A 57,114-nucleotide genomic window follows, 5' to 3' on the forward strand; every position below is an offset into this window, starting at 1 on the left:
CACTGTTGACTGTGGTTCGCACCTTCAGTCTGGCACTCAAGATGCCGAGGTGAGGAGGAGTCCATCCCATTGCTTCTGGCCGATAACTGCCTGTCGCGACGGGCCGCAATCGACCCATTGCTGCCGGTGGCGATAGGCATCGGCCAGAAGCAGCCGGTGGACGGAGCGATAGCAAATGAGTAGCTATGCTTGGTCTACCGCCGGAACTGATTGAGCAGATTGTGCTTTCCGTCCATGGCGTATAAACCCCTTCAGCGGTCATCCGGCTGGGCCTGGCACGTCGGTCACTCGGACTATCCGATCATGATTGTTGGCATCTACGCCACACTTGGCGTGCTCTTGATCCTGGCCGCACGTGATCCATTAGCCAATCTGAGCCTGATCTGGTTCACCGTGTGGTCTAGCGCCGTACACGGAGGAATCATGGCCGTCCAGACGGTCACCCAGCCGGGGCAAATGGGGCACTTGGCAGGTGACGTGCCGGCGCTCTTCATCGTGACGGTTGCCTTGGCCATCTTGACACCCCGCTCGCAACTGTCCGCTCGGGCCCGGACACACAATGGGGCCTAAGAGCAGGTTTGACTGTCAGGATCGAGACGGATGCAGCCGTTGGATTATCTTTGCGAAGCATACGTGGGGATAGGGATTCCGACCCCCTTCTCGTATCCACGAGGAATGCTCCAAACCAGTAAAAGGACTGAAAGAGGGGACTAGGGCCCCCTCATTTTACTGCATTAATGCAACGCTTGAATCAGGGAGTTGAAGAAAACACCCTGCTCGCTATACAACACATCAGGTCCTTCAGCGTGCTCCCAAGTGGACCACTGGACCATAATCAAATTTTCCTTCTGATTGATTGCGATCACTTGGCCGAAAATGCCATAGGCCCAAAAGGATTCGTCTGAATTAAAGGTACTTGTAGGTGCATAGGAAGCCTCGTCACCGGGCGCAAAGCCCATATACCACCACTGATAACCATGCTGTCCCTTCGGAGCCCATGGCTTTACGGAACCGTCTGCTTTAGTCCAATCCGTAGAACGCTTTATCCAGTCGCCAGGCAGGACATGTTCGCCGTTGGAAAGTACGCCATTATTGGCCACCAACAGACCGAAGCGCCCCCAATCTCGCAATGTTGCGTTGAAGCCATAGCCACCCATATCAACTTTCCCAGGTTTGAGCGCGTACCAAACACCGTCTCGCTCCATTCCAGCTGGCTGCCACACTTTTTTCTCCAAGTATTTGGCGATGGTCATTCCGGTTGCACGTTCCAACACCAAACCTACCAGCCAAGCCCCACCAGTGTTGTAACTCCAGCGCTCTCCTGGTTTTACACCGGGATTTCGGGCGAGGCCGCTAACGAGCGAGAGGATGCAGCTGTAAGGATCGTTGGCAGTCTCGCATAAAATCATCTTGGATAAATCGGACTTTGGATCAGAAAGATCCTCACTCCATTGTATGCCGGAAGTATGTTGCATGAGTTGGTGCAGCGTTACTCCTTCCCATGCCGTACCTTCTAGCTCGGGAATATATTTCGTGATCAGCGTATCAACCGATTCGATGGCACGGTCTTTTATCGCCGCACCAATGAGTACAGATACAATGGATTTAGCAACTGATCTGGATGTCCAAAGTGTCGTCTCATTAACGCTGTCACCGTAATGCTCCAGGACAATTTTGCCGTTCTTTATTACCAGCAATCCCGCAACGTTTTGATTTTTCAGGTAGTCGCTAATGCCAAGTTTTTTGTTGTCCAGCTTATATTCAACATTTGAAACAGATTGACCAGCCGGCAGCTTCTGTATGTTATTTTCGGAGCTTAAAAAAACATCACCAGAAAAAAGGTGGTACATATTTTTAGAACCAACAACCTTTTCACTCTGACTCCAGGTAAACCTTCTTTGAGGGTCAGGAATAATTTTATCGACCGGTTCTGGGCAAGAATGCATCATATAACCATAGCACGCCACAAGAGGGCTGGCATAAGCTTCCTGCAAAAGTAAACTGCCGACAACCAAGCTGCAAATTTTTATTGATTTGATCACGTTGTTGGGTATTATTGTTTTCATGGCGAGCCTCAATGAACTATTAAGCGTATCCACTCATAGCCTCATCTGTTGGTTGTTGCGGGATTCCGCTTGATCAATATAGTCATCGGATCAAATAATCCAAGTTAAAATCATCAAAAACATGTGATTTTTAAATACCAATTTGAGGCAAAAAACCATCGTATATTCCGATTGGCTATTCCTGTAAATAATTTGAGACAACCAGGGGTGAGTATCAACCTTCCTTATTGTTAGCATTGCAGGAGGGGAATTATGTCCATTGAACGATCACGCTACTACGCATCATAAAAAGTCCTGGCTCTTCAATGTCAGGCCCAATGGCATCACGGCTACCGAGTGGTTGAGATCGTAGTTATTGACTGGTAATTAAATATTGAATCACCTCTGGCTTTATAGACACATCCGAATGACAGTTTTTGGCCGATTCTGTTGAAAAAGTCGGTTTGCGCAAAACTCTCGAATATTGATGGGTGAAAACACCTCTTTTGCACGCTGCTACGTGAAACCCGAGTCCTGAACCTTCTGCCCAAAACACAGATTTCAATCTCAGGCGCGTACTTTTCTGCAGTGGAAACCGAAGGCGACTTTTTCAACAGAATCGGCCGAATTGAGGCAGTCGCGACAGGCGAGAACTGACCCGCTACGGATAGTCCTCTCACTTTTCGAGACTCTCGGTACAACTGACAGCTGCCTGCCGCCCCCGCTCGAGGTCGACGCCAGCCAGGATCAGCAGGCCGACAACGAAATAGCTGCCGGTGATCAGCATCGCCAGGCGGTGATCGCCGCCGGATAGCCAACTTGTCAGGCCGTAAGTCATGGGGCCGAGGATTGCCGACAGTTTGACTGCCAGCCCCCAGAGGCCGAAGAACTCCGCCAGGCGCGTCGGCGGCGCCAGCAGACCGACTATCGCGCGGCCGGCCGATTGACTGGCGCCCATGCACAGACCGGCGAGGTTGGCCGCCAGCCAGAATAGCTCAGGGCCGCGTGCGACCCAGACCATGGCGACCATGCCGAGCCATCCCAACAGGGTCAGCGCCAGCGTGGCGCGATGGCCGAGGCGATCCTGCAACCAACCGAACAGCACGGCGCCGATGGAGGCCGTGATATTCACCACGAAGATCAGCAGCAGCGTGTCCTGGGTATTGAAGCCCATGACCTGATTGGCATAGATGGCCGCTAGGGCGATCACCGCCGAGATGCCGGCTTGGTAGCAGACGGTGCAGGCAAGGAAGCGCAGCAGGTCGCGATAGCGGTCGGCTTCGCGCAGCGTCTGCGCGAAGCGCGCCAACGCCGCTTGCGCGATAGGCGTGCCGCCGCGTCCTGGCTGCGGCTGGCTGCGTTCGCGCAGGAACAGGAAGGTCGGCACGCTGGCTACGGCGAACAAGGCCGCGGTGATCAGCATGCATACCGGCACGAACTGCGTCGCAGTCTGGCCCTGCGCCTGGGCCCAGATGACGAAGGCCAGGCAGGCGCCCAGGCTGAGCAGGCCGCCGATATAGCCGAACCCCCAGCCCCAACCGGACACCTTGCCCAAGGCATTTGCACGGGCGAGTTGGGGCAGGAAGGCGGCGATCAGGTTCTCGCCGCTGCCGAAGCAGAAGTTGGATAGCACGATGAAAAGGATCGCGATACCGAGCTCCCCCGGTCCGGCCAGCGCGAGTCCAGAGGTAAAGGCGACGCAACCGACCGTGCTGAACCACAGCAGGCGCTTCTTGCAGGCGAAGGCGTCGGCGTAGGCGCCGATCAGCGGCGCGGTCAGGATGATCAGGACATAGGAGAGGGCGGTGGCGCTGGTCCAAGCCAGCGTACCCCAGGTTTCACCCTTGGCGACCACCGCGACGAAGTAGGCATTGAACACGGCGGTGATCACCACCGTCGTGTAGCCGGAGTTGGCGAAATCGAACATCGCCCAAGCCCATATTTCTCGGCGGGTCACTCCGGGGGCAAGGCTGGCTGGCATGGCGATCTCTCTATGGGCGCTGCGTCCTTGAGAGCCTAGCCCTGGCTCAGCCATCCTGCGAGCGCTGCAATCGATGATGGCATTCCCAGTCGCCGCCATAGGCGCATAATGGTAATTGGCAAGGATCTACACACAGAGTGTCCTGTCATGAGGGGCCGCCGATGTCTCGTCCGCCTCCAGAAACCCGCGCCATTTCCCATTCAGATGGGGACGCGCAAAAGTTGCTCGAAATTGCCCGGCGCACCGTGGTCGAGTTGCGCCCGCAGGCGGCAGAAGGTTTGCAAGTCACCTTGCACAGCGTGCTGGACCGGGACCTGGGCGTAGACAGCCTGGCCCGGGTCGAGCTCTGGTCACGCATCGAGCACGAATTCGGTGTGCACTTACCGGAAACCCTGTTCGCCTCGGCGGACACCCTCGCTGATGTACTGCGCGTGCTACACAGCAGACAGGGTGCCGAGGCGGTACGCCCGTTGCCCTCCAGCGACTCCAGCGAGACCCCGACAGCAACGGGGCAGACGCCGGACGCCGCGCGGACCCTGATCGAGGTGCTGGAATGGCAGGTGCGCCATCAGCCGCAGTTTCCCCACGTGCGCTTTCTGGGTGAAAGTGACCAGCCGGAAGATATCAGCTATGGCGCCTTGCACCAAGGCGCCCTGGCCGTTGCCGCGGGGCTGCAACGCAGTGGCTTGCAGACCGGTCAGACCGTGGCCCTGATGTTGCCCACAGGGCGCGACTTTCTCCATGGCTTTTTCGGCATCCTGTTGGCCGGTGGTGTGCCGGTGCCCATCTACCCACCGCTGCGCCTGTCGCAGATAGAGGATCATCTGCGCCGCCAGGCCGGCATCCTGCGCAACGCCGAAGCCAAAGTGCTGATTACCGTGACGCAAGCGAAGCTGCTCGCCCGGCTGCTCCTGCCGCAAGTCCCGAGTCTGACGCGCATTGCCACCGTGGCCGAGCTCACAGGCGAGGGGGACGAGTGCGTCACACCGCCGCGGCAACCGGATGACATCGCCTTCCTGCAGTACACCTCGGGTAGCACTGGACAGCCCAAGGGAGTGATGGTCAGCCACGCCAATCTGCTGGCCAATCTACGCGCCATGGGTGGAGCTCTGAAAGTGGGGCCGCTGGACGTGTTCGTCAGCTGGCTGCCCATGTACCACGACATGGGCCTGATCGGTGCCTGGCTGGGCAGTCTGTATTACGGCTACAGCCTGGTGCTGATGTCGCCGCTGGCTTTCCTCGCGCGGCCGGCGCGTTGGCTATGGGCTATCGACCGTTTCCGCGGCACGTTGTCGGCGGCGCCCAACTTCGCCTACGAACTGTGCCTGGGCAAATTCGCTGACGGCGACCTTGAGGGTCTGGACCTGAGCAGTTGGCGCGTGGCCTTCAACGGTGCCGAGCCGGTCAGCCCGGATACCTTGCAACGCTTCACCGAACGTTTCGTTCGCTATGGCTTGGCGCCCACCGCGCTGGCGCCGGTCTATGGGTTGGCCGAGGCAACGTTGGGCGTGGCCTTTCCTCCCTTGAACCGAGGGCCGCTGATCGACCGGGTGCAGCGCGAGGCGTTCCAGGCCCGCGGCAATGCACTGCCCGCCGAAGCGGACGCCAACGCAACGCTGCGTTTCGTCTCCAGCGGCCGGCCGCTGCCGGGCCATCAGATTCGCATCGTCGATAGCAGTGGGGTCGAAGTCCCCGAGCGCAGCGAAGGTCACCTGCAATTCAGCGGGCCGTCCACCACCGGTGGCTACTACCGTAACCCCGAAGAGACCCGCCGGGTGCTGCGCGATGGCTGGTTCGACTCGCTCGACTTCGCCTACATGGCCGGCGGTGAGGTCTACCTGACCGGCCGCGCCAAGGACCTGATCATCCGTGCCGGGCGCAACATCTACCCCTATGATGTCGAAGCGGCGGTCGGCAATTTGCCCGGCCTGCGCAAAGGCTGCATTGCGGTGTTCGGCAGTCCTGATTCGGCCACCGGCACCGAGCGCCTGGTGGTGTTGGCGGAAAGTTACGAGAAGGAAGCTGCCGCGCGGCAACGCCTGCAGCAGGAGGTCAACCGCATCGTGGTCGACCTCACCGGTGTGCCGCCCGACGATATCGTTCTGGCGCCACCGCATAGCGTAATGAAGACCTCCAGCGGCAAGATTCGCCGCGCTGCCAGCCGCGAACTGTATGAGCGTGGCGAAGTGGGGCGGCCGCACCTCGCCGTGTGGCGCCAGCTGCTGCGCCTGGTGCTGCAGGCCGTACGCGGGCATTTCGGCCGCAGCTGGCGGACCTGCCGCGCCGCGCTTTATGCCGCTTACATCTGGCTGCTGTTCTGGCTGGTCACACCGCTGACCTGGCTGGGTGTCGCGATCCTGCCGCGCCAGAGTTGGTGCCGCAGCTTTACCCGCGCGGCCGCACGGCTGTTCCTGCGCTTGGCGGGTGTGCCGTTCAGCGTCACGGGGCTGGAGCTCCTGCCTGCGTCAGGGGTGAGCGTGCTGGCCGCAAACCATGCCAGCTACCTCGACGGCGTCATTCTCTGCGCGGCCCTGCCACCGCAGTTCAGCTTCGTTGCCAAGCGCGAACTGGCTGGCCAGTGGATCGCCGGCCTGTTCCTGCGCAAGCTCGGCGCCCGCTTCGTCGAACGCTTCGATCTGCAGCGCAGCGCCGCAGACACCGAGCCCCTGGCCGAGGCGCTACAGGCTGGCCAGCCGCTGGTGTTCTTCCCCGAGGGGACCTTTACCCGCGAGCCAGGCTTGCGCACTTTTCACATGGGCGCCTTCGTGCTCGCCGCGCGTGTTGGAGTGCCGCTGCTGCCGGTCGCAATCCGCGGCACGCGTAGGGTGCTGCGCGACGGTCAGTGGTTCCCGCGCCACGGTGCAATCCACGTCAACGTCTGCCCCCCGCTGTTGGCGCAGGGGCCGGGCTGGATGGAGGCAATCAAGCTGCGGGATGCAACGATAGCGGTGCTGCTGGAGCACCTGGATGAATCTGAACGAGCCCAGCGCGCAAGTTAGGCGACTGCTTCGCTGTCGTTGGCTTTCCAGAGCGGTTTATAAAGTGGGCACACGTTAAAAGCTAAACTGGATTCTTATCTTTTACTGAACAAGTCAGATATCGACATCCGCTTTGAGTGACCGCTTTTGGCTGTGGATTCAACCGGTCGAGCTTCTGCTGCGGGTCATGTGTACGAGGGCCGATCGGCCGTTTCCCAAAGAAGGTCGCTCCTCGATGGCATAAGGTACAAACCCAAGCTTGGGGTAGAGCAGCAGCCCTGCCGTGTTTTCGTTAAAACAGGAAATCTGCACCTCGTTGGCTCCGTAACGCTCGAATGCCAAGCCGGTCATCGTCTCTACGATAAACGTGGCTACTCCCTCGCCCCGAGCGCTCGGCGAGACGATGACATTGCCGATACAGCAAACGCCATTGCGTTCAGCTCGATAGAAATTGGCAAACCCAACGACAGTCCCGTTGATCTCCACGACGGTAGAGTCTAAGCGTTGGGAGATCGCGGTATTCAACTGCGTTTCCGTTAGCGGGAACTGCGCCTTCGGAAACATGAAAAACAACTCTTGAGCGTTCTGAGGAAAGCCGCAGATCATTTTTACGTCGCTAGCCTTCACTGGCCTGTGGTTCAGTTTCATTGCTCGTCTCTAAGCTCCATGAGTCAGTATTTTAGCGGCTAGCTCAGGGTGATGGAAAGCAATGGCTTAACTGCAAATGGCTGATGGCTGCCCCTTGTGAGAGGCAGCTTTTGGCCGATCACTGCCTGTCGCGGAAGTCTGCAATCGACCCAGGCTGTGTGAAAACGCGCTAAATACCTCGAAAACTGAGAGTCGCGAGGGTTGCCTATGGAATCACGCGGGCGGAAGCGTGAATTAGCTCAGTCAGTGACATAGAAGTGCGTAATGCCGTTTGGGCCGGGTCAGCGGCCAAAACGGCTACTAACTGGCGAGACAAACGGCTGGATTCACGCCGGCCTTCGGCTTTGCTCCCCGATGTCAGGGGTTTTGGTACGAAGGTGTTGATGCCAGCCTGCTCGCAAGCAAGGATCTCCAGACCCTTGTAATAACCTCGGTCGGCGACCACCGTCAGCGACTCAACGCCGATCTCTTCACGCGCCTGGTTCGCCATATTGCTGAGTTGCGTCCGGTCATTGCCAACGTTGGTCACTTCATGGGCAATGATCAGATGGTGCTTGTCGTCGACGGCTGTTTGTACGTTATAGCCAACCGTTCCGGTACCTCGGCCGCTCGTGGCCATTGAGCGTGCATCTGGATCGGTAAGAGAGATTTGCTGGTCTGGACTGTCGTGAAGCTGCGCCTCGATGTCCTTGAGCTTCTGCATCTGCTTCTTCAGCGTTTCTATCTTTTCTTTCAACCGCTCGGCCTTGGCCTCGGCTACTTCGGGTGTTGCCCGATCCGCCGAATCCATCGCCACCAGATAACGGTCAATGCTCTGTTCGATCTGCTGCATGCGTGCCTTCACTTTTCCCTGGGTGAAGTTACGGTCGCGGTTGTTGACGGCTTTGAACTTGCTGCCATCGATGGCGATGATCGATTGAGAGAAGAGATTGAGAGAAGAGATTGAGAGAAGAGATTGAGAGAAGAGATTGAGGTTGCGGCAAAGAACTACGAATTGCCGGCAGACGCTGCGAATGGCTTTGCCGTTGTCCTTGCGAAAGTCGGCAATGGTTTTGAAGTCCGGAGCCAAACGCCCCGTGAGCCACGTCGACCACGCGCACGGGATTTTCTTCGGTAACGTAATCGTCCAGGCACTCCGGCAGCAACGTGACTTGCGTCCGGGCCTCACCTTCAATGAATCGCTTCATGATCGTCCCCACCACGATCTAGACGATCAGAAGATTAGACAATTGCAGGCGTTTTCACACAGCCTGGACCCATTGCGGTCGTTCGCGAGCGTGGGCGCGGCCGACATCGGTTCTGGGTTGAGAGCAAATGCCCGCCAAGGCGCTGCGATGGCCTGTGGAAAAGTTGTCTGCCACCACCAGGTCGTAACCTGCACGCAGTAACTGTTTAACCATGTGCGAGCCGATATAGCCCGCGCCACCCACCACCAAAAATTTCATCCTGATCTCCGATTTGCTGGACACTATTGCTGTGCAAGCACAGATTTCAACGTCAGTTCGAACCCTGCAAGCCGTCGAACTTGATTGTATAGCGGCCATCAAGGTAGGTCGCGGGCAGCTTCTTCATTTGCCCCAGAATGCCGTGGGTGAACAGTGTCAAGCCTTACGGCGCCTGGATGGTTAGCGTGCCCTCGAGGGGCTCTGCAGGTTGGATTTTTCGCTACAAGCTTGCTGGCAATAGCCGAGACTCGCTACGTTTGGACGCCAAAGGAGAGAATATTTTTAACAAGATACAGCGAGCGCGACAGTTGGAGCTACCCTCTGAGGAGGCATATGGGTATCCTGCGAGAATAATTATCAAATGAAAAACTCCGCCAAAATTATCGATTGCTCATTTAAAATATTAAAAGCAGAATGGCCAAATTTAGTATTGTGGTCATATCTGCTATCACCGTTGATTGTTAGAACGCTAGCAAACTATCAACACTCTAAAATTGATTTATTGGTCTTTTACACCCTTAGCATGTCGGTGTTGTGGCTTCTGGCAATTAGATTTTTTTCATCCAATCAATTCAAAGTTCACATCATTCTGCTGCCATTTTATTTGGTGGCAGCCGTTGATCTCTTTCTGGTTTTAAATTTCAACTCGAAATTAACAGCGGCCTATATATTTATTGGCTTGACAAACTATAAGGAGGTCAACGAATTTTTACCGACCTATTGGCAGTCCATCAGTATCGTCTTGGTGATCTTCATATTTTGCTATGGGGCTGGATTAATAGGCCTGCATAAGCGCGAGTTATATAAAAACAAAGGTATTTTTGTTCTGGTTGTTAGCACCTTGGTAGTGGGGTATGGGGCTTATTTTTATAAAACCGTAAAACTTAATTCTCTCGGGAAATCTGCAGTCATGGATCTCCTTGCAAAAGATCAAAGCACGCCAGTAGGTTACTTATCGCAAGTTGCCCTTACTGCAGACTTGTATTTGGGGGCGGAGAAACTTATCAAGCGCCGTCGAGAATCTGATGTAAAAATAACCAGTATGTCGAATCAATCAAATATAGAAACCATTGTTTTTGTGATCGGTGAGTCATCACGGCCGCACAACTGGTCCCTCTACGGTTATAACAAGGAAACAACCCCGAATCTCGGTAAGCAGGCGGGGATTTTCAAGTTTAATAATATTTGCACGACAGCCCCATATACCGCGTTCGCGGTTCCTTCAATGCTGAGCCTTGAGCCTATATGGGATTGGGAATCCATTGTGTCAACAAAATCATTGGTGAGTATATATCGCGCAGCCGGGTACATGACCTATTGGTTGTCTGTACAGGAAGTTGATAGTTTTGGCGGAATAATTCCACAAATAGCTGCAGAGGCACAGTACCGTCAATATTTTGAGAGAAGCTATGATGGAGCATTAATTTCAGAATATGAAAAAATACTAAAAAAAAGCGATACAGAAAAGAAAGCCATATTTATTCATGTCAAGGGTAGTCATTTCGAGTATTCACGCCGATACCCAGAACACTTCGATAAATTCCAGCCGTCAACAAACAGCTTCAAAGACAAAATTACCGCGGAATATGATAATAGTATTTTATATACGGACTGGCTATTAAATACAATTATTGAGCGACTGAAATCAAGCAAAAAACCATCTGTCTTGTTTTATTCATCGGATCATGGTGAAAACATGATGGATGACAGTCGAGGGCTCTTGGGTCATGGAGTTGGCAATAAATATGACCTCCCGGTTTCGGCATTTATCTGGGCGTCCGATAATGTTTCAAGCCAGCAATCGTACAAGCTTTTAAAGCTGAGGGAAAGAGAAAGTCAGAAAATCAGCATATCATCCTTGCCACATACTCTTTTAAATATCACTGGGGTTTTCACGAGTAAGTATAAAAGTTCGGATGATTTATTAAGTGATGATTTTGTATCGTCGAAATGTCCACATCTGCTCGGCGCAGGCTATGTTCCATCGTTTGATTTTGACACCCATTAAATAGCCTCGCTGAATAACGCCGCAAGGCGTTGATCCATCAGGTTGACTTCCTGATTTCAGGTCTGGCGTGCAATTCCTCGGCAGTAAGGCTTCAAAGTCATCTCACGATACGTAAGCGTCCGGCCAAGACGCCCCCTCGAAATCACAATCAGTCGGGCCTTTCGAAACCCGTCTACCAACACAGCTGTCGCAGAGAAATTTCAAAAATTTTTGAACCGAGGTTAATCTTCTACCCCTTCGACTATGACGCAAGGACAGCTGATGGCCCTCACCAGTGAAATCTCTCCATACAACCCTCAGTGGCCGCTACTTTTTACCGCCGAAAACCGACGAATAGCGGAGGGCTTCGGTGCTGAGCTTATCGAAATTCATCATGTCGGTAGTACCGCTGTCCCTGGACTTGCGGCCAAGCCAGAAATCGACATTCTGGCTGTGGTGTCGGAGCACCTAAATGAAGCGGCGCGTAGCGCTTTCATGCGTACATTGGGCTATGTTCGGGGAACAGATCTTTCGGCCGGTCATCACTTTTACCGTCGTGATGTCGATGGAGTGCGAACTCATAAGATACACGTGTGCATCACTGGTCATGAGCAGATTGCGCGAATGCTGCGCTTTCGCGACCTGTTGAGAGAAGACAGCACTATCCGCAAGCAATACCAGGATATGAAGCTGCGGCTCGAAGCTAACAACCGGGGAGGCATTGCTGAATATCTCGCGCATAAGGCGCCCTACATTGACGCCTTGATGGATATGCACCTAGGGGATTAAGTCCGTGTCCATATCAGTTCTCCAGAGCTAAACGGGTATCCACTGATGCGGCAGCAGCTCAGCAACCTCACTTGCCCGCTGCGTCGGCAGGCGCGTGAGAACGTCCTTCAGGTAAGCATACGGATCATGCCCGTTGAGCCGTGCCGACTGGATCAAACTCATGTGTGCAGTGAATCGATGATCGGCGCTGCTTTGTCCTGCCGTATGCGCTGCCGGCTATCCGGTTCCAGCTCGCGCGCCTCTCGCTCAACTTCGTACAAGGCTGCGATGTAATGCAGCGCTTTTTCGGCGATCTGGCTCTTGTTGGTCGCGTGCAAATCGAAGAACTTGCGGCGCGCATGAGCCATGCAGCCGATTTCCGTAACGCCCAGCTCAAAGCTTGCCTTGTAGCCAGCGAAGTCATCGCAGACCAGCTTGCCGTTCCAGTGGCCGAGGAAGTTTCGAGCGTGTTTACCAGCACGGCTCGGGCTGAAGTCGTAAACAACCGCCGCCAGCTCGGAGAACTGACTCGTGGCGTAGGCCCAGACGTAAGCGCGATGAGTTTTCTTCGCGCCAGGCATCAGCATTTGTACCGGCGTTTCGTCGGCGTGCACGACGCCGTGCGTCAGCACCGCTTCGCGCAATGCATCCACCAGCGGCTGTAGCTGCACGCCACAAGCGCCAACCCATTGCGCCAGGGTCGCACGGGCGATGGGCAACCCAGCACGTCCGAAGATTTTCTCTTGGCGATACAGCGGCAGATGGTCGGCGAACTTGGCCACCATGACGTGGGCGAGTAGGCCCGCTGTCGGTATGCCTTTGTCGATAACATGCGCCGGTACCGGCGCCTGGATCAGCGTTTCGCAATGTTCGCAGGCCCATTTCCCACGAATGTGGCGCTCGACCGTGAACACGCCGGGCGTGTAGTCGAGCTTTTCGCTGGCATCTTCGCCGATGCGCTTTAAGGCACAGCCGCACTGGCAGTGGCTGTTTTCCGGTTCGTGATGGATCAACGTGCGAGGGAACTGCGATGGCAGCGCAGCGCGCTTGGGCTGCTGGCGAACTTTGGCTTCGACTGCTGCCGGTTGCAGTGCCTCAAGTTCGGCTTCGATAGCCGCGATATCGATGTCGATCAAGTCGTCGAGCAAGCTGGCTTGATCCGGACTTAGCTGCTCGCTGCGCTTGGCAAATTTGAAGCGTTTGAGCAACGCGATCTCGTGCCAGCTTCTCGTTGACCGATTTGTGATGAGTAATTTGCTTGTCCATCGTCTCGACACGCTGGATCAACTGCGCCGCCAAGGCACGCAGTTCTTCAGGGTTTAATTGATCGAGATTCAGATGCGAAGTCATGCCGCCGATTTTGCCAGAGAGGGCTAATGGCGGCGATAGACTGATGGGCCAATTGCGCTGGTAAGCGCGCCATGGCGGGTGTTAAAGCATCGAGATAATTCCGCCTGCACCGACGCGTTGCCAAGGTAAACCGAGTACCAGGGCCTGAAGTTGCTCGGCATCCAACTCAACTTCGGAGCCGTGTCGCACACCAGGCCAAAAGAAGCGCCCTTGATTCAAACGCCGGGCTGCAAGCCAAATCCCCACACCGTCATGCACGAGCACTTTCATGCGATTGGCGCGACGGTTGGCGAACAGATAGGCACAGTGCGGCTTCGCCGCACCGAACACCGCGATAACTCGCGCGAGCGCGGTTTCAGTGCCGGCCCGCATGTCCATGGGCTCGGTGGCGAGCCAGATCGAGTCGATGCGGATCATCGCAGCAGGTCTCGTAAGAAAGCGGAACACGCCGCTGCATTTTCTGCCGGCACTTCGATTCGGATCGTAGCGGGAAGAGCTTGATGCGTCGCTATCTGTGGCGATGCCTTGATCGGGATGAGGGCGGTTTGCAGCGTCAGAGTTTTCTGCGCATGCACCCGAATCCATTTATGGACGAGGTTGGCATTGAGGTTTTGTGTCAACGCGACATTGGCAATCGAGATGTCAGGCTGTGCGCACTCGGCAATGACCTGAGCCTTGAAGGATTTGGAATAGGAACGGCGTTCTTGTGGCATGGGCGTCCGCTTAAAAAGGCTAAAAATGGTGTCCACTTAAATTTAGGTGGACACAATCGCCTCAAGCGACGGTGTCAGGAAGGTGTGTTGCCCGGACGGTTACCACGCCTGTGGCAACATCATCCAACGCTCCTGGAAGCTATTGATGTGGAGGCGCAGATTGCAACGTCAGCGCAATCTACCAGGCCATTATTTTAAAATAGCCGGGCTAGTTATTGGCTCGCAGGCGTGCGTGATGATGCTGTATTGGCAGGGGGCGGCTGCGCGTCGCCTAAGGCTGTGCTTGCGTGACGCCTTTTTTCAAAAACAACCAGTTCGACGCCTGCAGGCCGTCGAACTTGATTGTATAGCGGCCATCAAGGTAGGTCGCGGGCAGCTTCTTCATTTGCCCCAGAATGCCGTGGGTGAACAGTGTCAAGCCTTGCGGCGCCTGGATCGTTAGCGTGCCCTCGAGGGGCTCAACGTAAAAAGGTATTTTGGCGTCGTCTTTGGGGATGGCACGGGTGCCTGACGAAATCAGTAAATCCTGCGATCGGCCCAAAGGCGCATCGTCCAGACTTTGCACCACCACACTGGCGTTGGCGGTCTTCACTTGAACTTGAATGTTGCCAAGGCTGATCGACTTGCCGCCGATCCAGCCGGTAGCGGCCTGGGTACGTGGTGTATTGATGGTGTAGATACCTTGTTTCCAGTTGCGCTTTAGCTCACCCGTGTCTGTCGTGGACTCGCTGGCATTGGTGTCCAGCAGCGACTGGCCAGGGTCATGAAATTCCTGTGCATTGCTTGGGATAACGCTCTGTTGCAACCAAGGCAATTCCGGCGTCTGTGGCATCGCGATTTCCAGCTTGCCTTTCTCCATGGCTGTGCGCAGTAGAGCAGAGTTGGCCGGTGTGATCATTTGGTTGAACAGGGTGCTTGGCGTCGGCGCGAAGACGTAGGTCGTTGTTGCTTCGCGAACGTCTGCACGGCGATAAAGCAAGGCGGCGGCGGGCAGAGTGGCCAGCATTGCAGGGTCGTTATAGGTGTGCCAGTTGCTGGCACTCATGTCTTCGCCCCCCAGTGGCTCCTGGCTGTAGGCATATTGCATCAGTGCATCCCAGCCTTGGTGTCTGGCGGTGCCGGCGATATAGAGTGGCAGCGAGTGACGGTCTGGTGTCGGGAAGGGCTCATTGTTCCACTCGGTGACAGTCAAGGGTTTGCCGGTGACCTGGCCGGCGGCAATCCAATTCACTATGCCGTCGCTGTAGAGCGGGTTTTTCTCTATCTGTCCCGAGCCCCCGTAGCTATGGACGTCGATTACGTCGCCGGCGGTAAGGGCCGGCAGGGAGCTCAGGCTATCGCCGCCCCAGCTACTGGTCGTGGCGATGGGGACCTTCACGCCTATTCCACGCAGGTGTTGAATCATGTCGACGTTGAAGCGTCGCTCCAGATCGTTAAGGAACAGCTTGGAGGGGCCCGGTTCCCAGGAGCGCCAGGTCTGGTTTGCAGATAGATTGTGCTGGTTGGCAAAGGCCTCGGCCTCGGCCATGTAGATCTTGTTGTGCTTTGGTACGTTCTTGTCTGGTAATAGGGCGTTGCCAAAGTGGTGGGTGACGTCGTTTTCGTTGGTAATCAGTACGGCGGCGATCGCCGGGTCGTCTTTGTAGGCGAGTCCGGTATAGCTGTTTACATGGGTCATGTAGGCTTCGGTAAAGCGCTTCATGGCTTTCTGAATGGTGAGATTCACATAGGCATAGCCCTTGAGATAGACATAATTTTGTTCTTCTTTTGGCAATTCATCGAAGCCATAAATATTGTCGTTTTCAGTAAAGACTCGCTGGACGTGCATATCGAGCCACACATAAATGCCTTCGTCTTTCAGGCACTTGATCCACCAATCGATTTTTTTCAGCGATTCCGGGCTCAGTTGCTGGGTGTTACGCGTGACCCTACCGTCGCCAAAGATGTTCGGGAAGACCCATGGCGAGTCATGGTGGTGCAGTCGTACGAGATTGAAGCCCAGTGCCGACAGGCGTTTGGCCTGCAGCTTGATTGCATCGTCTGGCGTATGGAACAGCGTGTAGGCCGAAAGGTTGGTGCCCCAGAAACGCGCCGCAGTGTTGTCCGCAAATAGCAATTGTTCGCCGGAGGCTTTGATGAAGCCGCGCTTGCCTGCAGGTTTTTCCTGAGCGTTGAGAAAGGACAGGTCGACCGGCGAGGTTTTCCAGTCGAGCTTGTCAATCGGCCAGCTCTTTGGGTTCGACAGCCCGAAGCGCTCGGTAGTGGTTGGGCCGACCGCCACATCGCCAGAAACGCTCAAGGTGGCTGTGAAATCTTGGCGGCCAGGCTTGATCGTGTTCTTGTAGAAAAAAGCACGCACCTCGGATTTATCGCCCGGTTCAAAGTACACACTCGCCAGTGCGGGCTCGAAGCGCATTTCGATGCGTCGCCCTTGTGCATTGCCCCAGGACCAGCCGCGGTTGTCGGGTAGTAAAGTGGGCTCGCCCATTTCTCCAGCGAAAAAGGCGGAGTCGAACGTGAAGACGATGCCGCCACCTGACACGCCCGACTTCATGCTGTGTGCATCCAGGGCAAAGTTCCAGGTCAGCTTTTGCTCGTCTTGCTTCTGAATCTGCGCAGTCAAGTCGAAATCCAGCGCTTTGTTTTTGCCTGCAAGGGAGTATCGATAAGGGGTGTTTACCTTGAATTCGGTCTGCAAATACGTCCAGTCCCAGTTCCTCCCAAAGAACGAGAATGTCGTAGCAACTACCGGACTGCCACCACGCACCAGCATTGGCAGGCCGTTGCGCTCATCCACACTGACGACCCAGTCCGACGCCCAGGTACGAAATGGCCAAATAGCAAAAAACAGCAGTAGCAGGAGCAGTATCTGGGGGCGGCGAAACAATTGGACCATGGGTTCTACCTGAGTTGGAGATGGGCACTCGCCGTGACGGCGGTCGAGGTGTGCTTGAGCCTGCGCGCCATCTGAGCATAGACAACTCCCAGTCCAGCCACTGACCAATACACCACGGGGATCATCGTGATACTGCTAACGGTACCGATGGTGATCAGGATCCCGACCAGTGTCGCTAGAAGTGCACGTCCGAGTCGGCGTGCCTCATCGTCTTCGTTGGGGAGCGAACGCATTCCCTTGCGGATGCCCTGCAGAACCCTGACGAAAAAAACCACGAAAAGCGTCAAACCATTCAAACCGAACGACAGCGCTACGCCGATATAGGTGTTTACGATATCGATGATCCCCTGGCCCTGAGTCATGGACTGCATTTGCGGTGTGCTGCGGTAATCGAAAGAACCCAGCCAAGGGGTGCGCTGGATAACGATCACGGCGTTATCAATCAAGCGCTGCCGGTAGGTGATATTTTCGACTTCCACCATGCCGATAAACGGTAGCAGATCAAGCACTTTTTGCCCGCCCGGCACGACGGCCAGCAAGGGAAGGGCGAGCCCCCCGGCGGCTGCCAGCAGCATCAGGCATTTGACCGGTTTACGGCCGGTGCCGATGAACACGACGATAATGGCGGCTGCACCGACCCAGGGTCCACGCGACAGCGGTGCGAACAGACCAAGCTATGCGCGCCGGGGCGCTTTCATGCGATGCCATCAATTGCATACAGGCTGGCAAGAGTCGCCGTCGGTTTGCCTGTAGCTCGTATCCAGGGCGAACGCGCATGGACATCAACCTCAGTAAAATGTCCATGCGGTGCCGGGCTCGCGGCGGTGAAGTCTTATATGGAGATGCGTCCAGATAGGCGACATTTCTCAACAATCGGGATTCCCCGAACATTGGCAAAATCTTCAACATTGCGCCCCTTTGCATCGAATTGGCAGGCACCTGTTTCCAGGTGCCTGGCCCCTGCAGTTACAACCAGGCCTTGATTTGAGTGCAAACCGCTTGAGTTGAAATGCCGTAACGATCGTGGAGGGTCGGCAGCGCCCCGGCATCGAGGAACGCGTCGGGCAGGGCGATCTGCCTGAAGGTGGGCGTCACGCCATTGCGCAGCAATACGCCAGCCACTGCTTCGCCCAGCCCACCGATGATCGAGCTGTTCTCTGCGGTGACCACCAGGCGCCCCGGTTTGCGGGCTTCGGCCAGAATGGTTTGCTCATCCAGCGGCTTGATCGTCGGCACGTGCAGCACGGCGACATCGACGCCGTCCGCTTGCAGCTCTTTGGCAGCCTCCAGTGCACGCATGGTCATCAATCCGGTGGAGATGATCAGTACATCGTTGCCGGTGCGCAGGGTCTTGGCTTTGCCGATCTCGAATTTATAGCCGTACTCGTCCAGCACCAACGGTACATTGCCGCGCAACAGGCGCATGTACACCGGCCCCTGGTGTGCCGCGATGGCGGGCACGGCCTGTTCGATTTCCAGGGCGTCGCACGGGTCGACAATCATCAGGTTGGGCATGGCGCGAAAGATCGCCAGGTCGTCCGTGGCCTGGTGGCTTGGGCCGTAGCCGGTGGTGAGGCCGGGCAAGCCGCAGACGATCTTGACGTTGAGGTTCTCCTCGGCGATGGCCATGCAGATGAAGTCGTAGGCGCGGCGTGAGGCGAACACGGCGTAGGTGGTGGCAAAGGGCACGAAACCTTCCCGGGCCATCCCCGCGGCCGCACTCATCAGCAGCTGTTCGGCCATGCCCATCTGATAGAAACGATCGGGATGGGCCTTGGCGAAGATGTGCAGGTCGGTGTACTTGGACAGGTCGGCGGACAGGCCTACGATGTCCGGGCGCCGATCCGCCAGCGCGGCCAGTGCATGACCGAACGGCGCGGATTTGGTGGCTTGGCCCTCGGAGGCAATCGAGGCGATCATCGCCGAAGTGGTCAGGCGTTTTTTGGCCGGCGTAACCGTGGAAGTCGGAGTGTTGGCTGCGTTGCTCATTGGTTGTTTCCTTCTTCAAGGTTGCTCAGTGCCAGGTCCCATTCGTGTTCTTCGACGCGGATGAAGTGGGTCTTTTCGCGGGTTTCCAGGAAGGGCACGCCCTTGCCCATTTTGGTGTCGCAGATGATCACCCGAGGTTGCGCGCCAGGGTGGTTGCGCGCAGCATCGAACGCAGCGACCAGTGCTTCCAGATCATTGCCATCGATGCGCTGGGTGAACCAGCCGAAGGCCTGCCAGCGATCGACGATGGGCTCGAACGAAAGGATCTCACTTGAATGACCATCGGCCTGCTGGTTGTTGACGTCGACGATGGCGATCAGGTTGTCGAGCTTCCAGTGCGATGCCGACATCACCGCTTCCCAGGTCGAGCCTTCGTTCAGCTCGCCGTCTGACAGCAAGTTGTAGACGAAGGCGGGCGAGCCTTTGCGCTTGAGGCCCAGGCAGGCACCGACGGCGATGCCCAAACCCTGGCCGAGCGAACCACCGGTGATCTCCATGCCCGGGGTGTAGGCGGCCATGCCCGACATCGGCAGGCGGCTGTCATCGGCGCCGTAGGTTTCCAGTTCGTCCAGCGGGATGATCTCGGCTTCGATCAGCGCCGCATACAGGGCAATGGCGTAGTGACCGATCGACAGGTAGAAGCGGTCGCGGGCTTCCCATTCCGGGTCTTCGGGCCGGTAGCTCAGGGCGTGGAAGTAGGACACGGCCAGCAGGTCGGCGGCGCCGAGGGCCTGGCCAACATAGCCTTGACCTTGAACCTGACCCATGCGCAGGGCGTGGCGGCGAATGTTGTGGGCGCGTTGCGCCAGCGTCGTAGTAGACGTGAATGCAGTTTGAGCAGTCATGGTGAAACTCCAATGAGTCAACGATTGACCGAGGCGGCGGGAATGCGCAGTACCAACGTGGCACCGAACAGCAGTACGCCGGTGATCAGGTACATGCCGATGGCGCTGGAGCCGGTCTGTGTGGTGACCCAGCCGATCAGATAGGGCGAGCAGAAGCCGGCGAGGTTGGCGAAGCTGTTGACCGCCGCGATGCCTGCGGCGGCAGACACGCCACCGAGCAGCGTGGTGGGCAGCATCCAGAACATCGACGTGGCGGACAGGATTCCGGCAGCGGCCAGGCACAGACTGAGGATGGATAGCAGTACATTTGCACCCATCAGCGCAGCCAGGCTCAACCCGATGGCACCTGCGATCATCGGCACAATGAGGTGCCAGCGACGCTCACGATGTTTGTCACCGCTGCGTCCGGCATACAGCATGGCCACGATTGCGCAGAGGTAGGGCAGGCTGGTCAGGAAACCGATGTGCAGCGGATCGGAAACCCCCGCGTTACGCACCAGGGTCGGCAGCCAGAAGGTGATGGCGTACTGGCCCATGACCACGCAGAAGTAGATCCCGGCCAGCAACCACAGGCGACGGTCGCGGATGAACTCACCCACCGAGGCATGGGTGACTTTCTGCTGGTCGTCTTCGGCCAACTCGCGGCTGATCAGCGCCTTTTCGTCTTCATCCAGCCAACTGGCCTGATGCACGCCGTCCTTGAGATAGCTCAGCACCAGCAGCCCGATAAGCACCGTGGGCACCGCTTCGAGCACGAACATCCATTGCCACCCGGCCCAACCGTGCATGCCGGCGAAGTGGTTCATGATCCAGCCGGAGAGCGGGCCGCCGACCATGCCCGACAGCGGAATGGCGATGAACCACAACACGGTCATGCGCGCACGCCGGTAGGAGGGAAACCAGTAGGTCAGGTACAGCAGCAGGCCCGGTGCCAGACCGGCTTCGGCAACGCCGAGCAGGAAGCGCAGGGCATAGAACTGCCAGGCGGTTTCGACGAAGGCGAACAGGGCGGAGACGATGCCCCAGGTGATCATGATCCGGGCGATCCAGACCCGCGCACCGACCTTGTGCAGGATGATGTTGCTGGGCACTTCACAGAGGAAGTAGCCGATGAAGAACATGCCGGCGCCGAGTCCGTAGACGGTTTCGCTGAGCGCCAGGTCGTTCATCATTTGCAGCTTGGCAAAACCGACGTTGACCCGATCCAGGTAGGCGCACAGGTAGCACAGCATCAGGAACGGCATCAGGCGCCACGCAGTCTTGCGGTAGGCGTTGGAGCGCACGGTCGAAACCGCTTCGAGCGACAGGGTAGTCATGATGGTCTGATCTCTTGTTTTTATTGACCGCCAGGCTTGTGGCCCGGCTGCGTCGTCGATCCAGAACCGCACGGGCCGCGAGGCCCGTCAGCTGTCATCAGTGAATCAGCATGCCGCCGTTCACATCCAGGGTGATACCGGTCAGGTAAGAGGATAGGTCGCAGGCCAGGAACAGCGCCGCGTTGGCCACATCCTGCGCTTCACCCAGGCGTCCGAGGGGGATGCCGTCGATGATCGCGTGACGGCGTTCGTCCTGCATCAGGCCGCCGGTGATATCGGTATGGATCAAGCCAGGGGCGATGGAGTTCACGCGTACCTTGTCCGGGCCCAGTTCGCGCGCCATGGCTTTGGCCAGGCCCAATACGCCGGCTTTGGCGGCGCTGTAGTGCGGGCCGCCGAAAATGCCGCCGCCCCGTTGAGCGGAAACCGACGACATGCACACGATGCTGCCGGACGACTGCTGGCGCATGACCGGGATCACCGCCTGGGACATCAGCAACGTACCGCGCAGGCTGACGTCCAGCACCTTGTCATAATCCGAAGGGCGGATGTCCAGGGTCTTGAGGGGTTGGGTGATGCCGGCGTTGTTGACCAGGATGTCGATGCGGCCGAAGTGCTCGATGATTTTCGCGACCGCCTGCTGCACCTGGGATTCGTCAGCGACGTTGGCGGCCAGACCGAGATGGCCGTCGCCCAGGGAGGTCGCGGCATCGCGTGCGGCGGATTCGTCCAGATCGAGAATCACCACGCTGGCGCCCTGTTGCGCAAAAGTGGTCGCTGTAGCGCGGCCGATGCCACGTGCCGAAGCTGCACCGGTGATGATCGCGACTTTGCCTTGAAGAAGCATGGAAGAGTACCTCGGATGATTGTTTTTATGGCTCGATCCACCAGGAACCGATGACTCAGCTTGTTCTCCAGGGTGACCTTGAGCAATAACGCGAACGTCACTGGGTGCTGAAAAAAATTCAGCACTCGCCAGCGCGGTATCGGGATGATTGAATGGCGAAACGCCCGGTTTATGTAACTTGCAGCGGAATAACAACAATCATGCGCTCATCCGACGATGTACCTGCGATACTGCCACCCCTGAAAGCCATTCAGGCCTTCGAGCAGACAGCCCGTTTCGGCAATGTCGCTCGCGCCGCTGAATTGCTCGACCTGACACCCTCGGCGGTCAGTCACCAGCTGGCCAAACTGGAGGCGATGATCGGGCGTCAGTTGTTTTTCCGAACCGCCAGGGGCGTGACCCTGACGCCGGTCGGCGAGCAATACCTGACGGAGGTTTCCGGCATCCTGCACAGCCTCGCCGTGGCCACCGAACGTGCCACCAGCGACGTCAGCCTCGATTGCCTGCGGCTGCACTCATCGCCCAGTTTCGGCCTGCTGTGGCTGATGCCGCGCCTTGAGCAGTTTCGCGAAAGTCACCCGGATATCCAGCTCAACCTTTCATGCTCTTATGAATCGCTGCACTTCAGTCGCGACAAGATCGATGTCGACATCCGCCATGGCATGCCCAATTGGCCGAGCTACGAGGTACGCACGATTCGCAATGAACGGATTGCGGTCATGGCTTCCCCGAAGTTGCTGGAAAAACACCCGATCCGCACCGCTGCGGATTTGCTCGATAGCCAGTTGATCCTGTCGGAGGCGACGCTGATCAAGTGGCCACAGTTGTTTGCCCAGCACGGTGTTTCACGCCCCGAAAAGCCCTACACCCTCAGCTTCGACCGTTCCTACATGACCCTGGAAGCCGCCAATCACGGGCTTGGTTTTGCCCTCGAAAGCACCTTGCTGGCGCAGGACTATCTGGCACGCGGTGCGTTGGTCGAGGTGGCGCCTGCGCTGAGCGCGCCCATCACCGCGCATCACCTGGTGTTTCCCCGTGCTCATTCGACCTTTCCCCGTGTCAGGCGTTTTCTGGAGTGGATGCAAAAAGAGTTGGGGCATGACTTCAGTTATTGATTTGGCGCTACTTCATCGTCAACTCGGCCAGCTCCCGTTCGCGCCGGGTCACTTCCTCTTCCACCGCCCGCACTTCGTGCATGTAGGCCTCCACGGCGGGCGGCAGCGAGCGCTCCTTGAGCGAGATAAAACCGTAATGGGCGTGCGACGCCTGATCGTGGATGGGCAGCGGTACGATTTCACCCGCCAGCAACTCGCGCTCAAAGGCCGTCAACGTGCCGACGGCCAGGGCATTGCTGTTCGCCGCGAATTGAATAATCTGCATGGGCACGTCAATTTCAATCGCCGGCACGAAATCGCCAGTCACAGTGTCATAGGCGCCGGCGCAGCCTGACGCCGCGCGCGGCAGAAGGCCGGCCAGGCGGGACGGAATACGCGACGCCACCCAAGGATAATCGAGTGCTTGCGCCCGCTTCAGGGAGCGTTGCGCAAGCAGCGGATGGCCGGGCCGGCAAAACAGACGCCCCTGATGCTCACCCACTAGCTCGCAATTGAATTCTTTTTCGCCTTGCAAGGCGCTGATTTCAGCGATCCCCAGATCCACCACACCGCTGGCGACCTGCTGCGCAACCTCTCGCCAGCCGGCGACATGGGCCGTCACCTTGAGGTTTGGATGGCGGGCGTGCAACCGGGCAATGGCGCGATAGCCGCTGATCACACTGGGGTACGGCCCCAAGGCCACCTTGAGTGTGCCGATGTCGCCAACCGCCAGCAGGGCGATGTCCCGCCGAAGGTCCTCTTCGGCCATCAACAAGCGCTGGCTTTTGCCCTGCAGCACCTGACCGAACGCCGTCAGGGTCACGCCATCGGAACGTCGATCGAACAGCGTAACCCCGAGCTCCTGCTCAAGCAGCTGGATACTTTTACTGAGTGCCGGTTGCGAAACGCCCAACGCTTTGGCGGCCTGACCAAAGTGTGCATGTTCGATCAGCGCCAGGAACTGGCGTAAGCGGCGCGGGGTCATGTCATAACCTTTATATTATCGATATTGAGTAAAACGGAATTTTTCGTAATCAAATGAATATGCTATTCCTTGCCGGGCGGGTCAAGACGAGTAAGAAAAAGCCCGCGCCATCAAAGGCACTCGACACTCTGGCGAAGGAACATTTCATGAACAACAAGACCCTCAGTTGCGCGCTGGCCGCCGCACTGTCCACGGGCTTCAACCCCGGCATTTTTGCTGCTCAGACAACTGCCGTGCCGGCCGCGATTGAGCATTTCGATAACAAGGGCAAGCCGCCGTCGACCTACACCATCGAATATCAGAAGGGCGTACGCGAGACGCTGCCTTTTGCAGACAAGCGCGATTTCGAGGAAGCCAAGAAAGGCTTCATCGCAGCACCGACCTACAACAAGATCATGGCCGATGCGGGGAACGTCGCCTGGAACATGGGTAGCTACGATTTCCTGCTCGACGGCAAGGACTTCGACACGGTCAATCCTTCGCTGCAGCGTCAGGCTTTGCTTAACATGGCCTATGGTCTGTACGAGGTAGTGCCGGACAGGATCTATCAGATCCGCGGCTTTGACCTGGCCAATATCACGTTCATCAAGGGAGACACCGGCTGGATAGTTTTCGACACCCTGACCTCAAAGGAAACCGCCAGGGCGGCGCTGGAGTTCATCAATGAGAAACTGGGCAAGCGCCCGGTCGTGGCCGTGGTGATTTCCCACTCCCATGCCGACCACTTTGGCGGTGTCCGCGGCGTAGTCGATGAAGCGGACGTACGCAGCGGCAAGGTCGCGCTGATCGCCCCCGTGGGTTTCATGGAGCATGCGGTCGCGGAAAACGTTTACGCCGGCAACGCCATGAACCGACGCGCGTTCTTTCAATACGGCCTGCTGTTGCCGCGCAGTCCCTACGGTCATGTCGACATGGCGATCGGCAAAAACGCCGCCGCCGGCAACATGGGCCTGATCGCACCTAATCGATACGTCGAAAAGGATTTCGAAAGCCTGACGATCGACGGCGTACAAATGGACTTCCAGAACACGCCAGGCACCGAAGCACCGTCGGAAATGAATACCTGGTTCCCCCAATTCAAGGCGTTCTGGGCTGCCGAAAACATCACCGGCACCCTCCACAACATCTATACCCTGCGCGGTGCCCTGGTGCGTGATCCGCTGGTGTGGTCGAAGAACATCAACAACGCCCTGTATCGCTACGGCCAGCAGGCTGATGTGATGCTCGCCGCGCACAATTGGCCGCGTTGGGGTAATGAACGGATTCAGGAAGTGATGCGCGCGCAACGCGATGCCTATGCCAACCTGAACAACGCCGTCCTGCACGCCGCGAACCAGGGCGTCACCATCAACGAGATCCAGAATGTCTACAAGTTGCCCGAGAGCCTGAAGAACAACTGGGCGACACACAGCTATCACGGCTCGGAAGAACACAACAGCCGCGCGGTCATCAACCGCTACCTGGGTTACTGGGATGCCAACCCGGCCACGCTGATGCCGCTGTCACCGAAGGATTCGGCACCGCTGTACGTCGAAATGATGGGCGGCGCAGCCAAGATCATGGCCAAGGGCAAAACCTTGTTCGATCAGGGCAAATACCGCGAAGCCTATGAAATCCTCAATAAACTGGTATACGCCGAGCCGCAAAACAGCCAGGCCAAGGATCTGCTGGCAGACGTCTATGAGCAGGTGGGCTATCAGAAGGAAAGTGCCGGCGTGCGCAACAGCTTCCTCGCGGCGGCCTATGAATTGCGCCACGGCATGCCCCAGGGCCGGGCGCCAAAATCCGGCGGGGCGGACTTTGTCCGCGCCATGAGCACCGAGTTGTGGCTCGAATATCTCGGCATCTGCCTGGATGGCAGCAAGGTGGCGGATCTGCATTTCGTCCTCAACCTCAAGACCCCGGACAATGGTGAGCAATTCGTGGTGGAGCTGAGCAATTCAACGCTGACCAGCATCAAGGGCCAGCAGGCAAAAAACGCCGACCTGACCCTCACCCTCGATCGCTCCGCGCTTGAAGGTGTGATGGCCAAGCAAGTCAGCTTCGATCAGTTGGTCGCGGACGGCAAGGCGACCTTTGAAGGCGATCGCAAACCGTTCGCCCAGCTGATGGCGGCCATGACTCCGTTGACTCCTGATTTTGAATTGCTGCCGGGGACGAAGCAGTAACGCCGATTGCGCGACTGATCCTGTCAATGGAGAGACCGTCGGGCGCGTCTGTGGCTTGGACGCGCCCGTCGAAGATCAGTGCCATGGGCCGGCGTGAGGGCTTAGTTCACCATCACCTCGTCCAGTGCCTGCTCGAGGGTGCTGACCGTGCGCTCGATATTGTGCAGCTTTTCGAGCCCGAACAGACCGATGCGGAAGGTCTGGAAGTCGGCCGGCTCGTCGCATTGCAACGGCACTCCGGCGGCGATCTGCAGGCCGTGGGCGGCAAATTTCTTGCCGCTCTTGATGTCGGCATCATCGGTGTAGCTCACCACGACGCCAGGGGCCTGAAAGCCGGCTGCGGCAACGCTCTTGATGCCTTTGCCGGTCAACATTGCGCGCACCCGATCGCCCAGCGCCTGTTGTTCGTTGCGGACCTTGTCGAAACCGTAGGCTTGCGTCTCTTTCATCACTTCGTTAAACCGCGCGAGGGAATCGCAGGGCATGGTCGCATGGTAGGCATGTCCGCCCTGTTCGTAGGCCTGCATGATTTGCAGCCACTTTTTCAGGTCGCAGGCGAAGCTGCTGCTCTGCGTTTGCTCGATGCGCTCCAGGGCCAGGGAACTGAACATCACCAGGGCGCAGCAAGGGGAGGCGCTCCAGCCTTTCTGCGGTGCGCTGATCAGCAGGTCGACGGCGCATTTGTGCATATCCACCCAAAGCGTGCCTGAGGCGATGCAGTCCAGCACGAACAGGCCACCCACCGCATGCACGGCGTCGCCGATGGCCCGCAGGTATTCGTCGGGCAGGATAATCCCTGATGAGGTTTCAACATGGGGGGCGAAGACAATCTGCGGCCTCGAAGCCGCAATGGCTGCCAGCACTTCGTCCAGAGGGGGAGGGGCGTAGGCCGCCTGGCGACCCGAGTCGACCGGTCGGGCTTTCAGCACCGTAGTGGCCGCGGGGATGTCGCCCATCTCAAGGATCTGGCTCCAGCGATAACTGAACCAGCCGTTGCGTATCACCAGGCATTGCTGGTCGGTGGCAAATTGTCGCGCCACCGCTTCCATGCCGAATGTGCCACTGCCCGGCACCACCGCAACAGCCTGGGCGTTGTAGACCTGTTTCAGGGTCCTGGAAATGTTCTTCATCACGCCTTGAAACGACTGCGACATGTGGTTGAGCGAGCGGTCGGTGTAGACCACCGAGTACTCGAGCAACCCCTCGGGATCGATGCTGGGATACAACTTTGACATGGAGTGACTCCTTTGGCAGAGAAGTTTGGCAGAGATGTCCGTGGTATCGACCCTGCCCTAAGCCTTGGCAAATGACAAGATTGCCCGGAGAAAACAACCCATGGCTGTTGGCCTGAATCCGCTCACTTGCATTCGCGACTAGAGTTTCACTACCGACTCTCCTAAAGCCGAGTCAGATTTCAACCGTGCAGCGACAGGTCTCGAGCGTTGTTTCGGTCTATGGGAAACATCTATGACAAATCCGCAAGATAGAGCCGAATCCGACGAGGATTTAGGTCAGATGGTCATAGGGCGAGGGCCCTGCACCCATCTATTGCTGCTCTTACTGGGATTGATCCTGCTGTTTCCCTTTCTTGAGGAAGGTATAGTTGCTCGCACGTTGCTCGGCACTCTGTTTTCAATCGTGCTGCTTGTGGGCGCTTTCGCTACCAGGCAGACGCGGCGGGGGTTCATCCTCAAGCTGGGCCTGGCGTTGCTGGGGGTTGGCCTTCAATGGTCGGCATTGTGGGCTGGAAGCATCGCGATTCTTTTCTTTGCCGGGATAGTTTATGCGGCGTCTCTTGCAGTCTCGTTCACCGGAGTGCTTCGCTATATTCTCAAGCGCGGGCCAATTACCGCCGACAAGCTGCACGGCGCGCTTGCGGGTTACATCATGCTGGCCTTCGTTTGGTCCTTCGTCTATGCCCTGGTCGAAATCTCCAGCGCTGGCTCATTCGGCCCTGCCCACCTCGACTTCGGACAGCCCGGCACTTTCTTCAAACTGATCTACTTTAGCCTCACCACGCTCACGACCACAGGTTTCGGTGATGTTCTCCCGTTGACCAACCACGCCCGCTCACTGGTGATGGTCGAAGAGTTTTCAGGGGTTTTCTACGTTGGCGTTGTGATAGCGCGGCTTGCCGGTCTTTATCCGTCGAATCAGATCAAGTGACTCTCGATTTACCTGGGCCACCTTCGGGTAATAGTGATTGACTCGTTCTTGATTGGGTGGGCACGTGAGACTGACTGACAAGGCCGATTTTTGCCGTTCCTGGCCGATTCTGTTGAAAAAGTCGGTTCTTCCAGACCGCCCACATACTGTCCGCTGAAAATGCGTTCTTTGCGCACTGCTACGCGAAATCTGAGCCCGAAATCCTCTGCTGAAAGTAAAGATTTCAATCTCAAGCGCGTATTTTTTTACCGTGGAAACGATGGCCGACTTTTTCAACAGAATCGGCCGATTTCTGCCCTTCGCGACGGGTAGAAATCGGCCAGAAACAGTCAGTTGGATGTCTAAATAACCCTAAACGATTCACCTACCCAAAAGCTCAGCAAGCGATGCATCGGCCGTTGCGTTAGGTTAATCGTCTGCAAGCAGGAATTGTTTCGATCAACCACTTTGGTTTGGCCCTGCCGGAAACGCCGTTCGGCGGCATCAAGGCCAGCGGTCACGGCAGTGAGGGCGGGACTGAAGGTCTGGATGCCTATCTGACCACCAAATTCATCAGTCAGGTAGGCATCTGAAGTTAATGGGATTCTCTGCTGGAGAGCAGGAATTCCAACCCTGTATTGTCCGAGTTGTCGAAAGGCAGCCCCATGACCGTTCAGTCCACGAAAACACGGTCATGTCTGGTGTGAAGTGAACCAGGCCTTGCTGGACCCGGCCACTGTCGATTTGATCGCTATCAGTAGCGAATCATCACTGACTTCAGTTCGGTGTAGTCATCAATAAACGCACTGCCAAACTCGCGACCTACGCCCGAGGATTTGTTACCTCCGAAGGGCACTGCCGGATCAAGCATCGTGTGCATGTTCACCCACACCGTCCCGGCGTTGATCGCAGGCACTATGCGCAGGGCTTTGCTCAGGTCGTTGGTCCATAGGCTGGCACTCAAGCCGTAAGGCGTGTTGTTCATCAGCTCCAGCAGTTCTTCTTCGCTGTCGTAAGGGAAGAAGGTCGCAATCGGGCCGAACGTTTCCTCGTTGAGCAGCGTGTCGTTGACGCTGTTGGCGAGAATCACCGTCGGTTCAACGTAGCAGCCCGGGCCGTCGATCAGGTTGCCACCGTGAATGATGGTGTTGTTTTCGGCGCGGGCCCTGGCGAAGAACTCGCCGAGTTTCAGTTGATGTTGGCGATTGGTGACCGGGCCGAATTCGGTGCGCTCATCCAGTGGTGAACCGATGTTGAGCGTGCTCAAGCGTTGGGCGAGTTTTTGCGTGATCGGGTCGATCTGTGAACGATGTACGAAGAAGCGCTCGGCGGCTGCACAGATCTGCCCGGAGTGCAGGAAACCGGCTTCGATGATGCCATTGACTGCCTTGTCCAGATCCACATCACGCAGGAAGCCAGCAGAGTTTTTCCCACCCAGTTCCAGCGTTGCGCGGGTCAATCCGGCGCCCATGGCACTTCGGCCGACGGCAATGCCGGTGGGCACGGAGCCGGTAAATGAAACCTTGTCGGTTCCCGGGTGCTCGACCAGTCCTTTGCCCACCAGACCACCCCCCGTCAAAACGTTCAGTGCGCCAGCAGGCAAACCCGCTTCGATGGCCAGTTCGGCAATCCGCAGGATGGTCAACGGCGTGAACTCACTGGGTTTGATGATGATGCTGCAGCCGGTCACCAGCGCCGAGGCCAGTTTCCAGATGGCGATCATGGTCGAGAAATTCCACGGCACGATACCGACTACCACCCCGACCGGTTCACGCAGGGTGAAAGCGGTATAGCGTTCGCCGGCAAAGGAGGGCAGTGACGGGGTGATGGTCTGGCCGCTGATCTTGGTCGCCCAACCAGCGTAGTAGCGCAGAAAGTGTGCGGCCTGGTCGACTTCGAAAGCCCGGGAAATCTGAATGATCTTGCCTGACTGGCAGGTTTCGATCTGCGCCAGTTCTTCGCGGTTCTGCTCCAGCAGGTCGGCCAGTTTCAGCAGCACATTGCCACGGATTGCCGGGGCGACTTGGGACCATTGCCTGAAGCCGCGGCGGGCTGACTCGACGGCAGCATCGACATCGGCCGTGTCTGCGTCGGCGACTTGGGCGATGACCTGGCCGGTGGCTGGATTGACCACCTCCAGTGTCTGGCTGGAATGACTCTGAACGTAGCCACCGTCGATGAACAACGCATGGTTTCGACTCAGGAATGCTTCAACTCGGGGCAGCAGCGGGATATCGCTCATGGGATTTTCCTGATGGCGAACAAAGAAAGCCCCGAGACTAATCCATGGGTCTCATGGCTGGCTTGACTGTGCCTGCCCACGCCTATGTCTGTGACTGCCAGAGCCATTCGAAGCCTTGGTGTATTGCCTTTGAAAAGTACAATCTTGACTCTGGAAGGTGCATTTTCTGGGCTCGTGGCTCACTCCATACTGGCCCTGCATCCAGCGCTACCTGTCGGTTCGGGTAGTTGGCCGGGTATCCAATAATAAGCAGGGCCATCCATGAAAAAGCCAAATCCGCTCCTTGAAGACCTCAAGTCCATTCTGCCGGCCATCGCTGCCAACGCCTTCAAGGCTGAACAGGATCGCAAGGTCCCCGACGAGAACATTGCGCTGCTCAAAAGCATCGGCATGCATCGGGCCTTTCAGCCGAAGAAGTTCGGGGGAATGGAAATATCGCTGCCGCAATTTGCCGACTGTATTGCGTTGCTCGCAGGCTCTTGCGCCAGCACCGCCTGGGCCATGAGTCTGCTCTGCACCCACAGCCATCAACTGGCACTGTTCTCGGCCCAACTGCAGCACGAAGTCTGGGGCGATGACCCGGACGCCACGGCCAGCAGCAGTATCGCGCCGTTTGGGCGCACCGAAGAAATTGAAGGAGGGGTGCTGTTCAGCGGCGAAATGGGCTGGAGCAGCGGTTGCGATCACGCCGAATGGGCGATCGTCGGTTTCCGCCGCAAGAACGCTGAAGGCACTCAGGATTACTGCTTCGCGGTACTGCCGCGCAGTGATTATCAGATCCGTGATGACTGGTTCGCTGCCGGGATGAAAGGCAGCGGCACCAAGACCTTGATCATCGACAATGTGCGGGTGCCGGAACACCGCATCCAGAAAGCCAAGGACATGATGGAAGGCAAATCCGCAGGCTTCGGTCTGTACCCGGACAGCAAGATTTTCTACTCGCCGTACCGACCTTACTTCGCCAGCGGTTTTTCCACCGTGAGCCTGGGCGTTGCCGAGCGGATGCTTGAAGTGTTCCGCGAAAAGACCAAGACCCGCGTGCGTGCGTACACCGGTGCGGCGGTCGGTGCGGCGACGCCGGCGCTGATGCGTCTGGCCGAGTCGACTCATCAAGTGGCCGCTGCACGGGCCTTTCTCGAGAAGACCTGGCAGGAACACGCCGAACACAGTGAGCAGCAACGCTATCCGAGCCGCGAGACCCTGGCGTTCTGGCGCACCAATCAGGCCTATGCCACCAAAATGTGCATCCAGGCCGTGGACCGTTTGTTCGAAGCTGCTGGTGGTAACGCCTGGTTTGAACAGAACGAGATGCAGCGACTGTTCCGTGATTCGCACATGACGGGTGCGCATGCCTACACCGACTATGACGTCTGTGCGCAAATCCTCGGCCGTGAACTGATGGGTCTGGAACCTGATCCGAGCATGATCTGAGCCCACCTCTCATAACAACAATCAGGACTGCTCACGCAAGCAGTCCGGGAGACTTGCATGTCTGATAACAGCGCTTGCGCAGCCAATGAAACCACTTTCGACCCACGGGCATTTCGCCGGGCATTGGGCAACTTTGCCACTGGCGTGACCGTGGTGACGGCCGCCACAGCGTCCGGGCGCAAAGTCGGAGTGACCGCCAACAGCTTCAACTCGGTGTCACTCGATCCGCCTCTTGTGTTGTGGAGTATCGACAAACGCTCCAACAGTCACGAGGTGTTCGAGCAGGCCAGCCATTTTGCGGTCAACGTACTGGCGGCAGACCAGATTGATCTGTCCAACAATTTCGCCCGCCCCAAGGAAGACCGCTTCGCCGAGATTGAGTACGAATCAGGGGAAGGCGGCTCGCCGGTATTCGCCGATTGTTCGGCGCGGTTTCACTGCGAGAAGTACCAGCAGGTGGACGGTGGCGACCATTGGATCATGATCGGCAAGGTGGTGGCCTTCGACGATTTCGGTCGCTCGCCATTGCTGTATCACCAGGGCGCTTACTCCATGGTCTTGCCTCATACCCGCATGACCAAGCGCGATGAAAGCCAGCCGCCGAGCAGTCATTTCCAGGGTCGCCTAAGCCACAACTTGTACTATCTGATGACCCAGGCAGTGCGGGCTTACCAGTCCAGCTATCAACCCCGGCAGTTGTCCACCGGTCTGCGTACCAGTGAGGCGCGGATGTTGATGGTGCTGGAAAGTGACGCCAGGCTGAGCCCCAACGATCTGTTGCGGGAGGTGGCAATGCCTGTTCGGGAAATCGATGAGGCCGTAGCCAACCTCAAACGCAAGGGACTGGTGAACGACGATGCCAACGGTGTACATCTGACGGCTGCCGGTATCGAGCAGACCGAAGACCTTTGGGCAATCGCTCAGGCGCAACAAGAGAAAGTCTTTGCCGAATTCAGCGAGACGCAGATCGAAACGTTCAAGACCGTGTTGAAACGACTGATCAGCAACTGCTGATTGCCATCCCAATCACCTTTGATCTTTGGCGGCAAACAATAAAAAACCGATGTCTGTCACAGCATCGGTTTTTTTTGCGTCACGCTCGGGCGGTGGAACTGCCCCGCATCGTTGTCAGCGCCAAGGCTCAGCGTGCTTCGGCCAACTCATCGATCAAGTGCCGCTGAAACGCCGCAAGCGCCTCTTTCGGTTGCTGCATCTGCACAAATTCCAACATGGGATCTGCGACTTCAGTCCTGACGCCCGCCAGTTCCTCAATCGCCGCTAACCCGCAAAATGGCACATACGCTTCGGAATACCCGCCTTCATGCACTAGAACGAGACGGCCTTGACACAGACGCTCGGCGGCTTCGCGCATACAACGGGTCATTTGCCGGAACGAGTCACTGTGCAACAGCATCCGGGCCAGCGGGTCGACTGCGTTGGCGTCATAACCGCAGGCGATGATGATCAACTCTGGCTCGAAACGCTCCAGCGCCGGAATCACGATGCGCTGCATCGCATAGAGATAAGCCTCATGACCGCTGCCAGGGGGCAACGGAATATTAATATTCGCTCCCAATCCAGCGCCGCGGCCGCGATCGGCTTCACCGCTGTAACCGGCAGGGAAACAGCCGTCTTGATGCAGCGAAATGGTCAGCACATCACCACGTTCTTCGAAGATTGATTGCGTGCCGTTGCCGTGGTGCACATCCCAGTCGATCACCGCGACTTTGCCCAGGCCACGTTGAGCTTTAGCGGCCTCAATGGCGATGGCGATATTGGCCAGGAAGCAGAAGCCCATGGCGCTGTCGGCGAGGCAGTGGTGGCCCGGTGGGCGTGATAGGGAATAGGCATTGTCGACCGCGCCGGACAGTACGGCATCGACCGCTGCCATGGCCAGGCCGGCGGAGAGCCTGGCTATTTCATAACTGCCGGGCCCGATGGGCGCGTTCGGCCCCAACTCGCCGCCCCCGGCATCGCTCATGGCTTTGAAGCGTTGCAGGTACTCAGGCGTATGAACCCGCAGCAGGTCCTCATGTGTTGCCGCATTGGCGCTTTGTACCTGCAGGTGTCGGGTCAGGCCGGAAACGTCCAGCAGGCTCTTGAGCCGGCGTTTGGTTTCCGGGGATTCGGCGTGGCCGGCAGCAGCAGGCGGTTGCACCCAACCTCCCACTGGCAAGGTCAAGGCGTGCAGCCCGGCGCTGTGCCAAAGGCTGAGTTCGTCGAAGAAAAATGCACTTTTTCGGCTCATTGTCGTTTCCATTTTCTTTAGGGTAAAAGGGCTGCTCACGCGCTGGTGCGGCAGCTCAGAATCAACACTAGGGACAGCAAGGTGATGCAGGCCCCTCCGATGAGCAACGATTGGAAACCGCCGCTGGCTTCGATCAGGCGGCCAGCCACTGTCGGACCGATGGCGAGGCCGCCACCGATCACCAGGTTGGAGGCATTCATCAGTTTTCCGGAACGGTCGAGGTCGGCCAGGCAGGCCAGAATCAACGGCAGAATGAAGGTCCAGGTGAACTTGAATAGCAGTGCGGCCAACGCAAAACGCAGCATTTCGGGTTGTCCCAGCAACAACAGCACCGAGCCTGCCATCAGCCCGTACCCCAGCAGCAACAACAGTAGGCGTGGCAGACGATTGCCGACCAGCGAGGCACAACCGGCACCGACAATTCCCATAATCGTGGCGATGGCAAGAATTTCGCCGCTGGACTCGGCAGAGAGACCGGCATGTTTGCTGATGGAACCGATAAAGGTCCAGATGCCGCTCAGGCTTATGTAAAAACTCAGGATGCCAAGAATGCCCAGTGCGGCCTTCCACTTCGAGGCGAGGGTTACTCGCTCAGCGGCTTGGTCAACCGGTGGGCTGCCCTGGGGAAAGTAACGGGCAAGTGGCAAAAAAAACGTCATCAACCCGGCGAGGATCAAGTAGCAGGCTGACAGCCCGTAGTGTTCGAACAGGCGTGGCAGGATGCTCAAACCAATCGCCCCGACCACCAGTTGCCCCATCACCCATAAGCCATAGACGCGACCGGGATTGGACGTCGAGGCCGCGCTGGACAGACAGATGATCATCAATGAACCGCCGGCCAGGGCGCTGCAGAAGCGCAATGCCAGAAGCATCGAATAATCGTGGGCAAGCATCGAAAGCAGGTTGGCTGTAATAAACATAACCCCGGCCACCAATGCGGCTCGACGCCAGTCTACACGCTTGAGCCACCAGAGAGCGGGCAGGGTGGCCATGCTCATGGCGCCCAGTTCAGTGGAGAACAGATCGCCGATCTGTGACGGGCTCAACTGCCATTGAGTCGCCAGTTGCGCCGCCACTGCCGGTGCGGTCATGAGGATGGTCGGGGTGATGGCGGCGAACAGTACAATGGCTGCCAGCAATGCCAGTTGCGATGAAGCGAGTGACCGGTGACTGGTCAGTGGTTTGGTCTGGGTGTTCATAGTCAAACTCCGATGAATGAATTCAGAACACATGGACCAGACGCAGCAGCGCGTCGGTGCCTTGATAGCCGTTGTCGGTGGCGACGTTCTGCGAGAGGCTGAACATCAACTGATTCTGTCTATCGAGCCAATGACCGACTTCGAAACCCACCTGGGTGTAGCGTTTGTGGGTGTTGTCGATGCGCTGGTCATTAATGCGCAACTCACCGCCATCGGCGTGGATCAGTCGCAAAGCACCATAGGTGCTTGGCGTGAAGTCGTAGGAGGCAAAGGCTTGCAGGCGATACAGTGGGTCCTGATTCAGGTCGTTGCCGAAGTAGTCGTCGTTCTTGCCATAGAGCTGCGCTTCAAGGTTGGCTTCCAGCACCCATTTTTCACCGATACCCTGGGTGTAGTTGTAAACGAAGGTGGTGCCCCAGCGATTGGCACCGGGCGATACGTCCGGATTTTCGCCGTGGTACTCGCCCAGCGGCAGGGTAATCAGGGTCAGCAATCCACTGTAGGTGCGCGAGGCGGGGTCGTTGATGAAGAACAGCGTGCCGCCGACCTGAGGATCACCGAATCCACTTTCTCCAGTGTGCAGGCTGGCGCCCGGCAGGCGGGCGTCGATGTCGGCGTAGGGCACGATGAACTGTGGGGTGCAGAGGGTGCCGCAGATGTCGGTGAAAAATACCTGGCGATAAGCCACTGCGTTGACTTTCAGGTCGGCCTTGCCGGTGCTGTCGGCGGGGCCGTGGAAATCGTTGGCGCGGCTTGCCGGCAAATACAGCACGCCCAGTGCGGTGCCCGAAGGGGCACTAAAGAAATCCCGGGCGTTGAGGTCGGCAGCGCTGGCGTGCAGGCTCGATAGAGCACTGATGAGGGCCAGTGCGGTGTTGCGGGTGTAGGTTTTGGCCATGGGCATTGCGTCTCTTCTTTGAATTGTTGTGCGGCGAACGGATCACCTGTAATGGGCAGAGGGGCAAAAAAAGGGCAAAAGCGTCCCGTGGCTGTCAAAAAAACAGCGAAAAGTCAGCGCGAGTCAGCGGTGCAGATCAGTCAGGTGCGGTGTGCAGCAGATGGGCAATTCGGGCTTTGTCCTTGACCCCGAGCTTGCTGTAGATGGCGCGGATGTGGTGTCGCACGGTATTGGGTGACATGCCCAGATCGCGGGCGATTTCCTTTTAGGTCTTGCCCTCGCCGAAGCCCTGAGCCACGTCGTTTTCCCGTGGACTCAATTGCACCAGCACCGTGCGGCTGCGGGCTGCCAGCAGGAACAGATCACCGACCGCCGAGGCCTCGACCTGCAAGTGCTTGCCTTCATACCCCTGGGCGTCCATCGCCACCGGCAGGCAAGGGCCGGTCCAGTCCGGCCACTCGCTTAGCAGCAAATCGACGAAGCCACGTTCTGCGCAGTGCAGTGTGCCGCGCTGGTCACAGACGGCGAGCGCCAGATTGCGCGGGCTGGTGAGCGTTTCGCGCATGGCCACCAGGGTGCGGATCTGATTGGCCGATACCGCCGCCACCAGATGAAGCATGAGATTGTTCAGCAACACGCAATCCTGATCGGTAAAGCGCGCTGCCTCGGGAGCTCGATACACAGCGAGGTGATCGGTGAGGTGGGTTTGCGAGTCGACGTACACAACGCACAGCAATTGGCCAATGCCATAGGACTCGCCGAGCCAGTTGAGCCCGGGACCGTTGGAGGGGTTGCGCATGTCGACGATGACTGCTTGTCCCGGGTTGTCGTGGACCTTGCCGATGGTCACGTCGGTATGGCGAATCGATTGCCAGTCCGCCAGGTAACTGGGGGGCAAATTGTAGAGGTAGGAGTTGTGTTCTTCAGGCAACCCGTCAATCAGCGCCGCACGACCCCACCAGGCACTGTCGAAGGGCAATAGCTGGCTCATGCAGCTCAGTGCAGTGTGGTGAAAATGCTCGATGTCCTTGTTTTGCGCCAGGCGCTGAAGCTCCAGTGTTATCGCGCTGAACGCACCCAGGAGGCTGGCGTGACCATGATCATGACGGCTCATTCGTAAGTACCTCTGTGCGACATTTTTATTGTTTTCGTCACGAAGTCATTAAGGACCGGAACGTTGTTTGGACGTGGGCAGGGCCTGAGGATGAGTATCGGTGGTTTCAGATCGGGTCGCTATCCTACAGATGCACGATGGCCCGTACGTCTGACGGCTGGGTATTGGCGGTCGCTCAAACGCAACTGGGCTTTGTTTGTTTATGGCAGACAGAAGCAAAAGGCTCAGCAGTCTCTTACAAGCAATCTGCATCGGTTTGCTATCAGATCCTGAGTGTCGACTCGTAAAGCAAAGGACAGACTGATGTTCTTCAAGAAAAATATACCGATGCAGCAACTGGCTGAGATCTTGGCGCGATTGCTGGCCGATGAGGCGCTTGAGGCACAGGCGCTTCACGCCTATCCGCAGGTTCAGGCGTGTCTGGAACAGCTCGCGCAGCAAAGAGCGCAGGCCAACCAACGCCTTCTTGTGGCAGAGGAATTAGCCGGGTACCAGATCGCTCAGTTGCAGCATGCACAGCAAGCGCTTGAAGCGTTTGGCCAGAAAATTGAGCAGAGCCGGCAACGCGAGGATGCACTTGAGGCCGAGTTGAGACAGCACGTTCTGCTATCACGTCAGCATCAGCAGGAGGCGCAGATATGGGAACTGTTGCAGTCAACCCTCACCGAGGGCTGCTGGGACATCACAGTGGTTAACGGCGACATTCAGGATCCCGCCAGTCGGATGCGGATTTTTAATCAGTTCCGCCTGCTCATGGGCTATGCCGCACATGAGCTGCCCGATGGCTGGGATGCTCAAGTCAACATCACTCATCCCGACGATCTGCCGAAGATCATGGCAATCTTCGATCGGGAGATCCTTGCGACCCATGGCAGCGGCGAGTATGTCTTTGAATATCGGATGCGCCACAAGACGCGTGACTACATCTGGTGTCGAGAGCGTGGTCGAGCGGTCCGAGATGAGCGGGGGCGATTGACCCGGGTGATCGGCGCGGTGCGCGACATCAGCGATGAGCAGTCAGTCAGGACGACTCATCAACAGTTGCTTGAGCAGAATCAGGCGACCTACGGGCAAATCGCAACCGTAGTGAGTGTCATCAAAGGCATTGCGGACCAGACGAACCTGCTGTCTCTGAACGCTGCGATCGAGGCTGCAAGGGCGGGAGAAGTCGGGCGTGGGTTTTCCGTTGTGGCCGATGAAGTCCGAAAGCTGGCGCAAAGTACCCGCCAGGCCACGCATCGGATTCCGACCATGTTGCTTGAACACAAACAGTAATTTGGTTCAGGAGCTGTGCAGTGCAGCTCCTGAGGGCTTCAGAACGGTACGGCCACGGTTAGCTGGCTGTAAACGTTGGTGCCATTGCCACCCACCTGGTTACCACCATTGGTTTCATCTTTATCAGGTTTATACAAACCGAGCAGTGGCGTGACGATCAGGTGTTCGCTCGCGGCCCATTCGGCGTACAGATCCAGTTCGCGACCATCAAGGTCCAGTGCGTCGCTCTTGTGCAGGGTCTTGTAGTCGAAGAACAGTGCGCCGACAGTGACCGATTCGACCGGTTTAACCTTCAATGCCACATGCTGGACTGACGTATTGGTATTGAAAGGACCTGAGTAGTTAGCGGCGACCTCACCCTGGAACCAGGTGCCATAGCCACGACTGAATCCGTTGAACATCGAATCCCAGTCTTTCGAATACCGGCTGTAGCGGTAAGTGACGTCGGGCGACCAGGGCAGGTCGGCGAAGGTGTAGCCGGCTTCGGTGTACCAGGCTTTTTCCGGCCCGGCGTCTTTATCCTGCCAGGCATATTCGAAGGAAAAATGTGCGTGTTCGATGCCGGCATTACCCGCTCCGCGCAGGCTGTAGATATTCATGCCGTCACGCTGCTTCTGGAGGTCGCTGGCGAAGCGGTCATCGACGTCGATGCCGTGAATGTAAGTCAGGCCCAGAGTACCCGGTTCCGCTGTGTACTCCAGGGTTCCCGCGGCCATTTCGGTGTTGGCTTGGGAGCGATTGTCGGACTTCATCCACATCATGCTGCCGTGTACTCCGTCCTTGCCCCCCAGACGAACAACGGCAGTCTCATCGAATGCATGGCGAGCAGCCAGGTAATAAGCGCCTCCGCGATTGAGCTTGCCGTCGGCGGGCCCCTTGCCAAAATTCAGGCCGTCGTCGTTGATGATGAAACCGTCGCCCAGCGTAATGACCTGGCGGCCGAACGACAGGTCAACGCCATCCTTTCCCAGGACCGGAAAAAGTTCGCCTGAGCGCCATCCCGCAAACGCTTCATCGAATTTCGTGGTGCGTTCTGTACCGTCGGTTATTCCCGCTGCATCGCCGTCCCCCCACGTGCCGGAACTGACCAGATTTGCCGTGCCATATACGCTGCCAGCGCTTCCCAGTGTTTGATCAACACTCAGTCCATACTTGATGAAACCTTCGCGCCAACTGGAACCGCCGGGGGTGCCGTCATAGTTTTTGCGGCTGTTGAACAACCCGTAAACAGCCAGAAAATTACCGGTCACCTTGGTGTCATTGTCGGCGTAGAACTCGTAGGCATTGGCTGATGAGTGTGTGATCAGGAGTGCAGCACCCAAGCTGACAGCGGCGGGCAGTGATCGTGTTTTACGCATGTGCTCCATTGTTACGTTCCCCAGTATTGTTGGACAGCCAAATGGTCGAGGGCGCATTAGGGCAACCGTAAAAGGACCAAGTCTTTCACCTGCGTGCCACAGAATTGACCCTGTCAGCCAGGCAATACGCCTTGGCAGGCAGCAACAAAACCGTCGGCAGACATGGGCAAGACGATGAGGGTGAGAGGGGCGCAAAGTGATTCCGCACACGAAGCCGTTTCGATCAGGGACCGGCTGGGGAAGGCTTTATCGCCGGCTCCTTGAACGGCTTAATAATTCCACTAAGAAATCCGCTTTTGAGGATCCGCACCATGTCGATCAATGACAGGCTCACAGAGCACCTGAAACGAGGTAGCGTTGGTTTTCCCACCGCGTTAGCCAGCACCATTGGCCTGATCATGGCCAGCCCGGTCATTCTCACGGCCACGATGGGTTTTGGGATTGGCGGCAGCGCTTTTGCGGTGGCCATGCTGATCGCGGTGGTCATGATGCTGGCCCAGGCAACCACCTTCGCTGAAGCGGCCTCGATCCTGCCGACCACCGGCTCGGTTTATGACTACATCAATTGCGGTCTGGGGCGTTTCTTCGCGATCACCGGCACGTTGTCGGCATACCTGATCGTGCATGTGTTTGCGGGCACCGCTGAAACCATTCTGTCCGGGGTCATGGCGCTGGTGAACTTCGAGCACCTCAATACATTGGCTGAATCTGCCGGTGGTTCCTGGTTGCTCGGCGTCGGGTTCGTCGTTGTGTTCGCGATTCTCAATGCCTTCGGCGTCAGCGCCTTCGGCAGGGCGGAGATCATTCTGACCTTCGGCATGTGGACCACGTTGATGGTGTTCGGGGTACTGGGTTTGATCGCCGCACCGGCGGTGCAACTGGATGGCTGGTTCGGAGTGTCGCTGGTGGGCACTGACCTGATCACGATCCTGTCGCTGGTGGGCATGGCGATGTTCATGTTCGTCGGTTGCGAGTTCGTCACCCCGTTGGCGCCGGACTTGCGCAATTCGGCCAAGGTTATGCCCAAGGCCATGATTCTGGGATTGTTGAGCGTTGCTACCTGCATGTTCATCTATGGCGCCGCGATGAAGCGTCAGGTCGAGAACGTACTACTGGATGCCGCCTCGGGCGTGCATCTGCTCGACACCCCCATGGCCATTCCGAAATTTGCTGAGCAAGTCATGGGACATGTTGGTCCGTTGTGGCTGGGCATCGGTTTTCTGTTTGCAGGCGCAGCGACCATCAATACGCTGATGGCGGGTGTACCAAGAATTCTCTACGGCATGGCAGTGGACGGTGCGTTGCCCAAGGTGTTCACCTATTTGCACCCACGCTTCAAGACGCCGTTGCTGTGCATTCTGGTGGCGATGCTGATTCCCTGCTTGTACGCCTTTTGGTTGGGTGGCAATACCGACAACATCATGAACCTGGTATTGGCCGCGGTCTGCGCGTGGAGTTTTGCCTATCTGCTGGTGACGCTGTCGGTGGTGAGCCTGCGGATTCGCCGTCCTGATCTGCCACGGGCCTATCGCTCGCCGTTCTTCCCATTGCCGCAGATTCTTTCCAGTGCTGGCATCTTGCTGGGCATGTGGTTCATCACGCCGCCTGGAATGAACCCTGCCGATATTTATGTGCCTTTCGGGGTGATGCTCGGCATTGCGGCTGCCTATGCGCTGTTCTGGACGTTGGTGGTGCAGAAAGTCAATCCATTCAAGCCGGCTATCGTTGAAGAAGTGCTGGCCAAGGAGTTTTCCCATGAGCCTGGCAACCCTCACAACAGTTATCTCGACCATGCTGCAAAAACTGTCTGAATCATTCAGCGCACGACGTGCTCCGAACGGCTACAGGCCCGGGGTAACGCTTGAGTACCTGCGGCGCAATCTGGGGGTGGCGAGTTTTGCTTCCACGGGCCCGGCCGAGGCAGTGTTTTTTCTCGGTGAGAGCCACCTTCAGGTCGACGTTGTCGAGCGCACGGAATCCCAGCTACTGATGCATCTGGTGATGACTGAGTTTTCTGTGAGGGTGCCTGCCTCGGAGCAGGGCAGTGCCCACTTTGATCTGCACCACAGCGGGTCAATTCGGCGGACAGGGCTGGTGTGTAAACAACGCACGGGAGCACCTGAGTTGCTGACCAGGCTCCAGGCTCGGTTGCAAGAAGACCCAGTGTTGCATCAATCGCTGATGTCGCTGGATTTCAAGCGCCTGCAACTCACTCTGGACGGGCATGAATGGCGCGTTCGATTGGAGCATATGGGCGGTAGTGAGGTGGTCAACCGGATGCCGTCATTCCGGCGTTACATCACCTTGAGCGGCGTGCAGCGCGATGTGCTGTTGAATGTTCTGATGGGCCTGCAATGCACATTACGCACGCTCTAATTTGAGATTTGGCATCATTAATGCCTCTGCAATCGGCCCCTGTACTTGTTGCGCACATATAGATAACATGTTAACTATCGCACAACAAAAACAATAAGCCATTGTGGAGATACCATGAGCATCAATGAGTCTACGCAATATGGATTGGAAACCTGGACGCGTGATCTGCGAGCGGCGTGCGGTCATTTCGATACTGAATTGGCCTACAACCGATCGCTTTTCATCGGCGAGGTTTCCAAGCGGTCCCAGGACCGTCTCTCCCTGGCAAACCTGCGCACCAATGCAGGTTCGATCAAGCGCGAACGGCCCAACGCCGATCACGATAATGACCAGCATTGCTTTCTTGTGAGCCAGCGTAGTGGCTATTGTCAGATCGCACAGAACGGCCAGGTCATCCAGCTGGCTCCGGGCGATATGTTGCTCATGGACTCGACCGGCTCGATCGAGATAAGCCCTTTCGGGCTAATCGAACATGCCTCCCTGTCACTGTCACGCAATGAGGTGTGCAAGCAGCTGGGAGGCGGGTCGAAAACCTTCGGCAAGATTTCTTCCAGCAAGGCCTGTGGGCGGATGCTCCATGTGTTGATGGACCAACTGTGCCGGGAGGGGCTGGACGGCCAGGATTCCTCTGGAGAAGGAGAGGCCCTGCAATCGGCTTTCGTTTCGTTGCTGGGTTCCGCATTCGAAACGGACAGCGCGCTGGGTGACAGCAGTGCGTCCTTGCAGGGTAACAATCTGCGCAGCTACGTTCAGAAGGTCATCGATGAGTCCCTGACTCAGCCTGGCCTGAGCCCCGTGGGTCTGGCCAGTCGATTGAACATTTCCGTTCGACATTTGTATCGGCTGTTTGAAGAGCAGGACGACAGTGTCTGCCGTTACATTCAGCGCGCGCGGCTCAAACGCAGCGCTGATGATTTGACTAATCCGTTTCTCAAAAGCGAGTCGATCACCTCTATCGCCTACAAGTGGGGTTTTACCGATTCCGCGCATTTCAGCCGGTCGTTCAAGAAACAGTTTGAGCTGTCGCCCAAGGATTTTCGCTCGACGCATCTACAGCAGGCGGTGGGGGCGGCGTAGGTCGTGAAGTCTCTACGGCATTCGACTCGATATTAATGTTAATGCATTAATTAACTGGCGTTCGATTGGGTTCAGGATAAAGTTTTCGAGCGCCAGGAAAGGTCATGATTTCTTCAGCCAGCGGTAACCAATTCAATGCGTAGTTTGTCATCTCTCATGCGCTGGTCGATGTCAGGGAATCCTGCGACATGAAGCCACTCACCCCTTCGGCCGCCAACATTTGCGCTGTCGCTGTCGAACATTTTGCCGATCATGGTTACGACGCTTCATCCCTCAACGAGATCGCCGTCATGGCCGGCATGCGAAAGGCATCGCTTTACGCGCATTTCAGCAGCAAGGATGCCTTGTTCGAGAGGGTGTTCAAGATTGCACTCGGGCATGAACAGCAGTATGTCGCGGCTTGCTTTGAAGAAGAGGGCGGGCGCGCGGGAGTTCCCGGTCAACTGCACGTCGAGTGTTTGATTGGACGCTATGAAGCATCGGCACACCTGCGATTTCTATTGCGCACCGCCTACTTTCCTCCAGCAGATATCCGTGCCGTCATCACGCTTGGATTCGAGGCTTACCTGGCGCAGATTCGTCAGTATTTTCAACGCGCAACGCGGGACCGGTACACATGGCCGGCGGCTCATCCCGAGCAACTTGAGGTGTTCTGCGACGCGTATCTTGGCATCGTCGACAGTCTGCATGTGGAGCTCATCTATGCAGCGCCACAGACATACGTAAAACGGCTTGCAGCCTTGTTGCGAGTCTTCAGTGATTCACTGTCGATGCTCGAAGGTGCAAGCCGTGACTGAACCTGGATGTCAGTTTTTAGCTGCTGGGTGCATTGATGCAATCACACCTCGGGCAAGGTCGATCCACCATCCACAACGATTGTCTGCCCAGTGATGTAATTCGCCAGATCAGACGCAAGAAAAAGCATGGCCCCGGCAATATCTTCAGGCTTGCCGAGTCGCCCCAGCGGAACCCGGCTTGCGATCTCATCATTGATTTGACCGTCGCCAAGGTTGTTCATGGCGGGCGTGGCGATCATCCCGGGCTCGACCCCATTGACGCGCACCTGATGTCGGGCAAGCTCCAAAGCGGCATTTCGAATAAACCCGTTAACCCCGGCCTTCGACGCCGCATAGTGACTTAGCCCCGGATAGGCGACCCGTGGCCCGGTCACTGACGAGGTCACCAATACGCAACCACCGCCCTGACGTTGAAACATCGGCAACGCCGCCTGGGTCAACCAGAACAGCGCCGAGAGATTGACCGCCAACGTGCGTTCGAGAATGGCTGGGGTGATTTCGGCGAATGGCGTCAACGGAAAGTAACCGGCGTTGTGGATCAGAATATCCAGCCGCCCCCAGTCTCGTTCCAAGCGCTGAACCAGTTCGAACACCGTCGTAGCATCAGCCAGGTCAATGTCCACGGCCTCAACCCGGCACGCTTGCACATTCATCTGCGCCGCGAGCGCCTGAGCTTGATCCAGACGAAGATCAGCGATCATCACTCGAGCCCCGCGCAAGGCGAAAGCTTCGACGATGGCCCGACCGATGCCTTGCGCACCCCCTGTGACCAGCACCGTTTTTGCACTGAAATCGAAGTCTTCAGGCATGAGCGTTCTCCATGTGAGCGTAGGCCAGGGTCGGTACATCGACGATGCTCGAACCACCGTCGGCGACCAGGGTCGCGCCGGTGATGATCGAGGCGTCCGGGCTGGCCAGGAAGCGGCAAACCCTGGCAATTTCTTCGGCACTGGCGGGACGGCGCAACGGCACATCGGCGCAAACCCGGGCGTAGGCTTGCTGTAGCGTGTCGCCATAGAAGTTCATCAACGGCTGCATTTCCTCATCGGCCATCGGGGTCGTGACCCATCCCGGACACGCAGCGTTCACCCGCACGCCGCGTGGCCCGTAGTCCCTGGCCAGTGAGCGGTTGAGCCCAAGCAACGCATGCTTGGCGGTGGTGTATCCGCAAACTTCAGGGCCTGCGGCCAAAGAGGCTATGGAGCCGATCAGTACGATGTTGCCAGCCTGTTCGATCAGCAGCGGCAGGCAGGCCCTGGCACTGTAGAACGCGCTGTCCAGATTGCTGCGCAGCGATGTTTCCCAGGTTTGCGGACTGGTCTGAGTCGCGCTGCCCAGGCCATGACCGCCGGCACAGGCCAGTAGCACATCAAGCCGACCGAAGCGCTCACGAATCTGCGCTACGAAACCTTCCCACGTATCCGGACAGGCCGCATCGCCGACCAGGATCAGGCCGCCGGTTTCCCGGGCGACCTGCTCCAAAGGCTCACGGCGTCGGCCAACCAACACCAGATTGGCACCCTCGGCCGAGTACAACCGGGCGCAGGCGGCACCGATGCCCGTTCCGGCACCGGTGATGACAACCGTGCGTGACTCAGGCATCTGGATACTCCGTGCGGTTGAGAACCTGGCAGTAGGAGCTGACCGGAAAGTTCGACAGCTCATCGAAGGAAGAACCGGCATAGCCGAAGATCTTGCCGTCGCTGCGGTGCTGTTGCATGTCGATCAAGACCAGGCCCAGGGTCGGGATGATCTTTTCGCGCCAGACGAACAGGTACAGCTCATCGGCAATCTTGTAGTAATGGCAGCGGTCGGTATCGCACAGGCCTTGCTCGACACCCTTGAGGCACTGCCAGGAATAGAACTGGTCGTTGAGGTAGATGTGTTCGTAGACTTCGCTCGGACTGTAGCGATACAGGTTGCGAATACCGGTCAGCTCCTGAGTTGGCTCATGGGGGCATTTGCCTTCCTGCCAGGGGCGATCAAGGCTGCCATGGAGGAAGTCCACTTCCACCGACGTCAGGGCTTTGCCAGCGAGCGCGCGGCTGTAAAGCCCTTCCTGAGTTTCGGCCTGTGGCGGCATGCGTCCGATTACGGCGGTGAACGACGACGTGGCGGTATCTAGGATCAGGCTCACTGACCAGGCCTGACCGGCTTCGCGCTTGATGAAGTCGACCAGATACAGGCCCGGGCGCACGGACGTGGCGCGGTACTCGGCAGATCCGCTGGAGTGACCATCAGCGGCGTTCCAGTTCAGCATTTCTGTTTCGAAACGGTGCTCGATCTGCCAGCCGTTGGCGAAGTGCAGCGTGAAGGTCTTGCCGTTGAGATCAGCCAGGTTGGGCAGGATAAAGGCTTCTGGGGCGAAACCGTCGGCGAGGGCACCTACGGTGATCCAGTCAGATTGTGTGGTCATTGCATGGCTCCAGTTGATTGAATTAACAAGCTGGATCATGCCGCCCCGGTACTGACTCGCCTATCAACCAGATGGTTGAACCGGCTTATAAAAACAGCGCCCCCACCAGTTCGGTGCGGCTGGTTACCCCTGTCTTGCGGAACAGGTTGATCAAGTGAGTTTTGATGGTCGGCAGACCGACATCCAGCTCCTGGGCCAGTTGTTTGTTGCTGGCGCCCTGGCGCAACAACAATGCGATCTGACGCTCTTTGGGGGTCAGTCTCGACAGCGAATCTTCATAGGGCTGCAGGTTTGCAACCGCCATTTGCAGCAACGCCTGCAAAGCACTGAGTTGAGCCAGTTGATCCGCGGTGAAAGCACCTTGTGCAGCGGTGCGCAACAAGGAGATAGCGGCTTGAGGCTGGCCGGAGCGATGGGCGAGTATCTCCACTACGTCGACGACACCGTAGCGTTGCAGGAAGTCTCGATAGCGGCGACTGTCACGGGTGGGCTGTCGGGCCATGGCGAAACCAAGAGGCACCACTGCCAGTCCGCTCGATTGACAATTGCGCGGTTGCAACGGATCGAATTGACGATAGTTGTCCAGATAATCGCGATGCATTTCACCGCTCATCTGGTGCAACCGGAAGTCGCGGGCTTGCAGCTGTCGGTCGACACAATAGAAGGCGGCCTGGCTGGCAGGAACGATTTGAGTGAAAGCCTGCAGGCATTGGCCAGCGACTTCCTGGGCAGGGATGGCGTTCATGGTCGGTAACTTCGCCATAAGGCTGCCGGTGTGAGCCGGCAGCGGATAACGGTCAGGCAACCGCGAAATAATGCTTCACAAAGCTTTCACTGACAACCTCCCAAAGCACGGGGGTCCCTTTGCTCACGAACCAGCTGTCGCCGGCCTTGTAACGGGTGCTCTGACCAGTGGATTCGTCAGTCAAAACCACTTCGCCGGTGACCACGGTAGCTTGTTCTGAAAATGGGTAGACCATGCGGAATTTGCCTTGGGTGGTGCCGAAATACGCACTGCTGACGGGGTCAGTCGGTGCGCCGAATGTCATTTTCCCAAAGGCGTTGACTTCACCTTCGAGAATTTCGGAGCCAAGGTCGGCGACAGTGCCCCAGGCGTCGAGTTCGGACAGTTGGATGTCTTTCTTGAGAGTGGTAACGGGCATGACAGTTCTCCTGTGAGTGAAAAGGGTGGGGGTCAACGACGACCGTTGAAGTAACCCGAAAGTTGATGAAGGCTTTTGCCTGCCGTCAGCAGCAGTGGTCGCAGGTGATCTTTACCCATGATCTGCGCATGTTTGACCGAACTGATTAGGTCATAGCGGGACGATCCTTCGCTCATGCCCTCAGCCAATATCTTGCAGATGATGTGGCTCGGTGTGACGCCGAAACCGGCGTAACCCTGAACATAAAATGCATTTTTGCGGCCGCTGAGCGTGCCTATTTGCGGAAACAGATTGGCACCGGTCGCCATTGGGCCACCCCATGCCAGGTCGATTCTCACGTCCTTCAGGTACGGGAAAATTTTCAGCATCAGGTTGCGGTTCCACGCCTTCAGATCCTGAGGGATGTGCTCGACGAAGGGGGTCGCGGCACCGAACAGCAGGCGGTTTTCATTGGTGACACGGTAGTAGTCGATGACCGGTCGAATATCGCTGTAGGCGCCGCGTATCGGGCTGATGCGGTTGATCATTTCGTCCGACAGCGGTTCGGTCATCAACTGGAAGGCATAGGTGTTCAGCGTGGTCTTGTGCAGCTCGGGTTCCAGTTTGTTGAGGAAGCTGTCGCAGGCCCAGAGCAACTTCGAAGCCTTCACCGAGCCCCGGCCGGTGCGCACCGTGATGCGCTCGCCATAGCTGACTTCCAGCGCAGGGCTGTGTTCATAGATGCGTGCACCGTGCCCGACCAGCGCCTGGGCTTCGCCCAGCAACAGATTCAATGAATGTACGTGACCACCGCCCATGTGCAACAGGGCGCTGGTATAGGCGTCGGAGCCGATGATCTGTTTGACCTCGGAGCCCGCCATGAAGCGGATTTCGTCCTTGGTATTGATCGACTTGAAGTCTTTCTCCCAGGCGCGAAGGGTTTTTTCCTGGCGGGCGTTGAAGCCCATGTAGCCGTAGCCGTTGCAGAAGTCTGCGTCGATCGAATATTTGGCGATCCGGTCCTTGATGATGCCGGCACCCAGTTCGCTGATTTCAAAGATTTCGCGCAGTCCTTGCTCGCCCACCTGCTCCTTGATCTTTTCCAGGTCGTGACCAATGCCCGCCATGATCTGTCCGCCGTTGCGGCCAGTGCCACCAAACCCCAGATAACGAGCTTCGAGCACCACAATATTGGTGATGCCTTTTTCAGCGAGTTCCAACGCGGTGTTTATGCCGGAGAAGCCGCCGCCAATCACCACGACATCCGCTTCCACATCCTGTTCAAGGGTCGGGAAACTGAGGTTGTATTTTTTGGTTGCCGAGTAGTAGGTAGGCGTTTCGATATTGATCATGGCGCAGCCTGGAAAAGTGGAGGGAAACTCAACTGCAGGGCTTGCAAGAAGCTCTGTACCTGTTGAGGTGTATTAACTGCCTTCCGAGCGGTAGGTGTCTTGATCCTCAATGCCGCGGGTTTTGATCGTGGCTGCCAAGGCCTGGATAGATCGACATCGGCGCAGCGCTGGAATATAGTTCACATATTAATAAACATCGAATTCGAACCCATTCAATGTCCAAGCCGCGCCCATCATTGACACTCACATTGCTCCAGGCTCGCGAAGCCGCAATGGGGTTTTTCCGTCCCTCGTTGAATCAACACGGCTTGACCGAGCAACAGTGGCGGGTCATTCGGATCCTGAGTCAGCACGTTGAGTTGGAAATCAATCGCCTGGCTGAGCTGGCCTGCATCCTCAAACCGAGCATGACCGGTGTGCTGGTGCGCATGGAGGCGGCCGGCATGGTTGAGCGGCGCAAGGCGGAGCAGGATCAACGCAGAGTGCTGGTGCGGCTGGCGGAGAAGGGCGAGGCTTGCTTCAACTCGATGAGCCAGAGCATGGAAGCGAACTATCAGCGATTGCAGGCGGGTTTTGGCGAGGAAAAATTGCAGACGCTACTGACGTTGCTGAACGAGTTGAAAGCGCTCAAGCGTTAGTCAGCAGTGATAATGACCAGTCCCCAGCAATGCGCTGGGGTGGTTGGTGATTGTCATACAGGCATTCCAGGTTTGGTCGATGCCGTCAGTACACGCCACCGGAACTGGTAGGCACAGGACCCTCCTTGAATGTGGCAGCCAAGGTTTGCAGGCCACGCATCAAGACGGTGGTGTCAACGCCCACTGCAACAAACGCCGCACCCAGTTCGATGTAGCGCTTGGCCAGTTTCTGGTCCGCGCTGAGAATGCCGGCCGCTTTACCGGCCTTCTGGATGCGCAAGATGGCGTCCTCGATAGCAGCTTGCACTTCAGGATGCCCCGGGTTGCCGCGGTAACCCATCGAGGCACTCAAATCCGCCGGCCCGATAAACACCCCATCGACGCCTTCTACCGCCGCAATGGCATCCAGATTGCTCAGGCCCTCGCGATTTTCGATCTGCACGAGCAGGCACATCTGTTCATCGGCTTTGTCGAGGTAGCCTGGAATGCTGTTCCAGCGCGACGCGCGTGCCAGTGCACTGCCGACACCGCGATCACCGTTGGGTGGATAGTGGATTGCTTTCACCAGTTCCTTCGCCTGCTCAGCACTTTCCACCATCGGCACCAATAACGTTTGCACACCGATATCGAGCACCTGTTTGATCAGTGCCGTGTCGCCGATGACCGGGCGAATCACCGGATGGCTGGGGTAGGGCGCCACGGCCTGAAGCTGGCCGAGCATCCCGCGCAGATCATTGGGCGCATGCTCGCCGTCGATCAAAAGCCAATCGAATCCGGCGTTGGCGGCCAACTCGGCGCAGTAGGCATCTGCCAGACCAAGCCAAAGGCCGATCTGTGCTTCACCGCTTTGCAGGCGAAGCTTGAAGGTGTTGATGGGCATGTCCATTGTGCAAGGCTCCAATCAAACAAAACGACAGGCAATAGACCCGAGCATGTCGTAGTCGACATGGAAGGTATCGCCAGGGTTGGCCGCCACAGGGCGGGTGAAGGAACCACCGAGGATGATTTGCCCTGGTTGCAGGGTGACGTCGTAGGCCGCCAGTTTGTTCGCCAGCCAGGCCACGCCCTTCGCCGGGTGGTTGAGCACCGCTGCAGACACTCCGGATTCCTCGATCACGCCGTTACGGTAAAGCACAGCGGGCACCTTGCGCAGGTCTATCTCCGTGGGGCGCACGGCACGGCCACCCATGACCACGCCAGCGTTGGCGGCATTGTCGGAGATGGTATCGAATACTTTGCGGGTCGCTTTGCTGTGCGGATCGACCTGCTGGATGCGTGCATCAATGATTTCCAGCGCCGGGATCACCCATTCGGTGGCGTCCAACACATCAAAAACCGTTACGTTCGGGCCTTTCAGGGGCTTGCCGAGAATGAACGCCAATTCGACCTCGACGCGCGGGACGATAAAACGCTCGAACGGAATGTCGGTGCCTTCTTCGAAGAACATGTCATCGAGCAGTGCGCCGTAATCCGGCTCGGTGATGTTCGAGGACACTTGCATGGCCCGGGAAGTCAGGCCAATTTTGTGCCCGACCAGTTTGCGGCCGTCCTTGATCTTTTGCGCCACCCAGGCGCGTTGAATGGCGTACGCGTCTTCGATGGTGATGTCTGGATGGTCCAGGGAAAACTGACGGACCTGCTCACGTGAACGCTCGGCCTGGTCGAGGCGGGCGGCGGCTTGCTGAATGAGTTGTTGATCAAGCATGACAATAATCTCTTACTGAGGATTGACGATGGCGGCCTGGGTGCGCAGCACCAGAAAACCACCGAGAGCGATGAGCAGTGCCAGGACGTACAGCGCCAGGCTGGAACTTTGTGTGGTGTCGCGCATCCAGCCGATCAGATAGGGCGCGAAGAACGATGCGATGCTGCCGAAGGAACTGATCAGGGCGATGCCTGCGGCTTGGGTGCTGTTGGACAGGAACGCCGGAGGCAGTTGCCAGAACATCGGTAGTGCGGCGCTGGCACCCATGCCGGCGACGATCAAACCACCCAGCACCAGCGCCGGGTCCGTGGGGGCGAGCCCGGCGAGGGCGATACCGGCAGCAGCCATCAGCAGCGGTACACAGAGATGCCAGCGGCGTTCACGCTGTCGATCGGATGAGCGCCCGCAACCAATCATGAAAAAACACCCGGCCAGGTAAGGCACGGCACTGAGCAGACCGACCTTGCCATCGCTGCCAATGCCGGCACCGTGAATCAGTGTTGGCATCCAGAACGCCAGGGTGTTGACCGCCAGCATCACCGCGAAATACACCGCCACCAGCAGCCACGCTTGCGGGTTCTGGAGGATGGCCGAAAACGACGTGATCGATTTCCGGTGTTCTTCCCTGTTCAGTTGTTCGCGCAGTTGCTGCTTCTGCTGCGTCGTCAGCCACCGGACTGTCTCGAAGCTGTCCGGCAAGCATTTGAGGACTACGAGCCCTAGCAGAATGACCGGCAACCCTTCAATGACGAACATCCATTGCCAGCCACGCAGGCCGCCAAAGTCGTGGAAGTGTTCGAGAATGCCGCCTGAAAGAGGACCACCGATGACGCCGGCCATGGGAACGGCGATTGCAAATAATGCAGTGATTTGCGCTCGACGACCGGCGGGATACCAGCGGTTCAGGAACACCAGAATACCCGGGAAGAAACCGGCCTCGGCCACCCCGAGCAAAAAACGCAGGACATAGAATTGTGCGGGGCTGTCGATCAAAAACATGCACGTGGACAACGCTCCCCACACCACCATCAGCGTGGCAATCCAGCGTCGCGGGCCAACACGATCAAGTGCCATGTTGCTCGGTACGCCAAACAGCGCGTAGGCAACGAAGAACAGCCCGGCGCCGAAGCCATAGACCGTGTCGCTGAAACTCAAGTCAGCGCTCATCTGCATCTTGGCGAAGCCGATGTTGATCCGGTCGAGGTGGGCGAAGAGATAGCAGATCAACAGCAGTGGCATCAGGCGCCAGGTGATGGTGCTATGGGTCCGATCGCGTGCAACGGTGCCAAGGGTGTCGGCGGTATTGGCTGTGCTCATGGTTTTATACTTTTTGTCTGAGAGGCCGCTGAAACGAAAAGGTGGTTTGCCTTAACGGGGCTGCGCCTTGAGAAAGGCGTGCACGTTGTTTTCCTTGAAGTTGAGCTGTTCGTGCAGCTCGATCATTTCAAATGACAAGGCCAGCAGGCGCTGGGCCTGAAGCTCGGCGAAGTGCCTGGTGATCACCTCAAAAAGTTGTTCCGCGACTTTTTGGCGAGTGGCCAGGTCGCGGCCATGGCCAACCTTCAAGGTCATGTGCACGAAGGCGTAGTCATGCTTGCCGTCGGCCATACGCCAGGTGTCCAGGCGGACACCTCGGCTGCGGATGCCTCCCAGTGGAAACACGCCGCTGTCGCCCAGTGTCTGGTGGACTTTTTCGAACAGGCCAGGCAAGTCGGCTTGCTGTTCAATGTTGTCGGTGTATTCAGCAATGAAGTGGGGCATGAACGGCTCCTTGCAGGCCGCGCGGGAATGCCGTGCGGCCGGACTGGTTAAACGGGGAGAATGGCGTTGATCTGACCGGTGCCCGAACTGCCGAAGGGCTCGGTAATGATCTCGGCAGGCTTGTTGTAGTCAGCCCCGCCGAGCAAGCCCAGAAGCATGGCGGTGTCATGCATCTTGCCTTCGCCGAAGCAGTGCTCGGCATAGTCCGGCAGCATGGCGCAGAACTCTTTCCATCGGCCCTGACGCCAGAGTTCCACCACGTGCAAATCGACTTGTTTATCGAATTCACGCGTCCAGTTATGGATATTGGCTTCGGCATTGCGGTCGTCGGAAAAGCGGTGCGAGAGTGAGCCTGAGGCCAGCACCAATACTTTGCGATCACTCTTCTCGATGGCCCGGCGTACCGCGGCACCGAAGGTGAAGCTGTCTTGCAGGCGATGCCAGGCGCACCAGGCGGCAATCGAAACGATATTGAATTTTTGGTCTGGCGGTACGCCCATGTGCATGTAGCGCATCGGCACCAGGGTTCCGTATTCCAGCTCAAGGCTCGGGATGTTGTGGGCCAGGGTACGCACGTCGGCAGCGTTGGCCTCGGCGGCGATCAACTCACCCAATTCAGGGCAGCCGGGGTACTCGTACTCCATATTTTTGATGAAGTGCGGCAGTTCGTTGCTGGTGTAGATACCTTTGAAGTGTTCGCCACAGTTGACGTGGTAAGCACTGTTGACCAGCCAGTGCACGTCGAACACTACTGCGGTGTCAGCGCCCAGTTCACGGGCGCGTCGGCCGATTTCCTTGTGCCCTGCAATCGCCGCTTCACGACAGCCATGGTGTTTGCCGGGAAGCTCGGACAGGTACATCGAAGGTACGTGGCAGATCTTCGCAGCCAGGACCACTTCGCCCATGATCATTCTCCTGAAATTGTTGTTATGCGTTTCAACTCGGCGGTAATTGAAGCCGCGAAAGGCCGATGCGCGACCCTTCGCGACTTCAGCAATTACAGGCCCCAGCGTGGAATGTGGTGGCTGCCCATCGAGATGCAGATGTTCTTGATCTCGGCGAACACTTCGAAGCTGTACTGGCCGCCTTCACGCCCGGTACCGGAACCCTTCACACCGCCGAAGGGCTGACGCAAATCGCGTACATTCTGGCTGTTGATGAACACCATGCCGGCCTCGATGCCATAGGCCAGGCGATGCGCCTTGCCGATGTCCTGGGTCCAGATATAGGACGCCAGGCCATACTCGGTGTCGTTGGCCAGTTGCAGGGCTTCGGCTTCATCCTTGAATGGAATCAGGCAGACCACCGGGCCAAAGATTTCTTCCTGGGCAATGCGCATTTTGTTGTTCACATCGGCAAACACTGTTGGCTGGATGAACTGGCCTTTGGCGAGGTGCGCAGGCAAGTTGGCCGGACGCTCCAGGCCGCCAGCGAGGAGGGTGGCGCCCTCTTCGATGCCGATCTTGATGTAGCCGGTGACCTTGTCGTAATGGGCCTGGGTGATCATCGAGCCGACCTGGGTTTTTGGATCTTGTGGGTCGCCGACGATCAAGCGCTTGGCGCGAGCGGCAAACTCGGCGACGAACTGCGGATAAACGCTTTCCTGAATGAAGATCCGGCTACCGGCGGTGCAGCGCTCGCCGTTCAGCGAGAAGATGGTGAACAACGCCGCGTCCAGCGCGCGTTCAAGGTCCGCATCTTCGAAAATCAGCACCGGTGACTTGCCGCCCAGCTCCATGGAGTACTTTTTCAGGCCTGCGGTCTGCATGATTTTCTTGCCGGTGGCAGTGCCGCCAGTGAAGGAAATCGCCCGTACATCGGGGTGTCGAACCAGCGCATCGCCCGCGGTGGCGCCATAGCCTTGAATGACGTTGAGTACACCATTTGGAATGCCGGCTTCGACGGCCAGGCGACCCAGTTCATTGGCGGTCAGTGGCGACAGCTCGGACATTTTCAGGACGGCGGTATTGCCCAGCGCCAGGCACGGCGCGGTCTTCCAGGTGGCCGTCATGAACGGCACGTTCCAGGGCGATACCAGGCCGCACACACCCACGGGTTGATAAAGGGTGTAGTTGAGCATCTGGTCATCGACCGGGTAGCTGTGCCCGTCCATGCGTGTGCAGACTTCGGCAAAGAAGTCGAAGTTATGCGAGGCGCGGGGAATCAGTACGTTTTTGGTCTGGTGAATCGGCAAGCCGGTATCGAGGGTTTCCAGTTCGGCCAGATGCGGGACGTTTTGCTCAATCAGTTCGCCCAGCTTGCGCATCAGACGGGCACGTTCCTTGGCCGGCGTGCCAGCCCATTTTGGAAACGCTTCCTTGGCTGCCGCTACAGCTTGAGCAACTTCCTCGGCACCGCCGCTCGCCACTTCGCCGATGGCCTCGCCGGTCGCCGGGTTGTAGTTGACGAACACATCTTTGCTTTCGACCTCACGGCCGTTGATCCAGTGTTTGATCATGGTGCTCAAGCCTCTTTCCGGGCGGAGAAGAACTCCGCTTCGCTGACAATTCGATTAACCAGGCGACCTACGCCTTCAACTTCCACAATCACTTCATCGCCTGGCACCACATCAGCCAGACCTTCGGGCGTGCCAGTTGCGATCATGTCGCCGGGCTGCAGGGTCATGAAGCTGGACAGGTATTCGATCAGGTAAGGGATGTCGAAAATCATGTCCGAGGTCGAGCCTTCCTGGCGCAGTTCACCGTTGATCCAGGTTCGCAGTTTCAGGTTGCTCGGGTCCGGCACATCGGCGACGTCGACGATCCACGGGCCAACGGGGGTCGTGGCATCGCGGTTCTTCACCCGCAGGTTGGGCCGGTAGTAATTTTCCAGGTAGTCGCGAATCGCGTAGTCGTTGCACACCGTGTAACCCGCCAAATATTCCAGGGCGTCTTCACGTTTGACGTTGCGTGCCGGCTTGCCGATGACGGCCACGAGCTCGCACTCGTAGTGCATGTAGGCAACGTTGTCCGGACGCCAGGTCACCTGGTTGTGGCCGGTGTAGGTGCCAGGCGATTTGATGAATGCCAATGGCTCGGTGGGCGGCTTGAACGCCAGTTCTGCGGCGTGATCGGCATAGTTCAAGCCCAGGGCGAACATGCTGCCCGTGGCGGGTGGCAACCATTGCACCTGATCTTCGGCCAGCTGACGGCCGTCGGCCAGGCGTACGGCGTTGTTGTCTTCGACAGTGACGAGATGGACTTCGCCTTCAAAACGGATACGGGCGTGTTTCATGGAGGCTCCTGTTACTCGGCCACGATGTGGTTGACGAGACGGCCAAGGCCGCTGATTTCGACTTCGACGGTGTCGCCTGGTTGAACGTCGACACGGCCTTCCGGCGTGCCGGTGATCAGCACATCGCCCTCATGCAGCGTCATGAATTCGCTTATCTCTGCAATCAGCTGAGGAATGTTGCGGACGAAATTGGCCGTGTTGTTTTGCTGGCGGACTTCGCCGTTTACATAAAGCGTGATGGCCAGGCTGTGCGGGTCCGAAAGCTGAGCGGTGGGTACCAGTTCAGGCCCGATGGCACAGAAACCATCACGGCATTTGGCTTTGACGGCGGGGCGGTAGTAGCTGTCTTCCGGCAGGCTGTATTCATTGACGATGGTGTAGCCAGCTACGTAATCGAGTGCCTGCGCTGCGTTGACGCGGCTTGCTGTTGTACCAATGACGACGCCAAGGGATGGTCCGGGCTGCAGACGTTCGCCATTACCTGGGTGCACAACCTTGGCGCCATGTTGATTGCGCGTGTTAGGTGTCTTGACAAACAGCACAGGTTTGACCGGCGGCTTTTGATAAGGCGGCTGTTCGAATTCGGCGAGGCGCTGTTTCAGCAATCCCTGATAGTTCAGCGCGACACCAAAGAGGGTGCCGGTTGCGACG

General features: G+C 57.6%; 47 protein-coding genes and 5 pseudogenes (1 of these 52 only partly in view). 16 read left to right on the forward strand and 36 right to left on the reverse strand.

Annotated features, from left to right (window positions below; all coding sequences use genetic code 11):
* The first annotated feature begins 234 nt into the window (after positions 1-234).
* A complete protein-coding gene (locus tag ACIO0C_RS21555) occupies positions 235-570 on the forward strand; it encodes a DUF6632 domain-containing protein (protein WP_401315082.1) in 336 nt (111 codons plus the stop codon).
* A 164-nt stretch (positions 571-734) separates the two neighbouring features.
* On the opposite strand, the gene ACIO0C_RS21560 is transcribed toward ACIO0C_RS21555, so the two are convergent.
* Both ACIO0C_RS21560 and ACIO0C_RS21565 read right to left on the reverse strand, forming a co-directional pair.
* Complete coding sequence (locus ACIO0C_RS21560) at positions 735-2,066, reverse strand: serine hydrolase domain-containing protein (protein WP_401315083.1); 1,332 nt, start codon at positions 2,064-2,066, stop codon at positions 735-737.
* A 655-nt stretch (positions 2,067-2,721) separates the two neighbouring features.
* Positions 2,722-4,026 (reverse strand): MFS transporter, encoded by a 1,305-nt coding sequence (locus ACIO0C_RS21565; protein ID WP_401315084.1) that lies wholly within the window; start codon positions 4,024-4,026, stop codon positions 2,722-2,724.
* A gap of 161 nt (positions 4,027-4,187) precedes the next feature.
* Between ACIO0C_RS21565 and ACIO0C_RS21570 the strand changes: the two genes are divergently transcribed.
* Positions 4,188-7,025 (forward strand): AMP-binding protein, encoded by a 2,838-nt coding sequence (locus ACIO0C_RS21570; protein ID WP_401315085.1) that lies wholly within the window; start codon positions 4,188-4,190, stop codon positions 7,023-7,025.
* Positions 7,026-7,163: 138 nt separating this feature from the next.
* On the opposite strand, the gene ACIO0C_RS21575 is transcribed toward ACIO0C_RS21570, so the two are convergent.
* The 3 genes and pseudogenes from ACIO0C_RS21575 to ACIO0C_RS21585 all read right to left on the reverse strand — a co-directional run.
* Positions 7,164-7,652 carry a GNAT family N-acetyltransferase gene (locus ACIO0C_RS21575; protein ID WP_401315087.1) on the reverse strand — a complete coding sequence of 163 codons (489 nt, stop codon included), beginning with the start codon at positions 7,650-7,652 and terminating at the stop codon, positions 7,164-7,166.
* A gap of 331 nt (positions 7,653-7,983) precedes the next feature.
* A pseudogene (locus tag ACIO0C_RS21580) lies at positions 7,984-8,839 on the reverse strand (transposase); the annotation flags it as partial.
* A gap of 129 nt (positions 8,840-8,968) precedes the next feature.
* Positions 8,969-9,097 (reverse strand): annotated as a pseudogene (locus tag ACIO0C_RS21585) (NAD-dependent epimerase/dehydratase family protein); the annotation flags it as partial.
* Positions 9,098-9,458: 361 nt separating this feature from the next.
* On the opposite strand from ACIO0C_RS21585, the gene ACIO0C_RS21590 reads away from it, so the two are divergent.
* Together ACIO0C_RS21590 and ACIO0C_RS21595 are read left to right on the forward strand one after the other, a co-directional pair.
* Entirely contained in the window at positions 9,459-11,105 is a 1,647-nt protein-coding gene (locus ACIO0C_RS21590) for a phosphoethanolamine transferase (RefSeq protein ID WP_401315088.1), read from the forward strand.
* Between the two features lie 261 nt (positions 11,106-11,366).
* The gene (locus ACIO0C_RS21595; protein WP_401315090.1) at positions 11,367-11,873 is read left to right on the forward strand and encodes a GrpB family protein; all 507 of its coding nucleotides are present in this window, start codon (positions 11,367-11,369) and stop codon (positions 11,871-11,873) included.
* A 27-nt stretch (positions 11,874-11,900) separates the two neighbouring features.
* Here ACIO0C_RS21595 and tnpC read toward each other — a convergent pair.
* The 9 genes and pseudogenes from tnpC to ACIO0C_RS21640 all read right to left on the reverse strand — a co-directional run bounded on the left by tnpC (position 11,901) and on the right by ACIO0C_RS21640 (position 21,808).
* Positions 11,901-13,202: pseudogene (tnpC, locus tag ACIO0C_RS21600) on the reverse strand (IS66 family transposase).
* A gap of 81 nt (positions 13,203-13,283) precedes the next feature.
* A complete protein-coding gene (gene tnpB / locus ACIO0C_RS21605) occupies positions 13,284-13,619 on the reverse strand; it encodes an IS66 family insertion sequence element accessory protein TnpB (protein WP_019692603.1) in 336 nt (111 codons plus the stop codon).
* Positions 13,616-13,915, reverse strand: a complete 300-nt coding sequence (locus tag ACIO0C_RS21610; protein ID WP_401315091.1) for a transposase — start codon at positions 13,913-13,915, stop codon at positions 13,616-13,618. Before ACIO0C_RS21610 ends, tnpB begins: the two co-directional genes overlap by 4 nt.
* A gap of 271 nt (positions 13,916-14,186) precedes the next feature.
* The gene (locus tag ACIO0C_RS21615) at positions 14,187-16,811 is read right to left on the reverse strand and encodes a glycosyl hydrolase family 5 (RefSeq protein ID WP_401315093.1); all 2,625 of its coding nucleotides are present in this window, start codon (positions 16,809-16,811) and stop codon (positions 14,187-14,189) included.
* 5 nt (positions 16,812-16,816) lie between these two features.
* A pseudogene (locus ACIO0C_RS21620) lies at positions 16,817-17,482 on the reverse strand (O-antigen ligase family protein); the annotation flags it as partial.
* Between the two features lie 295 nt (positions 17,483-17,777).
* Complete coding sequence (locus ACIO0C_RS21625) at positions 17,778-18,800, reverse strand: transketolase family protein (RefSeq protein WP_401315094.1); 1,023 nt, start codon at positions 18,798-18,800, stop codon at positions 17,778-17,780.
* Positions 18,797-19,645 (reverse strand): transketolase, encoded by an 849-nt coding sequence (locus tag ACIO0C_RS21630; protein WP_401315096.1) that lies wholly within the window; start codon positions 19,643-19,645, stop codon positions 18,797-18,799. The genes ACIO0C_RS21625 and ACIO0C_RS21630 overlap by 4 nt, the downstream gene beginning before the upstream one ends.
* Positions 19,646-19,662: 17 nt before the next feature.
* On the reverse strand, positions 19,663-20,961 hold the full coding sequence (locus ACIO0C_RS21635; RefSeq protein WP_401315097.1) for an MFS transporter: 1,299 nt from the start codon (positions 20,959-20,961) through the stop codon (positions 19,663-19,665).
* Positions 20,962-21,058: 97 nt separating this feature from the next.
* Positions 21,059-21,808: an SDR family NAD(P)-dependent oxidoreductase gene (locus ACIO0C_RS21640; protein WP_401315098.1), complete on the reverse strand. Its 750-nt coding sequence runs from the start codon at positions 21,806-21,808 to the stop codon at positions 21,059-21,061.
* Between the two features lie 200 nt (positions 21,809-22,008).
* Between ACIO0C_RS21640 and ACIO0C_RS21645 the strand changes: the two genes are divergently transcribed.
* Complete coding sequence (locus ACIO0C_RS21645; RefSeq protein WP_401315099.1) at positions 22,009-22,923, forward strand: LysR substrate-binding domain-containing protein; 915 nt, start codon at positions 22,009-22,011, stop codon at positions 22,921-22,923.
* Positions 22,924-22,930: 7 nt separating this feature from the next.
* Here ACIO0C_RS21645 and ACIO0C_RS21650 read toward each other — a convergent pair whose 3' ends face one another.
* Entirely contained in the window at positions 22,931-23,887 is a 957-nt protein-coding gene (locus tag ACIO0C_RS21650; RefSeq protein ID WP_401315100.1) for a LysR family transcriptional regulator, read from the reverse strand.
* 146 nt (positions 23,888-24,033) lie between these two features.
* On the opposite strand from ACIO0C_RS21650, the gene ACIO0C_RS21655 reads away from it, so the two are divergent.
* Positions 24,034-26,055: an alkyl/aryl-sulfatase gene (locus ACIO0C_RS21655; protein ID WP_401315102.1), complete on the forward strand. Its 2,022-nt coding sequence runs from the start codon at positions 24,034-24,036 to the stop codon at positions 26,053-26,055.
* A gap of 101 nt (positions 26,056-26,156) precedes the next feature.
* Here the strand turns inward: ACIO0C_RS21655 and ACIO0C_RS21660 are convergent, their stop codons facing one another.
* Entirely contained in the window at positions 26,157-27,290 is a 1,134-nt protein-coding gene (locus ACIO0C_RS21660; protein WP_401315103.1) for an aminotransferase class V-fold PLP-dependent enzyme, read from the reverse strand.
* Positions 27,291-27,522: 232 nt separating this feature from the next.
* Here ACIO0C_RS21660 and ACIO0C_RS21665 point away from each other — a divergent pair, with 232 nt between their 5' ends.
* Positions 27,523-28,221: an ion channel gene (locus ACIO0C_RS21665; protein ID WP_401315104.1), complete on the forward strand. Its 699-nt coding sequence runs from the start codon at positions 27,523-27,525 to the stop codon at positions 28,219-28,221.
* A gap of 416 nt (positions 28,222-28,637) precedes the next feature.
* On the forward strand, positions 28,638-28,793 hold the full coding sequence (locus ACIO0C_RS21670; RefSeq protein WP_401315210.1) for an aldehyde dehydrogenase family protein: 156 nt from the start codon (positions 28,638-28,640) through the stop codon (positions 28,791-28,793).
* A gap of 161 nt (positions 28,794-28,954) precedes the next feature.
* Here the strand turns inward: ACIO0C_RS21670 and ACIO0C_RS21675 are convergent, their stop codons facing one another.
* Positions 28,955-30,442 (reverse strand): aldehyde dehydrogenase family protein, encoded by a 1,488-nt coding sequence (locus tag ACIO0C_RS21675; protein ID WP_401315106.1) that lies wholly within the window; start codon positions 30,440-30,442, stop codon positions 28,955-28,957.
* 261 nt (positions 30,443-30,703) lie between these two features.
* On the opposite strand from ACIO0C_RS21675, the gene ACIO0C_RS21680 reads away from it, so the two are divergent.
* Positions 30,704-31,873, forward strand: a complete 1,170-nt coding sequence (locus ACIO0C_RS21680; RefSeq protein WP_401315107.1) for a p-hydroxyphenylacetate 3-hydroxylase oxygenase component — start codon at positions 30,704-30,706, stop codon at positions 31,871-31,873.
* 57 nt (positions 31,874-31,930) lie between these two features.
* Entirely contained in the window at positions 31,931-32,887 is a 957-nt protein-coding gene (locus tag ACIO0C_RS21685; protein ID WP_401315109.1) for a p-hydroxyphenylacetate 3-hydroxylase reductase component, read from the forward strand.
* A gap of 127 nt (positions 32,888-33,014) precedes the next feature.
* On the opposite strand, the gene ACIO0C_RS21690 is transcribed toward ACIO0C_RS21685, so the two are convergent.
* From ACIO0C_RS21690 to ACIO0C_RS21705, 4 genes and pseudogenes are all read right to left on the reverse strand, one after another.
* Positions 33,015-34,121, reverse strand: a complete 1,107-nt coding sequence (locus tag ACIO0C_RS21690; protein ID WP_401315110.1) for a class II histone deacetylase — start codon at positions 34,119-34,121, stop codon at positions 33,015-33,017.
* Positions 34,122-34,156: 35 nt separating this feature from the next.
* Positions 34,157-35,320, reverse strand: coding sequence for an MFS transporter (locus ACIO0C_RS21695; protein ID WP_401315112.1), 1,164 nt, complete (start codon positions 35,318-35,320; stop codon positions 34,157-34,159).
* A 22-nt stretch (positions 35,321-35,342) separates the two neighbouring features.
* Complete coding sequence (locus ACIO0C_RS21700; RefSeq protein WP_401315113.1) at positions 35,343-36,224, reverse strand: transporter; 882 nt, start codon at positions 36,222-36,224, stop codon at positions 35,343-35,345.
* 130 nt (positions 36,225-36,354) lie between these two features.
* A pseudogene (locus tag ACIO0C_RS21705) lies at positions 36,355-37,332 on the reverse strand (LuxR C-terminal-related transcriptional regulator).
* A gap of 303 nt (positions 37,333-37,635) precedes the next feature.
* Between ACIO0C_RS21705 and ACIO0C_RS21710 the strand changes: the two are divergent.
* Positions 37,636-38,607, forward strand: coding sequence for a methyl-accepting chemotaxis protein (locus ACIO0C_RS21710; protein WP_401315114.1), 972 nt, complete (start codon positions 37,636-37,638; stop codon positions 38,605-38,607).
* 38 nt (positions 38,608-38,645) lie between these two features.
* On the opposite strand, the gene ACIO0C_RS21715 is transcribed toward ACIO0C_RS21710, so the two are convergent.
* Positions 38,646-39,974: an alginate export family protein gene (locus ACIO0C_RS21715; protein WP_401315116.1), complete on the reverse strand. Its 1,329-nt coding sequence runs from the start codon at positions 39,972-39,974 to the stop codon at positions 38,646-38,648.
* Between the two features lie 302 nt (positions 39,975-40,276).
* Between ACIO0C_RS21715 and ACIO0C_RS21720 the strand changes: the two genes are divergently transcribed.
* The 4 genes from ACIO0C_RS21720 to ACIO0C_RS21735 all read left to right on the forward strand — a co-directional run bounded on the left by ACIO0C_RS21720 (position 40,277) and on the right by ACIO0C_RS21735 (position 44,215).
* On the forward strand, positions 40,277-41,776 hold the full coding sequence (locus ACIO0C_RS21720) for an APC family permease (protein WP_401315118.1): 1,500 nt from the start codon (positions 40,277-40,279) through the stop codon (positions 41,774-41,776).
* Positions 41,721-42,341: a DUF3156 family protein gene (locus ACIO0C_RS21725; protein WP_401315120.1), complete on the forward strand. Its 621-nt coding sequence runs from the start codon at positions 41,721-41,723 to the stop codon at positions 42,339-42,341. The genes ACIO0C_RS21720 and ACIO0C_RS21725 overlap by 56 nt, the downstream gene beginning before the upstream one ends.
* Before the next feature lie 114 nt (positions 42,342-42,455).
* Positions 42,456-43,418: a transcriptional regulator FeaR gene (gene feaR / locus ACIO0C_RS21730; RefSeq protein WP_401315122.1), complete on the forward strand. Its 963-nt coding sequence runs from the start codon at positions 42,456-42,458 to the stop codon at positions 43,416-43,418.
* A 188-nt stretch (positions 43,419-43,606) separates the two neighbouring features.
* Positions 43,607-44,215: a TetR/AcrR family transcriptional regulator gene (locus ACIO0C_RS21735; RefSeq protein ID WP_401315123.1), complete on the forward strand. Its 609-nt coding sequence runs from the start codon at positions 43,607-43,609 to the stop codon at positions 44,213-44,215.
* A 41-nt stretch (positions 44,216-44,256) separates the two neighbouring features.
* Here ACIO0C_RS21735 and ACIO0C_RS21740 read toward each other — a convergent pair whose 3' ends face one another.
* From ACIO0C_RS21740 to ACIO0C_RS21765, 6 genes are all read right to left on the reverse strand, one after another.
* Positions 44,257-45,024 (reverse strand): SDR family oxidoreductase, encoded by a 768-nt coding sequence (locus ACIO0C_RS21740; RefSeq protein ID WP_401315125.1) that lies wholly within the window; start codon positions 45,022-45,024, stop codon positions 44,257-44,259.
* A complete protein-coding gene (locus tag ACIO0C_RS21745; protein WP_401315127.1) occupies positions 45,017-45,817 on the reverse strand; it encodes an SDR family NAD(P)-dependent oxidoreductase in 801 nt (266 codons plus the stop codon). Before ACIO0C_RS21745 ends, ACIO0C_RS21740 begins: the two co-directional genes overlap by 8 nt.
* Complete coding sequence (locus ACIO0C_RS21750; RefSeq protein ID WP_401315128.1) at positions 45,810-46,631, reverse strand: molybdenum cofactor biosynthesis F family protein; 822 nt, start codon at positions 46,629-46,631, stop codon at positions 45,810-45,812. Before ACIO0C_RS21750 ends, ACIO0C_RS21745 begins: the two co-directional genes overlap by 8 nt.
* Positions 46,632-46,716: 85 nt before the next feature.
* Positions 46,717-47,376, reverse strand: a complete 660-nt coding sequence (locus ACIO0C_RS21755) for a LuxR C-terminal-related transcriptional regulator (RefSeq protein WP_401315130.1) — start codon at positions 47,374-47,376, stop codon at positions 46,717-46,719.
* Between the two features lie 52 nt (positions 47,377-47,428).
* A complete protein-coding gene (locus ACIO0C_RS21760) occupies positions 47,429-47,794 on the reverse strand; it encodes a cupin domain-containing protein (RefSeq protein ID WP_401315132.1) in 366 nt (121 codons plus the stop codon).
* Between the two features lie 32 nt (positions 47,795-47,826).
* The gene (locus ACIO0C_RS21765) at positions 47,827-49,125 is read right to left on the reverse strand and encodes an NAD(P)/FAD-dependent oxidoreductase (RefSeq protein ID WP_401315133.1); all 1,299 of its coding nucleotides are present in this window, start codon (positions 49,123-49,125) and stop codon (positions 47,827-47,829) included.
* A gap of 215 nt (positions 49,126-49,340) precedes the next feature.
* Between ACIO0C_RS21765 and hpaR the strand changes: the two genes are divergently transcribed.
* Entirely contained in the window at positions 49,341-49,763 is a 423-nt protein-coding gene (gene hpaR, locus ACIO0C_RS21770; RefSeq protein ID WP_401315135.1) for a homoprotocatechuate degradation operon regulator HpaR, read from the forward strand.
* A gap of 85 nt (positions 49,764-49,848) precedes the next feature.
* Here hpaR and hpaI read toward each other — a convergent pair whose 3' ends face one another.
* The 8 genes from hpaI to ACIO0C_RS21810 form a co-directional block, all read right to left on the reverse strand.
* A complete protein-coding gene (hpaI, locus tag ACIO0C_RS21775) occupies positions 49,849-50,649 on the reverse strand; it encodes a 4-hydroxy-2-oxoheptanedioate aldolase (RefSeq protein ID WP_401315136.1) in 801 nt (266 codons plus the stop codon).
* 15 nt (positions 50,650-50,664) lie between these two features.
* Positions 50,665-51,468: a 2-oxo-hept-4-ene-1,7-dioate hydratase gene (gene hpaH, locus ACIO0C_RS21780; protein ID WP_401315137.1), complete on the reverse strand. Its 804-nt coding sequence runs from the start codon at positions 51,466-51,468 to the stop codon at positions 50,665-50,667.
* A 12-nt stretch (positions 51,469-51,480) separates the two neighbouring features.
* Complete coding sequence (locus tag ACIO0C_RS21785; protein ID WP_401315139.1) at positions 51,481-52,785, reverse strand: MFS transporter; 1,305 nt, start codon at positions 52,783-52,785, stop codon at positions 51,481-51,483.
* A 51-nt stretch (positions 52,786-52,836) separates the two neighbouring features.
* Positions 52,837-53,229, reverse strand: a complete 393-nt coding sequence (locus ACIO0C_RS21790; protein ID WP_401315140.1) for a 5-carboxymethyl-2-hydroxymuconate isomerase — start codon at positions 53,227-53,229, stop codon at positions 52,837-52,839.
* A gap of 47 nt (positions 53,230-53,276) precedes the next feature.
* Positions 53,277-54,134, reverse strand: coding sequence for a 3,4-dihydroxyphenylacetate 2,3-dioxygenase (gene hpaD / locus ACIO0C_RS21795; protein WP_401315143.1), 858 nt, complete (start codon positions 54,132-54,134; stop codon positions 53,277-53,279).
* A 92-nt stretch (positions 54,135-54,226) separates the two neighbouring features.
* Positions 54,227-55,687, reverse strand: a complete 1,461-nt coding sequence (hpaE, locus tag ACIO0C_RS21800) for a 5-carboxymethyl-2-hydroxymuconate semialdehyde dehydrogenase (RefSeq protein WP_401315212.1) — start codon at positions 55,685-55,687, stop codon at positions 54,227-54,229.
* Between the two features lie 5 nt (positions 55,688-55,692).
* Positions 55,693-56,463: a fumarylacetoacetate hydrolase family protein gene (locus tag ACIO0C_RS21805; RefSeq protein WP_401315145.1), complete on the reverse strand. Its 771-nt coding sequence runs from the start codon at positions 56,461-56,463 to the stop codon at positions 55,693-55,695.
* Positions 56,464-56,474: 11 nt separating this feature from the next.
* Positions 56,475-57,114, reverse strand: the 3' portion of a protein-coding gene (locus ACIO0C_RS21810) for a fumarylacetoacetate hydrolase family protein (protein WP_401315147.1). The gene runs 20 nt beyond the window's last position; only the last 640 of its 660 coding nucleotides appear in the window; its start codon lies off the right edge, out of view; its stop codon occupies positions 56,475-56,477.

Source organism: Pseudomonas sp. NPDC087336 (genome assembly GCF_044744285.1).
Classification (GTDB): domain Bacteria; phylum Pseudomonadota; class Gammaproteobacteria; order Pseudomonadales; family Pseudomonadaceae; genus Aquipseudomonas.

Excerpts from the sequence above, each read along its gene's own strand:
- ACIO0C_RS21555 (WP_401315082.1), top strand. The coding sequence starts at position 235 with ATGGCGTATAAACCCCTTCAGCGGTCATCCGGCTGGGCCTGGCACGTC.
- ACIO0C_RS21560 (WP_401315083.1), bottom strand. The coding sequence starts at position 2,066 with ATGAAAACAATAATACCCAACAACGTGATCAAATCAATAAAAATTTGC.
- ACIO0C_RS21565 (WP_401315084.1), bottom strand. The coding sequence starts at position 4,026 with ATGCCAGCCAGCCTTGCCCCCGGAGTGACCCGCCGAGAAATATGGGCT.
- ACIO0C_RS21570 (WP_401315085.1), top strand. The coding sequence starts at position 4,188 with ATGTCTCGTCCGCCTCCAGAAACCCGCGCCATTTCCCATTCAGATGGG.
- ACIO0C_RS21575 (WP_401315087.1), bottom strand. The coding sequence starts at position 7,652 with ATGAAACTGAACCACAGGCCAGTGAAGGCTAGCGACGTAAAAATGATC.
- ACIO0C_RS21590 (WP_401315088.1), top strand. The coding sequence starts at position 9,459 with ATGAAAAACTCCGCCAAAATTATCGATTGCTCATTTAAAATATTAAAA.
- ACIO0C_RS21595 (WP_401315090.1), top strand. The coding sequence starts at position 11,367 with ATGGCCCTCACCAGTGAAATCTCTCCATACAACCCTCAGTGGCCGCTA.
- tnpB (WP_019692603.1), bottom strand. The coding sequence starts at position 13,619 with ATGATCCGCATCGACTCGATCTGGCTCGCCACCGAGCCCATGGACATG.
- ACIO0C_RS21610 (WP_401315091.1), bottom strand. The coding sequence starts at position 13,915 with ATGCCACAAGAACGCCGTTCCTATTCCAAATCCTTCAAGGCTCAGGTC.
- ACIO0C_RS21615 (WP_401315093.1), bottom strand. The coding sequence starts at position 16,811 with ATGGTCCAATTGTTTCGCCGCCCCCAGATACTGCTCCTGCTACTGCTG.
- ACIO0C_RS21625 (WP_401315094.1), bottom strand. The coding sequence starts at position 18,800 with ATGAGCAACGCAGCCAACACTCCGACTTCCACGGTTACGCCGGCCAAA.
- ACIO0C_RS21630 (WP_401315096.1), bottom strand. The coding sequence starts at position 19,645 with ATGACTGCTCAAACTGCATTCACGTCTACTACGACGCTGGCGCAACGC.
- ACIO0C_RS21635 (WP_401315097.1), bottom strand. The coding sequence starts at position 20,961 with ATGACTACCCTGTCGCTCGAAGCGGTTTCGACCGTGCGCTCCAACGCC.
- ACIO0C_RS21640 (WP_401315098.1), bottom strand. The coding sequence starts at position 21,808 with ATGCTTCTTCAAGGCAAAGTCGCGATCATCACCGGTGCAGCTTCGGCA.
- ACIO0C_RS21645 (WP_401315099.1), top strand. The coding sequence starts at position 22,009 with ATGCGCTCATCCGACGATGTACCTGCGATACTGCCACCCCTGAAAGCC.
- ACIO0C_RS21650 (WP_401315100.1), bottom strand. The coding sequence starts at position 23,887 with ATGACCCCGCGCCGCTTACGCCAGTTCCTGGCGCTGATCGAACATGCA.
- ACIO0C_RS21655 (WP_401315102.1), top strand. The coding sequence starts at position 24,034 with ATGAACAACAAGACCCTCAGTTGCGCGCTGGCCGCCGCACTGTCCACG.
- ACIO0C_RS21660 (WP_401315103.1), bottom strand. The coding sequence starts at position 27,290 with ATGTCAAAGTTGTATCCCAGCATCGATCCCGAGGGGTTGCTCGAGTAC.
- ACIO0C_RS21665 (WP_401315104.1), top strand. The coding sequence starts at position 27,523 with ATGACAAATCCGCAAGATAGAGCCGAATCCGACGAGGATTTAGGTCAG.
- ACIO0C_RS21675 (WP_401315106.1), bottom strand. The coding sequence starts at position 30,442 with ATGAGCGATATCCCGCTGCTGCCCCGAGTTGAAGCATTCCTGAGTCGA.
- ACIO0C_RS21680 (WP_401315107.1), top strand. The coding sequence starts at position 30,704 with ATGAAAAAGCCAAATCCGCTCCTTGAAGACCTCAAGTCCATTCTGCCG.
- ACIO0C_RS21685 (WP_401315109.1), top strand. The coding sequence starts at position 31,931 with ATGTCTGATAACAGCGCTTGCGCAGCCAATGAAACCACTTTCGACCCA.
- ACIO0C_RS21690 (WP_401315110.1), bottom strand. The coding sequence starts at position 34,121 with ATGAGCCGAAAAAGTGCATTTTTCTTCGACGAACTCAGCCTTTGGCAC.
- ACIO0C_RS21695 (WP_401315112.1), bottom strand. The coding sequence starts at position 35,320 with ATGAACACCCAGACCAAACCACTGACCAGTCACCGGTCACTCGCTTCA.
- ACIO0C_RS21700 (WP_401315113.1), bottom strand. The coding sequence starts at position 36,224 with ATGCCCATGGCCAAAACCTACACCCGCAACACCGCACTGGCCCTCATC.
- ACIO0C_RS21710 (WP_401315114.1), top strand. The coding sequence starts at position 37,636 with ATGTTCTTCAAGAAAAATATACCGATGCAGCAACTGGCTGAGATCTTG.
- ACIO0C_RS21715 (WP_401315116.1), bottom strand. The coding sequence starts at position 39,974 with ATGGAGCACATGCGTAAAACACGATCACTGCCCGCCGCTGTCAGCTTG.
- ACIO0C_RS21720 (WP_401315118.1), top strand. The coding sequence starts at position 40,277 with ATGTCGATCAATGACAGGCTCACAGAGCACCTGAAACGAGGTAGCGTT.
- ACIO0C_RS21725 (WP_401315120.1), top strand. The coding sequence starts at position 41,721 with ATGAGCCTGGCAACCCTCACAACAGTTATCTCGACCATGCTGCAAAAA.
- feaR (WP_401315122.1), top strand. The coding sequence starts at position 42,456 with ATGAGCATCAATGAGTCTACGCAATATGGATTGGAAACCTGGACGCGT.
- ACIO0C_RS21735 (WP_401315123.1), top strand. The coding sequence starts at position 43,607 with ATGAAGCCACTCACCCCTTCGGCCGCCAACATTTGCGCTGTCGCTGTC.
- ACIO0C_RS21740 (WP_401315125.1), bottom strand. The coding sequence starts at position 45,024 with ATGCCTGAAGACTTCGATTTCAGTGCAAAAACGGTGCTGGTCACAGGG.
- ACIO0C_RS21745 (WP_401315127.1), bottom strand. The coding sequence starts at position 45,817 with ATGCCTGAGTCACGCACGGTTGTCATCACCGGTGCCGGAACGGGCATC.
- ACIO0C_RS21750 (WP_401315128.1), bottom strand. The coding sequence starts at position 46,631 with ATGACCACACAATCTGACTGGATCACCGTAGGTGCCCTCGCCGACGGT.
- ACIO0C_RS21755 (WP_401315130.1), bottom strand. The coding sequence starts at position 47,376 with ATGAACGCCATCCCTGCCCAGGAAGTCGCTGGCCAATGCCTGCAGGCT.
- ACIO0C_RS21760 (WP_401315132.1), bottom strand. The coding sequence starts at position 47,794 with ATGCCCGTTACCACTCTCAAGAAAGACATCCAACTGTCCGAACTCGAC.
- ACIO0C_RS21765 (WP_401315133.1), bottom strand. The coding sequence starts at position 49,125 with ATGATCAATATCGAAACGCCTACCTACTACTCGGCAACCAAAAAATAC.
- hpaR (WP_401315135.1), top strand. The coding sequence starts at position 49,341 with ATGTCCAAGCCGCGCCCATCATTGACACTCACATTGCTCCAGGCTCGC.
- hpaI (WP_401315136.1), bottom strand. The coding sequence starts at position 50,649 with ATGGACATGCCCATCAACACCTTCAAGCTTCGCCTGCAAAGCGGTGAA.
- hpaH (WP_401315137.1), bottom strand. The coding sequence starts at position 51,468 with ATGCTTGATCAACAACTCATTCAGCAAGCCGCCGCCCGCCTCGACCAG.
- ACIO0C_RS21785 (WP_401315139.1), bottom strand. The coding sequence starts at position 52,785 with ATGAGCACAGCCAATACCGCCGACACCCTTGGCACCGTTGCACGCGAT.
- ACIO0C_RS21790 (WP_401315140.1), bottom strand. The coding sequence starts at position 53,229 with ATGCCCCACTTCATTGCTGAATACACCGACAACATTGAACAGCAAGCC.
- hpaD (WP_401315143.1), bottom strand. The coding sequence starts at position 54,134 with ATGGGCGAAGTGGTCCTGGCTGCGAAGATCTGCCACGTACCTTCGATG.
- hpaE (WP_401315212.1), bottom strand. The coding sequence starts at position 55,687 with ATGATCAAACACTGGATCAACGGCCGTGAGGTCGAAAGCAAAGATGTG.
- ACIO0C_RS21805 (WP_401315145.1), bottom strand. The coding sequence starts at position 56,463 with ATGAAACACGCCCGTATCCGTTTTGAAGGCGAAGTCCATCTCGTCACT.